The organism is Romboutsia sp. 1001713B170131_170501_G6 (assembly GCF_015668195.1).
Taxonomy (GTDB): domain Bacteria; phylum Bacillota; class Clostridia; order Peptostreptococcales; family Peptostreptococcaceae; genus Romboutsia_C.
Window position 1 is genome coordinate 145,470 of the sequence record NZ_JADPFC010000004.1, and the last position, 57,671, is coordinate 203,140.

At 26.3% G+C, this 57,671-nt stretch carries 51 protein-coding genes (1 of these 51 only partly in view); 10 read left to right on the plus strand and 41 right to left on the minus strand.

The features are described 5' to 3' along the window. Positions 1–63: 63 nt before the first annotated feature. Both I4U89_RS10765 and I4U89_RS10770 read left to right on the plus strand, forming a co-directional pair. Entirely contained in the window at positions 64–555 is a 492-nt protein-coding gene (locus tag I4U89_RS10765; RefSeq protein ID WP_195940374.1) for an HdeD family acid-resistance protein, read from the plus strand. A gap of 105 nt (positions 556–660) precedes the next feature. Next, on the plus strand, positions 661–990 hold the full coding sequence (locus I4U89_RS10770) for a hypothetical protein (protein ID WP_195940375.1): 330 nt from the start codon (positions 661–663) through the stop codon (positions 988–990). A gap of 225 nt (positions 991–1,215) precedes the next feature. Here the strand turns inward: I4U89_RS10770 and I4U89_RS10775 are convergent, their stop codons facing one another. Together I4U89_RS10775 and I4U89_RS10780 are read right to left on the minus strand one after the other, a co-directional pair. Further along, positions 1,216–2,145: an LCP family protein gene (locus tag I4U89_RS10775; RefSeq protein WP_195940376.1), complete on the minus strand. Its 930-nt coding sequence runs from the start codon at positions 2,143–2,145 to the stop codon at positions 1,216–1,218. A gap of 73 nt (positions 2,146–2,218) precedes the next feature. Further along, entirely contained in the window at positions 2,219–2,851 is a 633-nt protein-coding gene (locus I4U89_RS10780; RefSeq protein ID WP_195940377.1) for a cyclase family protein, read from the minus strand. A 200-nt stretch (positions 2,852–3,051) separates the two neighbouring features. On the opposite strand from I4U89_RS10780, the gene I4U89_RS10785 reads away from it, so the two are divergent. Continuing rightward, positions 3,052–3,660, plus strand: a complete 609-nt coding sequence (locus I4U89_RS10785; protein ID WP_195940378.1) for a hypothetical protein — start codon at positions 3,052–3,054, stop codon at positions 3,658–3,660. A gap of 35 nt (positions 3,661–3,695) precedes the next feature. Here the strand turns inward: I4U89_RS10785 and I4U89_RS10790 are convergent, their stop codons facing one another. From I4U89_RS10790 to I4U89_RS10805, 4 genes are all read right to left on the minus strand, one after another. Continuing rightward, positions 3,696–4,373, minus strand: a complete 678-nt coding sequence (locus tag I4U89_RS10790) for a DUF3298 and DUF4163 domain-containing protein (protein ID WP_195940379.1) — start codon at positions 4,371–4,373, stop codon at positions 3,696–3,698. Positions 4,374–4,466: 93 nt separating this feature from the next. Next, on the minus strand, positions 4,467–5,315 hold the full coding sequence (locus I4U89_RS10795) for a hypothetical protein (protein WP_195940380.1): 849 nt from the start codon (positions 5,313–5,315) through the stop codon (positions 4,467–4,469). Next, positions 5,315–6,190, minus strand: a complete 876-nt coding sequence (locus I4U89_RS10800) for an ATP-binding cassette domain-containing protein (RefSeq protein WP_195940381.1) — start codon at positions 6,188–6,190, stop codon at positions 5,315–5,317. Before I4U89_RS10800 ends, I4U89_RS10795 begins: the two co-directional genes overlap by 1 nt. Continuing rightward, on the minus strand, positions 6,191–6,562 hold the full coding sequence (locus I4U89_RS10805; protein WP_195940382.1) for a GntR family transcriptional regulator: 372 nt from the start codon (positions 6,560–6,562) through the stop codon (positions 6,191–6,193). Positions 6,563–6,742: 180 nt separating this feature from the next. On the opposite strand from I4U89_RS10805, the gene I4U89_RS10810 reads away from it, so the two are divergent. Next, positions 6,743–7,159, plus strand: coding sequence for a DUF3783 domain-containing protein (locus I4U89_RS10810; RefSeq protein WP_195940383.1), 417 nt, complete (start codon positions 6,743–6,745; stop codon positions 7,157–7,159). Between the two features lie 194 nt (positions 7,160–7,353). On the opposite strand, the gene I4U89_RS10815 is transcribed toward I4U89_RS10810, so the two are convergent. Both I4U89_RS10815 and I4U89_RS10820 read right to left on the minus strand, forming a co-directional pair. Further along, positions 7,354–8,238 carry a sigma-70 family RNA polymerase sigma factor gene (locus I4U89_RS10815; protein WP_092925306.1) on the minus strand — a complete coding sequence of 295 codons (885 nt, stop codon included), beginning with the start codon at positions 8,236–8,238 and terminating at the stop codon, positions 7,354–7,356. Positions 8,239–8,987: 749 nt separating this feature from the next. After that, on the minus strand, positions 8,988–9,491 hold the full coding sequence (locus tag I4U89_RS10820) for a type I restriction enzyme HsdR N-terminal domain-containing protein (protein WP_195940384.1): 504 nt from the start codon (positions 9,489–9,491) through the stop codon (positions 8,988–8,990). Between the two features lie 301 nt (positions 9,492–9,792). Here I4U89_RS10820 and I4U89_RS10825 point away from each other — a divergent pair, with 301 nt between their 5' ends. Both I4U89_RS10825 and I4U89_RS10830 read left to right on the plus strand, forming a co-directional pair. Continuing rightward, positions 9,793–10,719: a CAP domain-containing protein gene (locus I4U89_RS10825; protein ID WP_195940385.1), complete on the plus strand. Its 927-nt coding sequence runs from the start codon at positions 9,793–9,795 to the stop codon at positions 10,717–10,719. A gap of 302 nt (positions 10,720–11,021) precedes the next feature. Beyond that, the gene (locus I4U89_RS10830) at positions 11,022–12,317 is read left to right on the plus strand and encodes a DUF1002 domain-containing protein (protein WP_195940386.1); all 1,296 of its coding nucleotides are present in this window, start codon (positions 11,022–11,024) and stop codon (positions 12,315–12,317) included. A gap of 78 nt (positions 12,318–12,395) precedes the next feature. Here the strand turns inward: I4U89_RS10830 and I4U89_RS10835 are convergent, their stop codons facing one another. The 4 genes from I4U89_RS10835 to I4U89_RS10850 all read right to left on the minus strand — a co-directional run bounded on the left by I4U89_RS10835 (position 12,396) and on the right by I4U89_RS10850 (position 17,576). Further along, on the minus strand, positions 12,396–14,801 hold the full coding sequence (locus tag I4U89_RS10835) for an ABC transporter permease (protein WP_195940387.1): 2,406 nt from the start codon (positions 14,799–14,801) through the stop codon (positions 12,396–12,398). Further along, positions 14,794–15,477, minus strand: a complete 684-nt coding sequence (locus tag I4U89_RS10840) for an ABC transporter ATP-binding protein (RefSeq protein ID WP_195940388.1) — start codon at positions 15,475–15,477, stop codon at positions 14,794–14,796. The genes I4U89_RS10835 and I4U89_RS10840 overlap by 8 nt, the downstream gene beginning before the upstream one ends. Positions 15,478–15,639: 162 nt before the next feature. Continuing rightward, entirely contained in the window at positions 15,640–16,884 is a 1,245-nt protein-coding gene (locus I4U89_RS10845) for a sensor histidine kinase (RefSeq protein WP_195940389.1), read from the minus strand. Next, positions 16,881–17,576, minus strand: coding sequence for a response regulator transcription factor (locus I4U89_RS10850; protein ID WP_195940390.1), 696 nt, complete (start codon positions 17,574–17,576; stop codon positions 16,881–16,883). The genes I4U89_RS10845 and I4U89_RS10850 overlap by 4 nt, the downstream gene beginning before the upstream one ends. A gap of 454 nt (positions 17,577–18,030) precedes the next feature. Here I4U89_RS10850 and aspD point away from each other — a divergent pair, with 454 nt between their 5' ends. Then, positions 18,031–19,656: an aspartate 4-decarboxylase gene (gene aspD / locus I4U89_RS10855; RefSeq protein WP_195940391.1), complete on the plus strand. Its 1,626-nt coding sequence runs from the start codon at positions 18,031–18,033 to the stop codon at positions 19,654–19,656. 53 nt (positions 19,657–19,709) lie between these two features. On the opposite strand, the gene I4U89_RS10860 is transcribed toward aspD, so the two are convergent. From I4U89_RS10860 to I4U89_RS10870, 3 genes are all read right to left on the minus strand, one after another. Continuing rightward, a complete protein-coding gene (locus I4U89_RS10860) occupies positions 19,710–21,329 on the minus strand; it encodes a hypothetical protein (protein WP_195940392.1) in 1,620 nt (539 codons plus the stop codon). 1 nt (position 21,330) lies between these two features. Further along, a complete protein-coding gene (locus I4U89_RS10865; RefSeq protein WP_195940393.1) occupies positions 21,331–22,104 on the minus strand; it encodes an ABC transporter ATP-binding protein in 774 nt (257 codons plus the stop codon). A gap of 144 nt (positions 22,105–22,248) precedes the next feature. Further along, on the minus strand, positions 22,249–23,514 hold the full coding sequence (locus tag I4U89_RS10870; protein ID WP_330615560.1) for a SulP family inorganic anion transporter: 1,266 nt from the start codon (positions 23,512–23,514) through the stop codon (positions 22,249–22,251). 187 nt (positions 23,515–23,701) lie between these two features. On the opposite strand from I4U89_RS10870, the gene I4U89_RS10875 reads away from it, so the two are divergent. Then, positions 23,702–24,316 (plus strand): hypothetical protein, encoded by a 615-nt coding sequence (locus I4U89_RS10875; protein ID WP_195940394.1) that lies wholly within the window; start codon positions 23,702–23,704, stop codon positions 24,314–24,316. Between the two features lie 276 nt (positions 24,317–24,592). Here I4U89_RS10875 and I4U89_RS10880 read toward each other — a convergent pair whose 3' ends face one another. The 13 genes from I4U89_RS10880 to I4U89_RS10940 all read right to left on the minus strand — a co-directional run bounded on the left by I4U89_RS10880 (position 24,593) and on the right by I4U89_RS10940 (position 39,449). Beyond that, on the minus strand, positions 24,593–25,222 hold the full coding sequence (locus tag I4U89_RS10880; protein WP_195940395.1) for a DNA-3-methyladenine glycosylase: 630 nt from the start codon (positions 25,220–25,222) through the stop codon (positions 24,593–24,595). Positions 25,223–25,377: 155 nt separating this feature from the next. Beyond that, positions 25,378–26,076 (minus strand): response regulator, encoded by a 699-nt coding sequence (locus I4U89_RS10885; RefSeq protein ID WP_195940396.1) that lies wholly within the window; start codon positions 26,074–26,076, stop codon positions 25,378–25,380. A gap of 16 nt (positions 26,077–26,092) precedes the next feature. Beyond that, positions 26,093–28,789 (minus strand): sensor histidine kinase, encoded by a 2,697-nt coding sequence (locus tag I4U89_RS10890; protein ID WP_195940397.1) that lies wholly within the window; start codon positions 28,787–28,789, stop codon positions 26,093–26,095. A 14-nt stretch (positions 28,790–28,803) separates the two neighbouring features. Beyond that, a complete protein-coding gene (gene kdpC / locus I4U89_RS10895) occupies positions 28,804–29,373 on the minus strand; it encodes a potassium-transporting ATPase subunit KdpC (RefSeq protein ID WP_195940398.1) in 570 nt (189 codons plus the stop codon). A 20-nt stretch (positions 29,374–29,393) separates the two neighbouring features. After that, on the minus strand, positions 29,394–31,460 hold the full coding sequence (kdpB, locus tag I4U89_RS10900) for a potassium-transporting ATPase subunit KdpB (RefSeq protein ID WP_195940399.1): 2,067 nt from the start codon (positions 31,458–31,460) through the stop codon (positions 29,394–29,396). A 17-nt stretch (positions 31,461–31,477) separates the two neighbouring features. Beyond that, on the minus strand, positions 31,478–33,220 hold the full coding sequence (kdpA, locus tag I4U89_RS10905) for a potassium-transporting ATPase subunit KdpA (RefSeq protein ID WP_195940400.1): 1,743 nt from the start codon (positions 33,218–33,220) through the stop codon (positions 31,478–31,480). A 136-nt stretch (positions 33,221–33,356) separates the two neighbouring features. Further along, entirely contained in the window at positions 33,357–33,521 is a 165-nt protein-coding gene (locus I4U89_RS10910) for a hypothetical protein (RefSeq protein WP_166505610.1), read from the minus strand. A 58-nt stretch (positions 33,522–33,579) separates the two neighbouring features. Then, positions 33,580–35,073: a glycine betaine uptake BCCT transporter gene (locus I4U89_RS10915; protein ID WP_195940401.1), complete on the minus strand. Its 1,494-nt coding sequence runs from the start codon at positions 35,071–35,073 to the stop codon at positions 33,580–33,582. A 108-nt stretch (positions 35,074–35,181) separates the two neighbouring features. Next, complete coding sequence (locus I4U89_RS10920; RefSeq protein WP_195940402.1) at positions 35,182–36,312, minus strand: sodium ion-translocating decarboxylase subunit beta; 1,131 nt, start codon at positions 36,310–36,312, stop codon at positions 35,182–35,184. A 19-nt stretch (positions 36,313–36,331) separates the two neighbouring features. Further along, a complete protein-coding gene (locus tag I4U89_RS10925) occupies positions 36,332–36,712 on the minus strand; it encodes a DUF2118 domain-containing protein (protein ID WP_195940403.1) in 381 nt (126 codons plus the stop codon). 43 nt (positions 36,713–36,755) lie between these two features. Then, a complete protein-coding gene (locus I4U89_RS10930; protein WP_195940404.1) occupies positions 36,756–37,028 on the minus strand; it encodes an OadG family transporter subunit in 273 nt (90 codons plus the stop codon). A gap of 13 nt (positions 37,029–37,041) precedes the next feature. Further along, on the minus strand, positions 37,042–38,436 hold the full coding sequence (locus tag I4U89_RS10935) for an oxaloacetate decarboxylase subunit alpha (RefSeq protein WP_195940405.1): 1,395 nt from the start codon (positions 38,434–38,436) through the stop codon (positions 37,042–37,044). A 308-nt stretch (positions 38,437–38,744) separates the two neighbouring features. Then, positions 38,745–39,449, minus strand: a complete 705-nt coding sequence (locus I4U89_RS10940) for a hypothetical protein (RefSeq protein ID WP_195940406.1) — start codon at positions 39,447–39,449, stop codon at positions 38,745–38,747. Positions 39,450–39,813: 364 nt separating this feature from the next. On the opposite strand from I4U89_RS10940, the gene I4U89_RS10945 reads away from it, so the two are divergent. Next, positions 39,814–40,398, plus strand: coding sequence for a DUF3793 family protein (locus I4U89_RS10945; RefSeq protein ID WP_243279198.1), 585 nt, complete (start codon positions 39,814–39,816; stop codon positions 40,396–40,398). A gap of 212 nt (positions 40,399–40,610) precedes the next feature. Here the strand turns inward: I4U89_RS10945 and I4U89_RS10950 are convergent, their stop codons facing one another. The 10 genes from I4U89_RS10950 to I4U89_RS10995 form a co-directional block, all read right to left on the minus strand. Then, on the minus strand, positions 40,611–42,725 hold the full coding sequence (locus tag I4U89_RS10950; protein ID WP_195940407.1) for an adenosylcobalamin-dependent ribonucleoside-diphosphate reductase: 2,115 nt from the start codon (positions 42,723–42,725) through the stop codon (positions 40,611–40,613). A gap of 179 nt (positions 42,726–42,904) precedes the next feature. Next, a complete protein-coding gene (locus I4U89_RS10955) occupies positions 42,905–44,890 on the minus strand; it encodes a penicillin-binding transpeptidase domain-containing protein (protein WP_195940408.1) in 1,986 nt (661 codons plus the stop codon). Between the two features lie 11 nt (positions 44,891–44,901). After that, on the minus strand, positions 44,902–45,750 hold the full coding sequence (locus I4U89_RS10960) for a DUF6241 domain-containing protein (protein WP_195940409.1): 849 nt from the start codon (positions 45,748–45,750) through the stop codon (positions 44,902–44,904). Continuing rightward, positions 45,743–46,270: a sigma-70 family RNA polymerase sigma factor gene (locus tag I4U89_RS10965; protein ID WP_330615561.1), complete on the minus strand. Its 528-nt coding sequence runs from the start codon at positions 46,268–46,270 to the stop codon at positions 45,743–45,745. The genes I4U89_RS10960 and I4U89_RS10965 overlap by 8 nt, the downstream gene beginning before the upstream one ends. Before the next feature lie 495 nt (positions 46,271–46,765). Then, positions 46,766–47,536: a formate dehydrogenase accessory sulfurtransferase FdhD gene (fdhD, locus tag I4U89_RS10970; RefSeq protein ID WP_195940410.1), complete on the minus strand. Its 771-nt coding sequence runs from the start codon at positions 47,534–47,536 to the stop codon at positions 46,766–46,768. After that, positions 47,523–48,158 (minus strand): molybdenum cofactor guanylyltransferase, encoded by a 636-nt coding sequence (locus I4U89_RS10975; protein ID WP_195940411.1) that lies wholly within the window; start codon positions 48,156–48,158, stop codon positions 47,523–47,525. The genes fdhD and I4U89_RS10975 overlap by 14 nt, the downstream gene beginning before the upstream one ends. Before the next feature lie 75 nt (positions 48,159–48,233). Continuing rightward, on the minus strand, positions 48,234–50,921 hold the full coding sequence (fdhF, locus tag I4U89_RS10980; RefSeq protein ID WP_195940412.1) for a formate dehydrogenase subunit alpha: 2,688 nt from the start codon (positions 50,919–50,921) through the stop codon (positions 48,234–48,236). A 125-nt stretch (positions 50,922–51,046) separates the two neighbouring features. Continuing rightward, entirely contained in the window at positions 51,047–52,324 is a 1,278-nt protein-coding gene (locus tag I4U89_RS10985) for a VanW family protein (protein WP_195940413.1), read from the minus strand. A gap of 93 nt (positions 52,325–52,417) precedes the next feature. Next, positions 52,418–53,050, minus strand: coding sequence for an endonuclease/exonuclease/phosphatase family protein (locus I4U89_RS10990; protein WP_195940414.1), 633 nt, complete (start codon positions 53,048–53,050; stop codon positions 52,418–52,420). A gap of 81 nt (positions 53,051–53,131) precedes the next feature. Then, entirely contained in the window at positions 53,132–53,290 is a 159-nt protein-coding gene (locus I4U89_RS10995) for a hypothetical protein (protein WP_195940415.1), read from the minus strand. A gap of 430 nt (positions 53,291–53,720) precedes the next feature. Here I4U89_RS10995 and I4U89_RS11000 point away from each other — a divergent pair, with 430 nt between their 5' ends. Then, positions 53,721–54,251 (plus strand): hypothetical protein, encoded by a 531-nt coding sequence (locus I4U89_RS11000; RefSeq protein ID WP_195940416.1) that lies wholly within the window; start codon positions 53,721–53,723, stop codon positions 54,249–54,251. Positions 54,252–54,318: 67 nt separating this feature from the next. Here the strand turns inward: I4U89_RS11000 and I4U89_RS11005 are convergent, their stop codons facing one another. The 3 genes in view from I4U89_RS11005 to I4U89_RS11015 are tightly spaced (at most 33 nt apart) and all read right to left on the minus strand, a layout consistent with a single transcriptional unit that may run on beyond the window. Continuing rightward, entirely contained in the window at positions 54,319–56,217 is a 1,899-nt protein-coding gene (locus tag I4U89_RS11005; protein WP_195940417.1) for a molybdopterin biosynthesis protein, read from the minus strand. 33 nt (positions 56,218–56,250) lie between these two features. Then, positions 56,251–57,471 (minus strand): molybdopterin molybdotransferase MoeA, encoded by a 1,221-nt coding sequence (locus I4U89_RS11010; protein ID WP_195940418.1) that lies wholly within the window; start codon positions 57,469–57,471, stop codon positions 56,251–56,253. A gap of 21 nt (positions 57,472–57,492) precedes the next feature. Further along, positions 57,493–57,671, minus strand: partial view of an aldehyde ferredoxin oxidoreductase N-terminal domain-containing protein gene (locus tag I4U89_RS11015; RefSeq protein ID WP_195238241.1) — the end only. Its footprint extends 838 nt past the window's final position; 179 of the gene's 1,017 nt are visible here — the last part of the coding sequence; the start codon falls outside the window, past its right edge — the gene reads right to left on this strand; the stop codon is at positions 57,493–57,495.

Genomic DNA, 57,671 nt, shown 5'->3' on the forward strand with positions numbered 1-57,671 from the left:
TATCAATAATTATTTTATGATAATTTAATAAATGAATTATACTATAAGAGGATGGTGTACTTTATGAAAAAGCTTGAAACCCTTCTTATTATAGAGGGTATATTACTTGGAATAATTGGTGTTTTATTCTTTACTAATCCAATACAATCATACTTTAATTTCACAACTATTGCTGGAATAATGTTAATTGTATCAGGTATATTTACATTAATTAGAGCATTTAAGTCTACAGATAAATCTCACTATATATTTGTTGGTGTTATAAACATATTATTTGGTCTTATATTATGGTTATTCCCTATATCTACTACAAGTTCACTAATATTTGTATATGGTATATGGGCACTTGTAAGAGGACTTTACCTATTTATAATATCATTTAAGAGAAAAACTTTTGGATTTAATGCAAATACTTTATACAATGTATGTCTTATAATATTAGGTATATTAATATTTGTAAATCCTATACAAATATTACTTTACACTCCATTTATAATAGGAACTTATTTCATAATATCTGCTATATTTGAGATATATTTAGGTTTTAATTTATAATAACTACTAAAAGCTAGTCAATTGACTAGCTTTTTTTATAAAACATTATTATGTATGAGTTTTGATTAAAATGATAAACTAAATATATATAAAGGAGGGATGCTTGTGGACAAACTACTATGCTCTTTTAAATCTGTTATAAATTGTGATAATTTTTCTACTTGCAGTAACTGCATGTTTAATAAACATTTTATGCATCATTCTAATATGTCAGTTTTTAACATAGATGCTCTATCATTTGATAAAAGTCTAGTTAATGATACTAATTCTTTAACTAACTTTTTGAGTAAATTTATATCTGCATTAGATGAAAATTATAATGGTATGGAAATTTCTGAAATTCACTTTAAAAAAAATAATAGAGAAAAAAATCATTATGAACTAAAAGTAGTAAGTTATCCTTTAAACCCTAAAGGCTACATAAATAAATCTTAAATGAGTGTAAAATTTATATATACTCTAATATACTAAGTTATTTAATTATTTTTGCCTTCTTGATAAATCATTTTTATATGTAAAAATCCTATTCAAAGTGTATTATATTTAAAAACTCTAAATTAAACTATTTTAGATATTCAAATTATAAATATATGAAAAGGACAGGCTAAATTTTTAAATTATTCTGTCCTTTATATATTTATAATATAACTAATAAAACCCTTACTTAATATATTCATGTAAAGCTTTTATATTATCTTCCATGTTAGCTTCTATACACCACATTCCTTTATAAGTAGTACTCTTAAAGCTACCCTCATAAGGAATCATATTTTGACTTACTTTGAAGTTTATATTTTCATTAATAATACTTTTAAGCTTTTTAATATCATTTATAGGTATGTTAGTACTAACTTTTCCTATGATTTCCATAGCTATTTTGAATTGCTCATCCTTTTCTTTTTCTTCATATTTGTTTAAAAGCCCTTTTAATACATTTCTTTGTCTTTCAGTTCTTTCATAATCTCCATTACCTTTTTTTCTTATTCTAGAATAGGCTACAGCTTGACGACCATTTAAAGTCTTAATTCCACTTCCTTTTATGTAATCAGCTTTTTTATCTAGTTCTTCTATTTTATTTATTTCTACTAGATTTTTATTTATCTCTTCAACTTCATAATCTTTTAAATCTATATCAACTCCACCTATAATATCTATAACCTTAGCTAGGCTATAAAAATCCACCGCTAAGTATTTATCTATATCTAAATCAAAGTTTGTATTTATAGTATCAAGTGCAAGTTCTGCACCTCCATAGGCATAAGCGTGATTTAATTTGTCTTTTTTATGACCTTTTATATCTACTAAAGTATCTCTTAAAAGTGATATTAAATTAATTTCTTTGTTTTTTAAATCAATACTTGCTATCATAATAGAATCAGAACGAGCTGGTTCATTATCTTTTCTTCTATCTAATCCAAATAATGCTATATTTATATTTTTATTACTTTTAATATCTTCTTCTATATTTTGTGGATTTATAGTTATTTTTTTATTATTTTGTGATTTATTTATTAGCCCTACTAATAGCAATATTGGTATTATGATTATTAGTAATGCTAATAATATACTTCTTTTCTTAAAGATTTTCAATTTTTCACATCCTTTAAATTTTATCTTGATTATTCACTTTTTTGATTCATTTTATAGTTATAATATTTTTTTATTAATAATTAACTATGCCTATAGCTCTTACCTGTGAACCATCTGCATTATCATATTTTAAAGGTGCAGCTATAAATAGAAATTTTTCTGGTAAACTTTCTAAATTAGTTAAATTCTCTATTATTACTTTACTTTTTTCAAATAATATAGTATGTATTTCAAAATCATTTGACTCATAAGTATCCACTGATAGCATATCTATTCCTATACCTTTTATAGATGTATTTCCTAAATAAATTGCACACTCTTTAGTTAGTGTGGGATAGCTTTTATAATATAAATCTTTATTAAAATATTTACTCCATCCTGATTTAAATACTATAAAATCACTTTCTAATATATCCTTTTCAAATTTTTTAATATAATCTAGTTCTATCTTTTTCATATTACTTACATCTATAAGCAAAGCATTTCCTAGGAAATTATCTATTTCCATCTCATCTAAACTTTTCCCATTCTTATTCATATGCTTAGGTGCATCTATATGAGTTCCATTATGAGAATACATACTTATTAAAGTTTCTTCATATCCATCTTTCTCTATATCTGCTACTTTTTTTATATTTGGACATATCCCTTTAGAATATACTAACATATCATCATGTAGTTTTTGACTTAAATCATATATCTTCATATTTATTTTCTCCTAATTTTATATTTTCCTCACTATAATTAATATGATTATAGCATATACATTTATCATAAAGTACATGTTTTATTTTTGTATATTTTTTTACATAATAATTTAATTTTTAGCACAAAAATTTCTTTTATTTCATATATAAGATTAAAGGGGTTTACTCTTACTAAATTTAAAAGGTTGGTGTTTTGATTATGATTTGTAAAAAATTTAATAACTGTAATAATAGATGCAATAATAGATGTAATAACTGTAATAATAGATGCAATTGTAATTGCATGAATAATAATTGCAATCATCATTGGATAAATCCAAATTATTCTTGTGGATGTAATAATGGAGAAAGTTCTAGACCAAGGGTTTGCCAAAATGAGGTAAGAAGAACTAATAACTTAATTGATAAAATAGATAATAAAAATGAAGATGCTATAAATAACTTAGAAAATGCTTTAGATAATTTTGATAATGTTAATTTATTAGCATTAAGAGATGATGTAGCTAATGCAAAATGTCAGCTTGATAAGTTAACTAATTGCTTAATGGATATAGTAGATAATTTAGGAGATGTTGTAGACGAATTTAATGATGAAGCTATACCTAATCAAGCTCAAGGTATAAGAAATGTTTTAAAAGCTTTAGATAATCAAGATGATATAGCAGATTTAATAGAGGATTTAGAAGATGCGTTTGATGATACAGTAGACTGCTTTAGAGAAAATTGTAGAAGAAATTCAGATGACGATAATAATCATCATAATCATGATTGTCACTGTAAATGTGAATGTAAAAAGTGCAGAAATTAATATAAAAAATCTAGCCCTAAATTAGGCTAGATTTTTTATTTGTACTTTAAATATTTTTTATAATCTTTAAACTTCAATTTAAACTTTGGTATACCTACATAATATGGTGATATTTCATAAAGTGGGAAATATATAACTACGCCATCTTCATCTATATAAAAACTTTGATCTTCACCTATACCTTTAAATCCATAATCATCTTTAAAATATTTTTCAGGCTCTTTCATAATTTCTTCTCTTATAAAATCATTTATAAGCTTTTTATAATTTACACCTTCTCTAAATAAATCCTTAAGTTTTAACATTTCACCTGTTAATAAATCATAATTGTAGCTTTCTAAATAAGTCATTCCATGTGCTCCACCACTAAATTTATACTTAGTCATAGGTATACTTATTATCCTATTTCTATCATAAGTTGCTTCGTAGTTAATATATACTTCGTATTTATACTTTACACATTCCTTGCATTCTTTACTTATCTTAGTATCATACAGCTTCTTATATTCCTTAGCTTCTAATTTTGTGTTATTTTTAAAATCTAATACATCTTTATATATCTTATTATTTATTTCATTTATTACATATAAGTCAAATTTCGCTTGGCAAATATATTCTTTTTTAAGCTTTATAATAGGATAATTTATATCATATATGAAAAATTCACTATCCCTGCTTATATTAACTTTAGATATATACAAACAATTTTCCATTTACTCACCTCTTTAAACTAATATCTATATACTTATATATATGACTTTATATATTTGTATAATATTAATTAACTTTAAATTGGTGTTAAAATTCTATATTAAATCATGAGCATATTCTTTTATCGGTGCTTTTATTAGTAATAATATAGCACCAGTTATAAATATTGTCGCTATTAATGCTTTTACTAATATATTTTGACAAGCATATATTATATGACCTAAATTTGACCAGTAAGTCTCTATATACTTTTCTACAAAACCATACTTATCTTTAAAAAATTCTATTAATAGATAAATTATAGATAAAACTGGCATTCCTGCAAATAATAATAGAATAGTTACTTTTTTAAGCCTATAAACTAATGCTCCTATAAAAAGACCTAGAGCACTAAAAATAAAATTGTTTATAAATATATTTATAATCATATCTAGTATATATAATAATGTATCATCCCTAGTTGTATATATTAATGATGTAGCCCAACTACCTCCTGTTATTTCTTCTTGAATTTTATTTAATACCTCACTTATTTCCCAAAAGATAGATCTACTAATTATTACTGCATCATATCCAGTAAATCCATTTAGTATTGTGCTTTCTAAAAACTCTACACCAACACCAATTATAGTAAATACAAAACACATACATATGATATATAAAATCATACTTTTTAAATAACTTTTCCTGTCACCTTTTATGCTTATCGCAATACTAAAGTCCTTTTGTGAAATACAAATTGAACATATAAACATCATAAGTCCTAATATATAATAGGTTTCACTTCTAAATATTAGAAAATTATCTTCTATTGTATAATTTTTAGTGTATATAGCACCTATTAAATTCATTCCATCTATGCTAATAATTAATAGTAAAAGAATAAACATGTATATATATGTATTTTTATTTAACATCTTTAAGTACGGTTTTAACTCTTTCATTATTTTATCTCCTCTTTAGAAATATTTATAAATATATCATTAAGTCTCATTACCTCTATATCTAAACTTAACTCTTTAATATTGTTTAATTCCTCTTTACTTAATTTTTCATAATATGCATAAGTTTCATTATTTCTAAAGGTTTTAATAGGCTTTTTATTTTTAATTATTTCTAATTTATTTAAGTCTTCTTTATTTCCGCTAATGTATACTGAGTTCTCTTTTAAATTTTCTATACTATCATTAACAACTACTTTTTTATTATTTATTATTACTACCTCTTCTAGTAGATTTTCAACTTCATCTATTAAATGTGTTGCTATTATTATAGTTTTAGGATTATTTATATAATTATCTAGTAATAAATCATAAAACTCTACTCTATTTAGTGCATCAAGACCTATAGTTGGTTCATCAAATATTACTATATCAGCATTAGAACATATTCCAATTATATTAAATACTAAAGTTTTTAATCCTCTTGACAAATTTTTGTACCTCTTTTTTGTATCTATGTTAAATTTTTTGCAAAGCTTATGTTGAAGTTTTTTATCGTAGTTTTTATAAAAATAAAAATATATATCAAATATATCTTTTACCTTGGCATCTTCATTTAAATATTCTTTTTCTCTAACTATACATATATTTTCTAATATACTTGGATTTTTTCTTGCCTCTACTCCCTTTATATATATTTTACCCTCTTTTGATAATAGTTGATTAGTTATTATATTTAAAAGCGTAGTTTTCCCTGCTCCATTTTTCCCTAAAAGTCCATATATTTTATTTTCATAAAAATCTATATTTATATCATCTAATATTTTTTGATTTTTGAAACTATAACTTAAATTCTCTACTTTAACCCCTATATTCATTTACTCCACCTCTTTATAGCATTTAATCATATCTATTAATTCTTGTTTTTCTATTTGAAGTTTTTTAGCTTCTATCAATAATTCTCTTATAAAGATATTCTTAAAGTTTTCTTTTCTAAAATTTCTTATAATTTCTTTAGCACCCTCATTTACAAACATACCAATCCCTCGCTTTTTATAAAGTATATCTTTATCTACCAACGTATTTATTCCCTTTAATACTGTTGCTGGATTGATTTTATAAAGCTTTGATATTTCAGTAGTTGATGGTATTTGTTCGTGTTCTTTTATTTCCTCTATTAGTATTTCATCCTCTATAGCTTTTGCTATTTGAATAAATATTGGTTCTTCTTCATTTAGTGTAAGCTTCATACAACCTCCTTACCTAAACAGTTAGTTAGTATAGTAACTAACCTATTTTTTAAAATAGTAATACATTTTATACTAAATAGCAAGTTAATTTTCTTATTTGATAATTATTTTTAAAATATATTTAAATGTTAGTGACAATGGGTAATAATAATTACTATAATTAAAATATAGGAGGATGTTATGAGTTTTAAAAGAATAAACAGTTTATGCACTACAAATAATGAGAGAAGTTTTGTTATAGTTTATAACTTTAATGCAAAAGATACTTTAATGATTAAAAACATATTAAAACTATTAGGAATAAAGGATGTTTGCACTTTAAATAAAGACAATGCAAACTCTAAAATAGAAGACATAATAAAAGGTAATATAGATGACACTTGTAGCCAATGTATAAATCAAAGGGCTGTTATATTTAATAATGTAGCACATACTAAGATAAGTGGGTTTTCTGATAACTTAAGAAAATTTAAAATAAATAGACCTTTAATGGCTGTGGTTACAGAGGACAATATTTCCTGGTCATTAAATACTTTAATAGACAATTTAATTAATGAAAGAAATGCAATAAATAGTGGTAATACTTTAAATCACTAATTTATATTTGCATTTTTTCCTAAATATTATCAATATTTAGATGTTTTATTGATTATTTTGTGCTATGATTTAAGTAAGTAAACTAACTTTGATTCTAAAACAAAATATAAACCTTTATCGTTTATTTAAGTTATATATAAAAGTTAATTTATATATTATCTAAAAAAATAAGTAGGAGGTATCTCCTACTTATACTAATAAAAATATTTAAGTTGTTTAATTCTACTTGGGTGTCTTAACTTTCTTATTGCCTTAGCTTCAATTTGTCTAATTCTTTCTCTAGTTACACCAAAAACTTTACCTATTTCTTCTAAGGTTTTTGGTATATCATCATCAAGACCAAATCTCATTCTAAGTACCCTTTGTTCTTGTTCAGTAAGACCTGTTAATAGTTCTTCTATCTTTTCTCTTAGGTTATTTTTTTCAACTTCATGCATAACTACATCGCCAAAATTAGCATCCGATGGTATAAATTCAACTAGACTACTATCTTCATCTTCTTTTATAGGTGTATCTAGTGATACTACATTCTTATCCCTTTTCAATATATCTATTACTTTTTCTACTTCTAACTCACATATTTCTGCCAATTCTTCAATTTTAGGATCTCTTTGTAATATGTTTGCAAGTTCTTGCTTTTTTCTTTTTACAAAATTTATTCTTTGATGAAGATGTACCGGTATTCTAATAGTATTTTCACAATCATCTATGTACCTTGTTATACTTTGCTTGATCCACCAAGTAGCATAAGTACTAAATTTATATCCCTTTGTATAGTCATATTTTTCAACAGCTTTAATTAAACCAATATTTCCGGCTTGAATTAGGTCTAACATATCTACATTTTCTTTTCTATATTTTTTTGCTATACTAACAACTAATCTGTAATTTGCATTAATAAATTTTTCCTTCGCTTCTAATGAAGAGTTAGTTATTTCCTTAGCAAGTTCTACTTCTTCACCTGCAGATAGCATTTTGTACTCCTCTATTTCCTTTAAGTACATTTTCATTGCATTTGATCCACCTGATGAGTCTGAATAAATATAATTTTCGTAAGTGTTTTCAGTTTTAGCCCCCATAATCTAACCCCTTTTGCATATAGTTCAGTAATTAATATATTAAATTACCTTTACTTAATTTTATAATATGATTACTAATATTAAAAAATTCCTTTTAAGATACTTTTATAGCACATAAAAAATTATAATTCTTTAAAGAATTTAATATACAATTTTTATCTATGTACTTTAAAAGAGTTCTCCTTTAATTATATTTGATAAAAGACATGTTTATATCTTTTAGTCAATATATTTATTATTCTACTATTCTCTCTTACTTACCAAATTTCCTTCTTTTTTTTATATTTTTTTAATTTTTTTGAATATATCACATAAATCCTTAGGCTATTTAAAATATATATAAATATATATAATTTTAAATTAGATAAAGCTTTAGTTCTTATTCAAAGCAAAGTTGAATGATTATTATAAAATTTATTCCAAAAAGAAAAAAAAGACTGCTTTATAGCAATCTTTTTTTCCCGAACGACTTTGATAAGTCCCCTATTAATAAATCCTTAGCGTTTGCCCCAACACTTGCGGTTTTATAGTTATTTTTCAACTATTTAATAATACCACCATTAAAAAATCTAGTCAAGCAAATATACATTCTACTTACTTAAAGAGTTTTATTTAATAGGTTTATTAATTTTCTTAATTTAATATATCCTTAATCTAATACTTTATAAGAATTTAATATCTCAATAATATATTTATAATAAAAAATCCTCTTATTTAAGAGGATTTTTTATTATAAATATATGTATTTACTAGTGTTTACAACCACAGTCATCTCCACAACCACAGTCATGGCCTTCTTCGTGAGAACAACCGCATCCTTCGTGATTATGAGCTTCTTCATGCTTTTTAGCTATCTCTTCCATTTCAAAAAATTCTTTAACCATTTGTTCATATGTTGGAAGTGAAGCTTCTGTATCATATTCTTCTCCAGTCCAATCAGCATACATCATAGAGTCTCCATTAGTTAATACTAATCTTCCTGCCATAGTCATATTATCAACATCTTCTAAGAAGTCTATTTGCTTTTGAACTACTTCACCTTCTAGTTCTATATCTTCATCCATACAAGTTACTATCATAACTGGTGCATAGTAATCTTCCTCATCTTTAACGTTAACTACTATATCTAATGTTCCTTCTGCTCCTTCTTCAAATTCAGCTAAAGGTACATCTGTATCTATCATATCATGTGGAACTAATAAATCTTCCATTAAATATTTTATAACTCTTTCTTTTACTAATTGTTTTGACATGTTAATATCTCCTTTCTTATTAAAGCTTTTATAGTAAAACTTTACCTTTTTATAGTATACCACATTTGTTTATTTTTCAATCTTTAATAACTAAAATTTCACTTACATTATAAATTTATAATGCCTTCCCTTCAAGATTTTGTCTACATTTAGACATATTTAGATAATCATTTACATATCTTTACAGTATATTTTTTGTTATTTTGTATGTTATTATTATTCACGAGGGGAATCCCCCTAATCTAAAGGTTACAAATCAGTAACATTTTAAAAATATTCAATCAAAGAGGTGTATTATTTTATGAAATTAAATAAAAAAATAAAAACTTTATTAGCTTTAGGTGTAATAAGTGTTACAACTGCATCTTCAATGATACCAGTAAATGCTTTATCTAAAGATGCTATAAAATCTAATTGCGAGAAAAAATCTATATATGTATGTATAAATGGAGTTGACTTTAAACTTCCACTAGACGTACTATGTCCTGTAAAAGTAAATGTACCTAAATTTTCATTTGGTTTAGGAAATAACTCTATATCTGATAAAAATTCTGAAGTATGTAAAAAACCTTCTACTTCTAACAATAATACTAATGTGGATAATAAACCTTCTACTCCTAACAATAACACTAATGTAGATAATAGACCTTCTACTCCTAACAATAATACTAATGTAGATAATAAACCTTCTACTCCTAACAATAATACTAATGTAGATAATAAACCTTCTACTCCTAACAATAACACTAATGTAGATAATAAACCTTCTACTCCTAACAATAACACTAATGTAGATAATAAACCTTCTACTCCTGACAACTCAACTGCTCAAAGCGGTAATTTCTCAGCTTATCAAAGAGAAGTTGTAAATATAGTAAATGCTGAAAGAAGTAAAAGAGGTTTAGCTCCACTTACACTTGATAGCTCATTATCAAATGTTGCTACTAAAAAATCTCAAGATATGATAAATAAAGGATATTTTGATCATAATTCACCAACTTATGGTTCTCCATTTGATATGATGAAGCAATTTGGTATAAGCTATAAAGCTGCTGGAGAAAACATTGCTATGGGACAAAAAGATCCACAAGATGTTATGAATGCATGGATGAACTCAGATGGACACAGAAAAAATATATTAAGTCCTAACTTTACTCATATAGGTGTTGGTATTGCCAAAGCTAGCAATGGACAACTTTACTGGACACAAATGTTTATCGGAAAGTAATAAATATATAAAAAATAGCTACTTAAATGGTAGCTATTTTTTTAATTATAATACTGATTGTATCAAATATACTAAATAATAAAACAAATCACTCTATAAATTATTTTGATATTTATTTGATTTTCTAAAATCTACTTTATAAGTAGCGCTTTTCTATTTAATAACTTTTAAATATCTTATCCATTGTATTTATTAAGATTTTATTACAATCTTGTAATCCACTTTATACTAAAATTAGTTTATAGTATACTATATTGGGAATATATTATGGTTAACTTTAAAAGTTGAAAGGAATGAAATTTATGAATAAAGGATTTAAGAATTTTAAGAAAAAGGCTATAGGCTTGTCTCTTGCACTTTGCTTAACAATAGCAAACTTAGGAGTTGTATTTGCTGATGGTTCACGTGTTGTTACGCTAGGTGCTAACTTAAACCCTTCTCAAAGAGAACAAATGTTAAAATACTTTGGCGTTAACGAAAATCAAGCAGTTATAATAGAAGTTAACAATAAAGAAGAAAGAGAATACTTACAAGGAGTTGCAACTGAAGAACAATTAGGTAAAGTTACTATGTCTTGTTCTTATGTTGAACCAACTAAAAAAGGTAATGGAATAAATGTTAAAACTGCAAACTTAACTTGGGTAACTAGTGCGATGATAGCTACTACTTTATCTACTGCAGGAATAGAAAATGCTAACGTAATAGCAGCAGCTCCATTTCCTGTATCTGGTACTGGTGCCTTAACAGGTGTTATGAAGGCATTTGAAGATGCTACAGGTAAGTCACTTTCTGAAGAGAAAAAAGAACTAGCTACAGAAGAATTAGTTACTACTGGTGATTTAGGTGATTCAATAGGTCAAGATAAAGCTACTGGTGTTATAAATGATATAAAAACAGAAATCATAAAAAATAATACTAAGGATACAGTTCAAATTGCTGATACTATAAACAATATAACTAATAACTATAATGTTAATCTATCTGATGAGCAATTTAAACAAATAGAAGCTTTAATGACAAAAATAGCTAACCAAGACTACAATTACAATGACATGAAAGATACTTTAGAAAATGTATCTAATGTTGTTGAAGATAACTTAAAAGATCTTGGTGAAAGTATACAAAAATCTGGAATACTTGATACTATAAAAGGGTGGTTTGAAGGTATTGGAGATTGGTTTGGTAATTTATTTAGTAAAGATCAAAATAAGGATTTAGGTATACTTGAAAATACTAATGACCAAATGTTAGGTGAAAATGCTACTATAAATGCAACAGATGACAAAGCTGTTAATTTACCATCTAGTGAAGAAGTTGAAGGATTCTTTGCAAAAGTATGGAACTGGTTCACAGGACTATTCACATCTGATAAAAAAGCTCCAACTGAAGAATCAATGCCTAATAATACAACAACTACAAATGAGGGAAGTTCAAATGTAGAAAATAATAATAATGAAGATAAAGATGTACCAGTATCAAATGTAGAAAATAATAATTCACAAGATACTACAAATAGTGAGAGTAATTCTACTGAAACACCATCACAAAATACAAATCAAAATGATAGTTCAAGCACAGAAATACCTCCTGCACAGTAAAATTAATTTGCAAAATGTATATAAATTAAAAGGTATCAGATTATAATCTGATACCTTTTTATATTATAATTTATTATTCTATTCACTATATCTTACTCTATCTATTAATGACTCTTTCTTAAATAACTTATTTATAAATCTTCCTATAAATAACTGAACTAGAATCATTGTTATTGCAAGTAATGTTGTAGGTATTATAGGGAATTTGTAAACTGCATAGTGCATCCCAGTATTTTGCATAACTTTATATGCTATATATCCAATGATACTACCTACACTCAGAGATGAAATTAGTGTAATACTTGTATAAAATAAGCCTTCTAGTTTTAACATTTTAAGTAACTGTTTATCACTCATACCTATAGCTTGAAGTATACCTATTTCTCTTTTTCTAGATATCATACTAGTTATAATAGTGTTTATAAGATTTACTAAACTTATAGCTCCTATAACTCCAACTAATGAATACCCCATAGAATTAGTTGTGAAAAACATTTTTTCGTTAGTCTCTACTTCATCTTTGAAGCTACTGTACTCTAAATTATTATAATTAGATGATATATCAGTAAGTACTTTGTTTATTTCTCTTTCTTTGTTTTTGTCTACATTAACACTTATAGATGTGTTGTACTTACTATCTTTTATAAAATCAATACTAGTTATAAACCCTCCTCCATAATGAGCACTTGTTACTGCCTGTACTTTAACTTCTTTTTCTATTTTTTTATTTCCTTCATAATAATACAATTTTACAACATCTCCAACTTCTAGTTCTAACCAATGCTCTGCTGCTGAATTTATTATTATTTCTTCTCCACTTTTTAGCTTATCTATATTTATTTTTCCAGATAAAATATTTTCATCTAAGGACTTTATCATTTCGTCACTATATACACCTATACTATCTTCTATTTCTTTTAAGTCTGGCTCTTCTTTTTTATATCTACCTTGATTTTGTGTAAATACACTCACTTCTCTTATTTCATTTACATTTTTAACTCCATCTAAAGACTTTATATTTTGTATAAATTCTTTATTTAAAGGATTATTTTTTATAAAGTTCTCTTTTTCTTTTTCATAATCAAAGCCCATATATTTTATCTTAAATTCAAAATCCCCTGGCATACTTTGCCTTACCATTTTTTCAGAGTTTATGCAACTTATTACTGTTGATGTACTCATTATAAGTATTCCACTTAAAACTAATGACAAAAGAGTTGTTGTTGTACGTTTTTTGTTTCTAGATAAATTAGCCTTAGTAAGTCTTATAACATCTAAATCTATATATCCTTTTCTATTTTTCTTTTTAGAGTTACTATTTTCATTATATTTTATTGCTTCAACTGGAGATATCTTAGATACTATTTTCATAGGTTTTAAAAGAGATATATAAACTGTTAAAAATGTAAGTAATATACACACTATTATTATATTTATATTTACAATAAATTCATATTCTATTCCCATTTCATTTCCTAAGTTTATCATTGTGTTTATTAAAGATTTACTGACAAAGTATCCTAAAATTACTCCTATTGGTATTGATATTAACGTTAGTATCATACCCTCTCTAAATACTATATTTCTTATTTGCTTTTTAGTAGTTCCTATAGCTTTTAATTTCCCAAATTCTTGTATCTTATTTACTATTGATATGTAGAATATATTATATATAACAAGTATTGAAGATGCTATTACAACTAAAGCAATAACTACTCCTGTTAATATAAAAGTAGTGTCTGGCTTCATCCACATTAAATATGCATCATTAAACTTGATATTTTCTTCATCTACTCCAAATGTTTTTCCGATTTCAGTTATTTTTTCTCTTATTTCATCTTGTGATAATTTATCTTCATTTTTGAGTCTAACAGTAGCTCTTAGTTTATTATTGTATCCTTCTTTTTCTATAAGTTCCTTGGATACTACCATGCTATGTAACTTATTTGCTTCTCCAGTAATATTTTTAGGAAGTATCCCACTTAATATAAATTCTTTTTCTACAAAATCTCCTTTTGTATCATGATAGCTAATATTTATTTTTTCGCCTATTTTAGCTTCATATCCAAGCACTGATAAAATTGTTTCATCCATCGCTATTTCATTATGTTTTATAGGGGCTTTTCCATCTATTAATTTCATATTAGATAACTCAAGCCCATTTTCATCTATATACGCTATAGAAATACCTCTATCATCAATTTCATTTTTACCTAATTGAAAACTATTTTCTCCAAGTATTTCTATATCTTTATGTCTTTTTATTTTATCAACAGTTTCTTGTTCTAATTTTCTATAATATCCATGAGAATTACCATAATTTTTTATTGTGAGTTGTTTTTGATTTTCAATCATATTACTTGTTATTATACCTATTGATATAAGTAGACATGTCGTTAGTGCTATAGTTAATATAACCATAATATTTTTTAGTTTATTAGCTTTTAGGTTACTTTTTACTATACTATTTATCATATTACTCATTTAAAGCACCTTCCTTTAGCACTTTACCATCTTCTATTATTATTACCCTCTCACCCATTTGTGCTATAGTTTCATCATGTGTTATCATGACTAAAGTTTGTGAGTATCTTTTAACCATATTTTTAAGAAGTGTTATAACTTCATCACTAGTTTTTGAGTCTAAGTTTCCTGTTGGCTCATCTGCTAGTATTATAGATGGTTTAAATGCTAATGCTCTAGCTATAGCAACTCTTTGTTGTTGCCCTCCTGATAAAGTATTAGGTAGACTATCTTTTTTAGTTTCTAATCCTAAATTTTTTAATATATCTTCTATAAAATCTACATCAACTTTTTTACTATCTAGTCCAATTGGAAGTACTATATTCTCCCATACATTTAAACTAGGTATAAGATTATAATACTGAAATATAAATCCTATTTTTCTTCTTCTAAATATTGCTAGTTCATCATCTTTTAAAGAAAATATATCCTTATTATCTATATATACATTTCCACTAGTTGGTCTATCAAGTCCCCCTAGCATATGAAGTAATGTACTTTTACCTGACCCTGATTTTCCTACTATACAAACAAACTCGCCTTTATTTATAGAAATTGAGTTGTTGTCTATGGCTTTAACTAAATTTTCATTTTCTCCATAGTATTTTTTTAAATTTTTAGTTTCTAAGACCTTCATAATCCTACCTCCAATATATAAGCTCTATGTTTTACTTTATTAATTAGATAAGTTATACCTTAAATTTCATTAAGCTCTTTTGTAAAACTATTATTTATATTTTAAGTACTAACTAATCTTTATACTTATATATTAACTTCCTATTATTTCATCTTTATGTCATTAAATATTGCATTTTTGCAATAATAAAGAGAAGGTAGTTCCTTTATCTATATTTTTGTTGCATATTATATTTCCACCTTGTGCTTGTAGTATCTTTCTACTTAAGTAAAGTCCAACCCCTGAGCCTTCAGTATTTTTAACCATATCATTATTAACCCTATAAAACCTTTTAAACACATTGTTTATCTCGTTTTTTTCTATTCCTATACCATTATCTTTTATATCAATTCTAAAATAATTTATGCTTTTAGATGTGCTTATATTTATGTGTCCACCCTTTTTGGTATATTTTACAGCATTGTCAACTACATTAAATATTGCTTCTTCTGTCCATTTTGGGTCGTGATATAATTTTATATCTTCAAATTCATCTACACTTATGTTTATATTTTTATCCATAGCTTTTAAATATAATGAGTTTATTGCTTTCACTATCGTTTGCTTTATACTTTTGTTTTCTTCTCTTATTTCAATCATTTTGCTTTCTAATCTTGATATATTAATTAAAGCATCTATTAAATTATGTAATTTACTTATTACACCTTCATTTTTATCTAAAAATATTTTTCTATCTTCTTCATTTATCTCTTCTTTAAGTATAGAATTGTATAACTTTAGGGATGCTAGCGGAGTTTTTAATTGATGTGATATATCTGTTACTAATTCTTTTAAGTCATCTCTTTCGCATTTTAGCTTATTTCTTTCTACATCTAACTTTTTACCTAAATCACTTAGTCTAGATATTACCCCCGAAAATACCCCTTCTTCTATTTCTTCATTAACTTTATAATTATCATTTATAAAATTATCTATATAATCTGAAATACTTTGAGCAAATTCTATAAACTTCTTAAATATAATATTGAATAAGAAAATATTTATAATGACTAATAATAAGCTTATAATTAAAAATAAAAACACCAATTTATTAGAATAATCTTTAAAGTTATTATCTTTAAATATATTATTTTCATTGTATCCATATCTATTTATTATTTCTTTTCCTTTTAAACTTATATCTTTATTATCTTCTTTAAGTGCATCAATAATTTCTAGCTCTTCCCCTGGATATTTAACTATCAAAGCTCCTATTATCCGATTAGTTACATCCATTTGTTTATTATAAATTAAGTTTAATTGATTTATATGAATTATGTTCAAAATTATTATAGATATTATTATTAATACACTACTTAAGATAATACTTCTCTTAATAATCGGTTCTTTATTTATAGATTTAATCATTTTTCTACACACTCCTTAGCCCACATATATCCTACACCTCTTATAGTCTTTATATATATTGGACTTGAAGTGTTATTTTCAACTTTTTCTCTTAACCTCTTTATATTTACTGCTACTGCATTATCATATACAAATTGACCATCCTGTTCCCATATACACTCTAATAATTGCTCTTTTGTAAGTATTTGCATGCTATTTTCCATCATATATTTAAGTAGTTTGTACTCATTTTTAGTTAGTACTATTTCTTCGTTATTTTTTATTATTTTTATATCTTTTAGATTGAATTTAATATCTTCACATACTATATATTGGCTACTACTTTCATTATCCTTAATTCTTTTAATTAAAGAATTTACCTTAGCCATAAATATCATTAGACTAAAGGGCTTAGTTATATAATCATCCGCTCCTACATTATATCCATTTATTATATTAAATTCTTGATCTAATGCACTTAAAAATAGTATTAATACATTACTATTTTTTCTTATTTCTTCACAAAAACTAAGCCCATCTCCATCAGGTAAGTTTATATCAGATATTATCAAATCAATCTTATTACTATAAAAATATGTTTTAGCTTCTTTTATATTATAAGAAGTAAACACATTATATCCTTCTTTTTTAAGCATAAAGCTTATCCCCTCATTTAATGCTTCATCATCTTCTAACAGTAATATATTTCTCATGTCCCCTCCAAAACCACTTTTTATCTATATTATACCATAATGCATCTTAGTAAGATTGTAATACTTGCCTTCTTATTATCGAAATTGATTTAACTTAATAAATAATTTAGATAATTTTATAATTTTTTAAATTTTTCACATTTCATTTATTTAGTATATTAATTAATTAAATAAGATATTATATTAGTAAAACCATTTATAAACTTTAAAATTTTTAGTATACATTTCTTTTTTATTTATATTTTAAGTAGTTTATATGTATTATATTGTCTTTTTAAAGCGATTTTATTATAATTAATTTAAATAAAAAGCCTTCTAAATTTTTACAAATGAAGACTTTTTCAAGCACATACATAAAATTTATATATATCACAATTTTAAAAGAAGTATAATTTCATATGTGCAATAAAAAAGAGGTAAAGGTTACATATAATTAAATTAAGGAGATAATATCATGGAACCGATTAATATTAAAAGACAAGAATTAGAAAACATCTATGGAAAAATCAGTCCATTTGAATTTAAAAATAGACTTTTAGAATTAGCAACTAATCCTTCTAAGAAAAGTACTCGTACTTTGCTTGATGCAGGAAGAGGTAATCCTAACTGGATAGCACATGCTCCTCGTAACGCATTTTTTACTTTTGGGCATTTTGCTATTGAAGAAAGTAAACACACTTGGAGTAATGGCCCTTTATCTGGTATGCCAAGAAAAAAAGATATATCTAAAAGATTTTATACATTTTTAGATAACAACCCTAATCTTCCAGAGATAAATTTTCTACGTAAAATGGTAGAGTTTTGTGTATACGAACTAGGATTTAATTCTGATGATTTTTTACACGAAATAACTGATGCAATAATTGGGGATAACTACCCATTTCCAGATAGAATGCTTATTCATATAGAAAAAATAGTTAAAGCTTATTTAGCTAGAGAACTAAAATACGACACTTTAAAAGGTGGAGATTTTGACGTTTTTGCTGTTGAAGGTGCTACTGCTGCAATGTGTTATGTATTTGATTCATTAATAGCTAATAATCTACTTTTAAAAGGTGATAAAATAGCTATAATGACACCAGTATTTACACCATATTTAGAAATACCTCATCTACCAAGATATGAATTTGATGTTGTATATATAAATGCAGATGAAAAAACTCCTGATGGAAAACATACATGGCAATGTACTGATAAAGAACTTGAAAAGCTTTGTGATAAAGATATAAAAGCTCTATTTGTTGTAAATCCTAGTAATCCACCATCAGTGGCTATATCTCCTGAAAGTACTAGTAAAATAGTAGATATAGTTAAAAATTATAATCCTGATTTAATGATTATATCTGATGATGTTTATGGAACTTTTGTTCATGGATTTAAGTCTTTAATGTCAGAATTACCATACAACACAATAGGTGCTTATTCATACTCTAAATACTTTGGTGTAACAGGTTGGAGATTAGGTACTCTAGCACTACATCACAACAATGTATTTGATAAACTTATAAATGAACTTCCATACTCTATAAGAAAAAGAACTAATAAAAGATATGCTGATATGAACACTAATCCTGAAAAAGTACCATTTATAGATAGATTAGTTGCAGATAGTAGACAAGTTGCGCTAAACCATACTGCTGGTCTTTCTACTCCTCAACAAGTTCAAATGGCATTTTTATCATTAGTTTCTCTTATGGATAACGATGATTCATATAAAAATCTTACAATAGACATATGTAGAACTCGTAAAAAGTTATTATTTGATAGTCTTGGTATGGATTTAGAATTTGATAAAAATGATGCATCATACTATACTCAATTTGATGTATTAGATTTAGCTAAAGACTACTATGGGAAAGATTTCTCTTATTACTTAGAAATAAATTACAATCCTGTAGATATATTATTTGATTTAGCAGAGGAATCATCAATAGTTTTACTAGGTGGTGGTGGATTTGCTGGACCTAAGTGGTCTATAAGAATATCACTTGCTAATCTATTTGATGATGCTTATTCTGAAATAGGTCACTCTCTTAAAAAAGTACTAAATAACTACTTTAATGAATATAAAAAAGCCTAAAAACACAAAAGAGTAATCTTAATTTATTAAGATTACTCTTTTTATATAATTATTTATACTTCAAATACTTTATTCCATATTAACTTAACTAAAATTATTAAACCTATTAAATAAGTTATTTTTAAAAATATGCTACTACTAAGTAAAAAATGGCCTAAGGCTATTACGCCAACAAACACCATGGCTTTTATCATAGTTCCTATGTTTGATGCCGTATTAGTGTTTTGATATTCACAAGTAAATGGCATATGCTTTTCATTTAACTTAAAAGTAATCATTGATGATAATACAGTAGCTACAAATCCTATTGCTAAATCTATTATAACTTTTGGTGATAAAATTATTATAAATCCTATACTCATTAGTATAAATAAAGGAAGTACCAAAAGATATATACTAGCTTTAAAAGTTCCTGTATATATATTTTTCTTATTATTTATGGGAAGTATATCATATATCCAACTCGCTTCATATTCCTTAGAAAATTTAAGAGTTGTTAATATACTTTGGCTCATAAGTACAAAAAAGTATATTAATAGATATGCTGGCTCAGATCTTAGTTCTGCTAGGAAATTATTACCGCTCCTAAAGCCACTAATCATCATTAAAAACGGCATAAATGCCCCCATAACTAATGATGGATATACTTTTGTTTTAAATTCTCTATCTTTTTTAAGAACATCATACACAAAGTTAAAGAATGCTCTTTCTTCTTTATTTTTACATATTAATTTACTAACTTTTATACTTAATTTTTCTTTACATTTTTTATTGACATAAGTATTATCATTTAACTTCTGAAGATTATATTCAAATCTTGGTATTAGCTTTACATATACAAATATAGATACTATAGGAACTACAATAGCTAATCCACTCATGATTATAATTAAATTGTTTACATCTACATTATATAAAAGATTAAAGCTTGAACCAAACCACATAGGAGGAAGTAGTAAATTCCACAACTTTGGCTCATATACAAATTGTAAATCTACAAAGGTAAATGCTCTTGCTATAACTTGATATCCTAGTATAAATACTAATATAAATAAAGCTTGAAAAGCATTTAATACATCCTTTAACCTTTCTCCACTAAATAATTTTAATATAATAAAATACATTATAGCAGTAACTATAATCATAAATACATTTATTAAAAATATATTTATTATAAATAATAATATAAACTTAATATCATATCTAATACTACAAAGTATAGCTGCTACACTTATTGCTAGACTGAGTAATGTCATATATATGAATATATGTGTAAATTTAGCTGCATTTAATGTTTTTGCATCTACGCCTTTAGTTTCTAATATATCTTTATCATTTATGTCAAGTATTACACTTGAAAAATCTGATACAAATACACTTAAAATCATGACCATAAAAAAACTAAAATATACACTCATCTTTACAATAGGGTTAATATCTAGTGTTATAATAGGTGCTGATGCTAACCCAACAATTGCATATATTATTAAACTTATATAAAAATTATTTTTATCTTTACTTTCTTCATTTCTACTTATATTGTTTTGCCCACGTCTACCATCCATTATAAGTTTATGCTTGACTATGAGTCTCATTAAACTATAATTTACACCAGCTTTAGTATATAAATATTTAAATATATCTAGTATTTTTAAAACAAAAGAGTCTTTCATGCTACACCTCTTTTAATACTTTTATAAATTCATCAGATAGATTTGAGTGTTCTTCAAATCCTGTAAGCTGGTTAAATATTTCTTCTAAAGAACCATCAAAGTTAGTATTTTTTATTTCTTCAAAGTTACCATCTGCTACAATATTTCCTCTATCAAGAAGTATTATTCTATCACTTATTTTTTCAACAACTTCCATTATATGAGATGAATAAAATATAGTCTTTCCTTCTTGCTTTAATTTGTACAGTATTTCTTTTATTAAAAGTACACTATTAGCATCAAGTCCACTTAATGGTTCATCTAAAAATAGTATGTCTGGATTGTGAAGCATTGAACTTATTATAACTACCTTTTGCTTCATTCCTTTTGAAAATGATGATAATCTAGACTCATAAGCATGTTCTATCTTAAGTATTTTCATAAGCTTTCTAGCCTTTTCATCACTCTTTTCATAACTTAACCCATATACTTGTCCAATAAAAGTTAAGTATTCTTTAGCTGTTAAGCTTTCATAGACTTTAGCTACTTCAGGAACATAACCTATTTTATTTTTGTATTTATTATTAATATCTTCTATATCCTTTCCAAATATATATACGCTACCGCTATATCCCTTAACTAATCCTAGTAGTATTTTTATGGTAGTACTTTTACCTGCTCCATTTGAGCCTATATACCCTATAATATTTCCCCTATCTATATTTAGATTAATCCCTTTTAAAACTTCTTTTTGACCGTAATTCATCCTTAGGTCTTTTATTTCTATAACATTCATATTCTACCTCCCTGAATACGTTTTACACTTAATTATAGCATAGGTATATATATCTAACAAACTAAGTTAAATAAACAATTTTAAAAGTATATAATCCCTTAGCATATAAAAAATACTACCTAATTAGGTAGTATTTTTTATAATTTATGCTACATCTTCTATTTCATTATCAACTTTATTCTTAAGTACTATATTAGCTACTATATGTATAGTCATTCCAACTGCTATAGCGATAACTAAGTCAAATACTATAGTTAATATAAATGTAGCTAAAAGAACCACTACATCCTTTTTAGGTAAGCTCATCATTTCTTTCATTTCTTTCCACTCACCCATATTATAAGATACTATTATTAATATGGCAGATAAAACTGTCATAGGTATCATTTTTGCAAGTGGCATTAAAACTACCATTATTAAAAGAAGAGTTATTGCATGTACCATACCTGATATAGGACTTTTCCCTCCATTTTTTACATTCGCTGCTGTTCTTGCTATTGCTCCAGTTGCTGGTATTCCACCAAATAGTGCAGAGGCTATATTTCCAAGTCCTTGTGCTACAAGTTCCATATTAGAATCATGCTTGTCATTTATCATATTATCTGATACTACACAAGAAAGTAGTGATTCTATTCCAGCTAATACGGCTATAGTTATAGCTGGCTGTATTAAAGATACTATTTTATCTATACTAAAACTTGGTACACTTGGTACTGGTATGCTTGCTGATATGTTAGTATATACACTTCCTATAGTATCTACATTTAAGCTAAAAACATTTACAACTACTGTTGAAAGTATTAATGCTATTATAGATGCTGGTACAGTTTTATTTATCTTTGGCCAGTATATCATAATTAATATACATGCTATACCTACTATGAAAGTCATCATATCAAATGTGTTTATATTATGTATGTAGCTTTCTATTTTTCCTATAGCTTCTGCTGGAACGTCATTTATTTTAAGACCTAGTAAATCTTTGATTTGAGTTATAAGTAAAGTTACTGCTATACCACTAGTAAATCCTACTGTAACAGTATTAGGAACATATTCTATAAGATTTCCAAATTTTAAAAGACCCATTATTACAAGAAGTATACCTGCCATAATAGTTGCTGTTATAAGACCATCCATACCGTACATTTTCACAATACCATAGACTATTACAACAAAGGCTCCTGTTGGACCTCCAATTTGGACTTTACTTCCTCCAAGGAAAGATATGATAAATCCTGCAAATATTGCAGTAATAAGACCTTTTTCCGGTGATACACCTGAAGATATAGCAAGAGCTATTGATAATGGTAATGCTATAATTGCTACTATAAATCCTGCTACTATATCCTTTCTCACTTGTTCACCACTTAATTCATTTTGCTTAAACATTGTAAATAATTTTGGCGACATATTCTGTTTTTCCCTCCAATAAATTTCATCCTTATACATAATACTCCTACTTTACAATAAAGTCAAAAAAATTTCTTATATTTATTTTAAAAATTTTATGCATTCCAATTTATTAGTTTTCAAATTATGTTTTTTATAATTTTTAGTGGTATAATATGCTTATGATAATTTTGTGGAGGTGTCTATTTTGACTAAAATATTTAGACGATTATTTATATTCTTATTTATATTTTTTATATCATCTATAATGATACAAAATATAACTATTTTTATAATTCCAATAATTTGTGTTAACCTATTTGCTATATATTATTCTATAAAAGTACCTATTAATAGAAATCATTCTAAAAAACAAGTTACTAATATAATAAATGTTGACTGTAAAGAAATTACAGATTATTCTTTTTTAGCACTTTTACTTATATTTTATATACTGCCTGCATTAAATGATTTTAGATTTAATACCTTATCTAACTTTTTTAATGCTTCTTTTAAGCAACAGTTTATATTTTTAAGTTTATTAACTTTTATATTAATATCTTTACTACTTTTATTTGTATCTATACTTGAACATAATAATATTAAAAATAAAGTATTTGATGAAGGCATAATATTTAATGATGGAGTTTTACATTCTTGGGATGAACTTACTGGTTACAAATTTGGTTATTTAGTTGCTGGTTCTAAATATGTAGATCTTACACTAGATTATGGTAGTATATCTAAGACTCTTAGAATAAATAAAAAAGACCTTCACATATATGAAGATTTAATGAACAAAAAATATTTTAAAATTGCTTAAATTTATGTGTTTTTATATAAAAAGGGTACATTTATAGATTAAAATTTAAATCTATAAATGTACCCTTTTTTATTATTTTAAATAAATTAAGTTATATTTAAAATTTTACTGATATACTCCTAAATTAATATTTATTTAATCATTATAATGTTTTTCATGTCTAAATTTAACTTCAGCTTTTCACTAAATCATAATTTCTAAGATCGGCTTGTATTTTGTCTCATAATATCTCCTTTATTAATTTATTATCTATATAATTGTACTATAAACTCACATTTATTTAACAGAGACGAATTTATTGTCTTTTATATAAAATCTCCACAAATAATCTTTAGCTTCTTTAGCATAATCTATATTAACTCTTTTACTGTGTATTATTTCAAAATCATTACTGCTATATATTTTCTTATTGCCTTCATAATAAAAATCACTTATAAAAAGTTCTTCACCTAGTATACTTTTACTATTTAAATCTCTTCCTATATTAAGTGCCATGCAAAGCTTTCCTGGGCCATTAGTAATATTCTTTTTTTGATATGAATTTAAATCTTTATAATATTTTTTATATCTATTAAAAGATATCTCATCTATTTCTTTAATAGGTTCTACTGCTCTTATAAGTACACATTCTGGTATATTTTCCTTATTTGCAGATATATTTAAACAATTGTACATTCCATATATTAAGTATACATATATATGACCGCCTTCTAAATAAAGAGGTGCTGTTCTATTACTTTTTTTATCATTATATACATGTGATGCTTTATCATTTTTTCCCATATAACTTTCTGTTTCTACGATTTTTGTGACTATAGTTTCATTGTTGCATTTTCTTATTAAATATTTACCTAATATACCTTTAGCCACTTCTATGCCATTTTTATTGAAAAAATCTTTATTCAACTATTATGCCTCCTTATTTTTATATATTTTAATGTCATATGATTAGTATGTATCAAATTGAATAAATTTAATATCTATATTAGCTACATTTAATTTTACTATAAAAAAAGAGTACACTTCTATTTAGACTAAGTACTCTTTTTTTATTATTATTTTTATAATTCATCATTTAACTTATATCCTACACCTATTTCAGTTATTATATATTCTGGATTTGCTGGTTCTTTTTCAATTTTTCTTCTTATCGTTGCCATAAATACTCTTAATGATTTTATTTCACCTCCAAGCGTACTTCCCCATATTTCTTTTGCAATAAACTTGTGTGTAAGGACTTTACCATGATATCTTACAAGTAAAGATAATATATCATATTCAATAGGAGTTAGATGTATTTCTTCATTTTTAATTGTTACCTTCCTTTTGTCAAAATCTATATATAAATCTTTATAATCAAAATTATTTTTAATTATAGCCTTAGGCTTATTTTTTTGCGAATGTCTAATAGCTACTCTAACTCTAGCTAATAGTTCAGCTACAGAAAATGGTTTTGTTATATAGTCATCTGCTCCCATATCAAAAGCTTCTACTTTTTCTCTATCTTGTTCTCTTGCTGATACTACTATTATAGGTACATCACTTAGATTTCTTATATTTTTTATGACCTCTATACCGTCTATATCTTCAAGACCTAAATCTAGTAATATGACATCTGGAGAGTAAGACATACAAAGAGATATACCTTCTTTACCAGTTGTCGCTTCTTTAACCATATAGTCTTGTGTTGTTAGTGATGCATTTATAAATTTTCTTATTGTATTGTCATCTTCTATAATTAATATAAGATATTTATTCATTTTATTTCCCCTCTGTCTAATCTTCTTTTGGAAGTATGAATTTAAATGTTGCTCCTTTGTCTTTATTATTTCTTACACTTATATCACCTTTATGGGCATTTATTATAGACTTACATATGGAAAGACCTAGCCCAACTCCTTTTCTAGAATCGCTATATTTTATTTCACCAGTAAAAAATCTATCAAAAATATTATCTATAACATTTTCACAAATACCCGGTCCATTGTCTTTTACCTCAAAAGCAATGTATTCTCCCTCCTCATAAACCTTTATATTTATTTCACACTCATCTTTAGAATATTTTATGGCATTATCTATTAAATTTATTAATACTTGTTCTATAAGTTTAGCATCCATAGGAACAAATAGTATTTCATTTGGTATGTCTATCTTAAGTTTTATATATTGTATCCTCTTTTTTATATGGGATAAAGTCTCTGATATAACTTCTTCTATCATTTCTGGATTTTTCTTAACTTCAAGCTTTCCTTCATCTATCCTTGTCATACTAAGTAGGTTTTCAACTAACCTTATTAACCATTGAGTATCTTCAAATACTCCATGTAACAACTCATCTATTATACTTTCATTTATTGCATCTTTATTTTTTATGATAGTACTAACTGCACCACTTATTCCTGCAAGTGGTGTTCTTAAATCGTGGGATATTGCTCTTAATAGGCTACTTCTTAATCTTTCACTTTCAATTTCAAGGCTAGCTTCTTTTTGCACTTCTGCTAATATCTCTCTGTCTATAGATATAGCCATTTGTGCTATTACCGCTTCTATTAGGCATATATCCTCATTATCTATCTTTTTACCTAAAGAAGAAATACCTATAACACCTAAAGTCTCATTCATACCAATTATAGGCATATAAAAACCTCTTGATCCGGGTAATGTAGCTGTACCATTTCCGGCAATAGTACTATTGTTAAATACCCATGTAGCTACTGCCTTTTCAGATTCTGATATAAAAATCTTTTCATTTTCTTTGTTTTTTATATTCTTATATAATTTTAATTCTTTTTGCTTCTTATCCTTTATATAACATACTACATTTTTATCAAGACCTACCGAAAGTAATTCTAATCCTTTTTTTATAATTTCTTCTTTATTCGATAATCTCAAGAAGCTTCTATTTATTTCATATAACATATGAGTATTTTGTTCTCTTTTTGAATATATTTCAACTTGCTGTTGTATTATTGATGTAAGTGTTGATGTTATTATACCTACTATACAAAATACAACTAGTGTTATTATATGATTTGGATCATCAATATCTAAAGTATAAAAAGGCTCTGTAAATAAGTAATTTAAAAGGATTACATTTATAACTGAGCTTATTATTCCCGCTGTATATCCTTTTGTAACAACAGATACTAAAGCAACACCTAGTATATAAATTAAATATATATTTTCTTGTATAAATCCCATATATTTTAATACAGAAGATATTACACTAACTACTATTGTTATGCATAATAATTTTATTATATCAAGACTACTTACTTTAATCTTTGATATTAAACTACTTTCATTTTTAGTTATATATCTATTACTGCTTCTTCCTTTATAAGGTATTACATGTATATCTATATAGTCAGCTTCATCTATTAATTTATCTACTATATCTTTTTTAACAAATTTAGAAAATATACTATGAGTTCTATGATTTCTACCTATTATAATTTTGGTTACATTTCTCATTTTTGCAAATCTTAAAATATCTTCCACCATATTGTCGCCATGTAAAAGCACAATCTCAGCACCTAGTTTTTTTGCAAGTTCTAAGTTATTTTCTAACTGTTTTTTTGCTTCTTTTGACATTTCTTTCTGGCTTGGATTTTTTATATGTATAGCTATTAATTTTGATAACGATGCTTGTGATATTCTAGATGCAGTTCTAAGTATTTTTTGAGATGATGGCGATGGTGAAACACATGCAAGTATTGTTTCTGAGGTTGGGATTACTATTTCTTTTCCTTTTGATAGTCTAGTTATTTCAACCTCTTTATTTACCTTTTGTGCTGTTTTTCTAAGTGCCAATTCTCTTAGTGCTATTAAATTATCTTTAGTAAAAAAATTTTCTTGTGCTCTTATTGCTTGTTCTTTTTTGTATATTTTACCTTGATTAAATCTCTCTAACAACACATCTGGTTCTACATCTATTAACTCAAGTTGTGATGATAAATCTATTATTTTATCTGGGATAGTTTCTTTTACACATACATTGGTAACAATTTCAATTATATCATTTAAACTTTCTAAATGCTGTACATTTACTGTAGTATATACATCAATTCCTGCCATTAGAAGTTCCTCTATATCTTGCCATCTTTTAGCATGTCTGCATCCTTTAGCGTTTGTATGTGCCAATTCATCTACTAATATTACTTCTGGGTTTCTTTTAAGAGCTAAATCTAAATTAAATTCCTTTAAAATTATATTTTTATACTTTACTTCTTTTATGTCTAAAACCTCTAGCCCATCTATTAAAGCTAGAGTTTCTTTTCTTGAATGTTGTTCTACATATCCTACTACTACATCTACTCCATTTTCTTTTAGAATATGTGCAGATTCAAGCATGGAGTAGGTTTTACCTACTCCTGCTGCATAACCAAAGAATATTTTCAATTTACCTCTTTTTGACTTTTCTTCTTCACTATTTAATTTTGATAATAAACTTTCTGGATCTGGTCTATTCATATTTCCCCCATTAACTATTTGATTTTTTCTAAATCTAAGTTAAGATTTAATACATTAACTTTATCTTCTCCAAATATACCCATAAATTTCTTTTCTGTATTGTTATCTATTAATTCTAATAATTTTTCTTTCGAAACTTTACTATATTTTGCTACACGATCTACTTGATATATTGCTCCTTTTAATGATATATGTGGGTCTAATCCACTTCCTGATGCTGTAACTAAATCAACAGGTATTTTCTTATCACTATTTTCATCATATTTTTTATATAATTTTACTCTTTCATCTATTACTTTTTCAAAATCTTCTCCTGTTGGGGACATATTACTTCCAGCAGAACTTAATCCATTATATGGATAGTCTGAAGTTACTGATGGTCTTGGCCAAAAGTAATCTGGGCTAGTAAAGTTTTGTCCTACTATTTCTGAACCTATGCTTTTACCATCTTCTTTTATTATACTACCATTTGCCTTGTACGGTACAAATATTTGTGCAAAAGCTGTTACTGTAACTGGATACAAAATTCCTGTTATTACTGTCATTATTATAAATATTAAAGATGCTTTTTTTATATATTCCATATTAAACTCTCCTTATTTAACTATATAAACATAATCATGCTTATAAGCATATCTATTAATTTTATAAATATAAATGGTGTGATAATGCCTCCGACACCATATATCATTAAGTTTTTTGATAATAACTTACTAGCAGGAAGCTCTATGTATTTAACTCCCTTTAAAGCAAGAGGAACTAATGCTATAATTACAAGTGCATTGTATATAACAGCACTCATTATTGCACTTTCTGGGCTAGATAGATTCATTATATTCAATTTATCAAGTTGAGGATATATACCTATAAATAGGGGTGGTATTATAGCAAAATATTTTGCTATATCATTTGCTATACTAAAAGTTGTAAGAGCTCCTCTAGTCATTAATAGCTGTTTACCTATTTTTACAATCTCTATTAACTTTGTTGGACTTGAGTCTAAGTCTACCATATTTCCAGCCTCTTTAGCAGCTTGAGTTCCTGTATTCATTGCAACTGCAACATCTGCTTGTGCAAGTGCTGGGGCATCATTACTTCCATCTCCTGTCATTGCTACTAAATGCCCTTTTCTTTGATATTCATGTATTAAATCAAGCTTAGCTTTAGGAGTTGCTTCTGCTAAAAAATCATCTACTCCAGCTTCTGCTGCAATAGCTGCTGCTGTTAATGGATTATCACCCGTTATCATAATAGTCTTTATTCCCATTTTTCTTAGATCGTTAAATTTTTCAGATACACCTTTTTTTAGTATATCTTTTAGATATATTACGCCTAATACTTTTTCATTTTTACAAACTACTAAAGGAGTTCCTCCCTTTTTAGATATTGACTCTACTATCTCATCACATTCCTTTGGGTAATTACCTCCCATATTTTCTACGAATTCTTTAATAGCACTTGCTGCCCCTTTTCTTATCTTGTCTTGACCTATATTAGTACCACTCATTCTAGTTTTTGCAGAAAATGGAACAAATTCAGGATTTTTAACATCTAAGTAGTTTCCATTTATTGCTTTCTTCTTTTTTGCAAGTATTACTATACTTCTTCCTTCTGGAGTTTCATCTAGTGTAGAACTTAATTCAGTATAATAAACAAACTCCTCCATATCTACATTTTTAAGAGGTATAAATTCACTTGCCTGTCTATTTCCATAAGTTATAGTACCTGTTTTATCTAGAAGTAAAATGTCTACATCACCTGCTGCCTCTATAGCTCTTCCTGATGTTGCTAATACATTTTTATTATTTAATCTACTCATTCCTGCGATACCGATTGAAGAAAGTAGTGCTCCTATTGTAGTAGGTGCTAGACAAACTAATAAGGCTACTAAAGATGTTATAGAAACTACACTTCCTACTCCATTTTGATTTACAGCAAATCTACTAAATGGATATAATGTAATTGTAACTACTAAAAATATTGCTGTTAACGCTATTAGTAAAGTTTGAAGAGCTATTTCATTTGGAGTTTTTTTTCTTTGTGCTCCTTCAACCATAGCTATCATTTTATCTAAGAAACTTTCACCTGCATTTGATGTAACTTTTACTATTAAGTAGTCTGATACTATCGTTGTTCCACCAGTTACTGCGCATCTATCTCCACCAGATTCCCTTATAACTGGTGCACTCTCACCTGTTATAGCACTTTCATCAACAGATGCCACCCCTTCTATAACATCTCCATCTGCTGGTATCTGGTTATTTGCTTCTACTAAAACTATATCTCCTTTTTTTAGTAAATTAGATGGAATCATTTCAAATTCACTATTTATATTACACTCTTTGAGCTTTTTAGCTAAAACGTCCTTTTTAGCAGCTCTTAAGCTACTTGCTTGTGCTTTTCCTCTACCTTCTGCTATTGCTTCTGCAAAATTTGCAAATAACACTGTTGACCATAAAAATATACTAATTGTTATAGTAAATAATGTATTGTCATTTGTTATGTTAAAAATAGATAAAACACTTATAATACTAGTTATTATGGAACCTACATAAACTATAAACATTACCGGATTTTTTAGTTGATTCTTGAAATCTAATTTTTTTATAGAATCTTTAATAGCCCCTTTTAAAATATCTTTATTTATGAAAGTCTTATTTAAATCACCCATAATCTTATCTCCTTATATTAAAATATCATGCTCAAGTGTTCTGCTATTGGTCCAAGTGCTAAAGATGGTAAGAAACTTAATGCACCTATCATAAGTACTACTCCTACCAATAAAAATACAAATAGTGTATTGTTAGTGGCTAATGTACCCGAACTTTGTGGAACTATTTTTTTGCTAGCTAAAGACTCTGCTATATTTATTATTAATATTATAGGTATAAAGCGAGCAAGTAACATTACTGTACCTGTTAATAAATTTACGAATACATTATTTGCACCAAATCCTGCGAATGCACTACCATTATTGTTTCCTGTAGAGCTTAATGCATATAATATTTCTGAAAATCCATGAGCTCCACTATTATTTAATAAATCACTTGCATTTGGTAACATACAAACCATAGCAGTTCCAACTAAAACCAAGACTGGAGTAGTTATTATTAAAATAGATGCCATCTTCATTTCAAAAGGTTCTATTTTCTTTCCTAGATACTCAGGAGTTCTACCTACCATAAGACCTGATATAAATACTGTTAATATTACAAACGCTAACATGCCATATAATCCACAACCAACGCCTCTAAATACTACTTCACCTAGCTGCATAAGTAGTGTTAAAATCATTCCTCCTATTGGTGTGAAAGAGTCATGCATAGAATTTACAGAACCATTAGATGCTGATGTTGTTGTTACCCCCCATATAGCAGAATTTGTAACGCCAAATCTAACTTCTTTTCCTTCCATATTTCCTCCAGACTGACTATCATCTATCTCACTGTATATATATGGATTATTTACTAATTCTGGAGTTGACTTGTATTCATAATACATAGTTGTTGCCATAGCTATTACAAATATTACTATCATTGCAGATAAAAGTGTGGTTCCTTGTTTTTTATCTTTTACCATATCACCAAAGGTAAAACATAATGCTGCTGGTATTAATATAATTGATACTACTTGAGCCATATTTGATAATAATGTTGGGTTTTCAAGTGGATGTGCTGAATTCGTTCCAAAGAATCCCCCTCCATTTGTTCCTAATTGTTTTATTGCTATTTGGCTTGCTGCAGGACCTCCTGGAATAATCTGAGTATCTACTGTACTTTTATCATCTAAAACTATTTCTTCTACTAAGCTTACTTCTTGGTAAGGTTTAAAGTTTTGAACTACTCCTTGAGTTGTTAAGAATATTGCAAGTACCATAGATAAAGGTATCAGCACATATAAAGTCGATTTTATTAAATCTACCCAGAAGTTTCCTAGTTTAGAGCATTTAGTTCTCTTAAATCCTCTTATTAAAACCATAAGTACACTTATCCCAACTGCTGCTGATACAAAGTTTTGAACTGTTAGACCTAACATTTGAGACATATAGCTTAATGTAGTCTCTCCACTATATGCTTGCCAATTTGTATTAGTTATAAAGCTTGCTGCTGTATTAAAAGCTAAATCCCAATTTGCATTGCTTAGTTTTTGTGGATTTAGTGGTAGTATATACTGAATCATTTGTAAAAACATAACAAAGAATAAACTAATGACACTAAATGCCATTAAACTTAAAATATATTCTTTACCTGACATTTCTTCATTTTCATTTATTTTAAGAACTTTATATATCCATTTTTCTATAGGTTTTATTACTTTACTTAGAAATACTCTTTTACCTTTAAATACCTTGGATATATAAATTCCCAACGGTTTTGCTAGCAATAAAACTATTGCTATAAAAAATATTACTTGAATTACAATGCTATTCATTTTTTCTCCTCCTAATTTTTGTATATAATTATTCTATTATTTTTTATATAAAATGAATGTTAATATAATTCCATATACATTAAGATTGTATAAAGATTAAATAAAAAAGTACCTAGATTAATCTAGGTACTTTTTGCTATTTTTTATCATTATATATTTTACTACTATCAGAAACATTTTTTAAAGTTGACGTCCACTCATTATTAGTAGCATCTTTTTTATTTCTATTAGCTTTATTAGTTACACATTCATTAGAACCTGACCATTGGTTATTTCCTTCGCATTTTTTGTTATTATTCATAATGTCACTCCTTAAAAGTAATATCGTTTATATTTTTTCTTATTTGTATATTTTAATACTAGTGCTTTTTAGGATGCTTTGGTATTTTATATATTTTTTCTTTCCTAAGTTCCATTATAAAAGATAGCATCATAAGTACTAATATTATACTAAATGGAAGTGCCGTAACTATTGACATTGTTTGAAGTCCTTGAAGTCCTCCACTAAGAAGTAGTGCTACTGCAACTAATGCCTGAAGTATTCCCCAGACTAATTTCACCTTATTAGTTGGTTCCATAGAACCTTTAGCACTAAACATACCTAATACAAAAGTTGCTGAATCTGCCGATGATACGAAAAAAGTAAGTATAAGTATTGTTGCTATTATGCTTATAATATATCCAAATGGCAAACTCTCTAACATTACAAATAAAGTTGAACTCATATCTGCTTTTAATGCTTCAAGTAGTGCTAGATTTGTATTTATCTCTAAGCTTAATGCAGTTCCTCCAAATACAGCAAACCATATACAACTAAATAAAGATGGTACTAATAATACTCCTATTATAAATTCTCTTATAGTTCTTCCTTTAGATACCCTTGCTATAAATACACCAACAAAAGGTGACCAAGCTATCCACCATGCCCAGTAAAATAGTGTCCAATTGGCTATCCAATTTGATTCTTCAAATGGTGTTAGTCTTAAACTCATAGATATAATATTTTGAAGATAATTTCCTAAATTATTAGTAAATACCTCAAGTATATTTGCTGTTGGTCCTAGTATAAATACAAATATTAAAAGTAATATAGCTATACCTACATTTATATTACTAAGTATTTTAATTCCTTTTTCAAGACCAGTTGTTGAAGATATTAAAAATAATATAGTAGATATTATTATTATTATTATCTGATTAAGTATATTTATATTTATTCCAAATAAATTGTTAAGTCCTCCGTTTATTTGCATGGCTCCAAGACCTAAAGATGTAGCAACTCCAAATGCTGTTGCTATTATTGCAAGAATATCTATAAACTTAGATTGTGGAGAATTCAAATCACCTCCTATAATTGGAGATAGAGTCTGACTTATAAGTAACTTTTTGTCCTTTCTAAATCTAAAGTAAGCTATAGTAAGTCCTACTAAAGAGTATATAGCCCATGCATGAAGTCCCCAATGAAAAAATGAAAAAGTTATAGCAGCATTAGCAGCTTCAGGCGTAAGTTTTGGTATTCCTGATAAAGGATAAATATAATGATCTAAAGGTTCTGCTACTCCCCAAAATACAAGACCTATCCCCATTCCTGCGCTAAATAACATTCCAAACCAAGTTATATTGCTAAATTCAGGTCTATCATCTTCATGTCCAAGTCTTAGTCTACCGTATTTACTAAAGGCTAATGTAATCATAAATACTAATACTAAAAATGTGATTATAAGAAACATCCATCCAAATTTATCTGTTGTAAAAGCTAGCGCAAGTGTAGCTGTACTTGCTAAAGAATTTGGAGATATAAGTCCCCACAATACAAATAACCCGATTATTGCTACGGATATATAAAAAACCATATGAAAAACTCCTTATCAAATGTATTTCTGATTTAGTTTCTCTTAAATCTATATTTTGTATACTGATTTTTATAAAAAAAGAGTACTTCTAAGAAGTACTCTTTTACTCTATCCGAAAAATTTAAGTAATATCCCTGCAACAACAGCTGAACCTATAACACCAGCCACATTAGGCCCCATGGCATGCATTAATAAAAAATTTGATGGATTATCTTCTTGACCTACCTTTTGAACAACTCTTGCTGCCATTGGTACTGCTGATACTCCTGCTGCCCCTATTATAGGATTAATTTTGCCTTTACTTAATTTACACATAATTTTACCAAATAATACACCTGATGCTGTTCCTACTGAAAATGCAATTAGGCCCATTAGTGTTATTCCTAGTGTTTTAGGATTTAAAAATGTCTCTGCATTAGCTGTAGCACCAACTGTTAATCCAAGTATTATAGTCACTATATACATAAGTGAATTTTGTGCTGTTTCTACAAGCTTTGGTACTATATTGCTTTCTTTTAGTAAATTTCCAAACATTAGCATCCCTATAAGTGGTGCTGATGTCGGAAGTATACCTATAACTAATATCATTACAACTATTGGGAATAATATCTTTTCTTTCTTTGATACGCCTCTTAGCTGTTCCATTTTTATATTTCTTTCTTCTTTAGTTGTTAGTAATTTAATTATTGGTGGTTGTATAACTGGAACTAGTGCCATATATGAATAAGCTGCTAATGCTATTGGTCCTAGTAAATGTGGTGCTAAAATAGATGTTAATTGAATCGCAGTTGGTCCATCAGCTCCCCCTATTATACCAATTGATGCTGCTTCTAACCCATTAAATCCTAAGAATATAGCTCCTAAAAATGCAAAAAATATTCCAAACTGTGCTGCTGCACCTAATAGCATTGTCTTTGGATTTGCAATTAATGGCCCAAAATCAGTACTTGCCCCTATACATAAAAATATTAGTGGTGGAAATATACCAAGCTTTACACCTTGGTATAAATAGTATAATAATCCTCCAGTTGAACTATCACTTGGTGCATTCATAAGTCCAGTTCCTGGCATATTAGCAAGTAACATACCTATAGATATTGGTATTAATAAATATGGTTCATATTCCTTTTTTATTGCAATATATAAAAATATACAAGCTATAACTATCATTGAAATTTCTTTGTAAGTCATCATAAAAAATCCTGATTCAGTAATAAACTTCCCTATTATATCTCCCATTATAAATCCCCCTAATTACTTAAACTATTTTAAGTAAACTATCTCCAAGACTTACATTTTGACCTTTATCTACACTTATAATTTCAACACTTCCATCTGTAGGTGATACTATTTCATTTTCCATTTTCATAGCCTCTAGTATAGCTATAACCTGTCCTTTTTTTACATTATCCCCTTGTTTTACTAATACGTTTACTATAGTTCCTGGCATTGGTGCTTTTATAACTTTGTCATCTCTTGTATTGTTATTACTTTCTCTGATTTTTTCTTGATTTCTATCTTTTTTAATCTCTATATTTTTATTAACTTTAAATTCTTTTTCTGTATTTGGTAAAACCTCCTCTATTTCAACTTCATATACTTTCCCATTTACTGTTATATTATATTTTTTACAACTCATATTCTTCCCCTTTTCTATATTTATATAATCTTAAGTTTAATAATTATCTTACTCTTTTTATACTTTTTATACGAAGGTTTGGATTAGTATTGCTTCTTGCCATTATAGATGCTGCTAGTGCTGCTACTATTTTTTCTTCATCATCTTCTTCATTAGTTAAAGCTATTTCATCTTCATTTAAGTTTTTATCTTTATTTTTAAATATAATCTTAAAAGAACTAAGTATTAGTGCTATTGATAAGAGAATTATAAATACTATTGCCATACTTATAACCGTTACATATATACCGTCAATTATAAATATTTTATTATCCATCCCTACCCCCCATTTACATAGTTAAATTAATATAAATTACCTCTTCAGTCTCGTTCTTATTTTCACATTCTTTATATTTTTCTTTTAAAAATTTAGGCGCTACTTGAGGAAATAAAGCATAAGTTAATACATCTTCATCACATTTAGCTAAATAACCTAATTCTTTTTTTATTTTTTCAAACTCAGGTTCTATTAAATCTGCTGGTCTTATATCTATAGCTTCTTCATCCCCTATTATTTTTTCTTTTATATCCTCACTTATTTTAGTTGGAGACTTTCCATAATTTCCTCTCACATAATCTTTTATTTCCTTTGGAATAAGTTTATATCTTTCACCACTTATAACATTAAATAATGCTTGTGTTCCAACCATTTGACTCATAGGAGTAACTAGTGGTGGATATCCTAAATCAGCTCTAACTTTTGGCACTTCCCTTAATACATATTCATATTTATCTAATGCATTTTGACTATTTAATTGTGATAAAAGATTTGACAACATTCCTCCAGGAACTTTGTATTTTAGAGTTTGTGGTTCTGTTAATAATACCTTTGGATTTAATATATTTTCTTTCATATATTTATCTCTTATTGGTTTTAAATATTCAGCTACTTCTAAAAGCTTTTGAGTATTAAGACATGGGTTTCTATCCATTCCTGCAAAAGTTAGTGCAAGTGACTCTGTTGGCGGCTGTGATGTTCCTCCACTAAATGGAGATATAGCAGTATCTATTATATCAACTCCTGCTTCTACGGCCTTCATGTATATCATATCTGCAATACCACTAGTACAATGAGTATGGAGTTGTACATCTAAATTAGTTATAGACTTTATCTTCTTTATTAAATCATAAGCTTCATAAGGCATTAATACTCCTGCCATATCCTTAATACATATAGAATCTGTCCCCATATTTTCCATCGTCTTAATTAAATTTAAATAGTACTCTGTCGTGTGCACTTCACTTGTTGTATAAGATATAGCACATTGACAGTGACCATTGTATTTTTTTATAGCCTTTATAGATGCTTCAAGATTTCTTACATCATTTAAAGCATCAAATACTCTTATTATGTCTATGCCATTTTCTATAGATAATTTTATAAACTTATCTACTATATCATCAGCATAATTTCTATATCCTAATAAATTTTGTCCCCTAAGTAACATTTGAAGTTTAGTATTTTTAACATTTTTTCTTATAAGTCTTAACCTTTCCCAAGGATCTTCATTTAAAAAACGTATACATGCATCAAATGTAGCTCCTCCCCACACCTCTAAAGAGTAGTATCCTACTTCATCAATAGTTTTAAGTATTGGAAGTATTTCTTCGGTTTTTAACCTAGTTGCTATTAGTGATTGATGTCCATCTCTTAATGCAGTTTCTGTAATCCTTAGCTTTTTCATATAAATGTTTTCCCCCTTTCCTTACATTACTTCGACATTTTTTTGTTTACTTTCAATACAAAATATCTTTAATTCTATACCATAAATAATTAATATGTTTTTATATATATAAATTACTTATTTAATATTTATGTGCTAAATACCTAAAAAAGTAATCTATTTTTATATTTTATATTTATTTTATTCTCTATATATACTAAATATCCTTTTACAATTTATACCACTTTTTTAGTTTTTAATTATATAAATTTATATATATTAATTAATAAAAAAACACCTATAAAGATTTATAGATGTTTTTATTAATATTACTTTTTAATATTATCATTTTTATTAATATTGTTATTGTTGTTATTATTATTGTTATTATTGTTGTTATTATTATTGTTATTATTATTGTTATATTTATTAGTATCTATTCCTAATGATCTATTCATATCTTCTAATAATTTTTCAAATTGACTTTTTGTACCTTCATCTGTTTTTGTTGCTTTATCTACATCTCTCATAAAGTCTTCTTTTGATTTACTTAAATCTTCTTTTGATATTTTATCTAAATTTTTTAATTTTGTATCTATATTATCTATAGTTTTTTCGCCTTCTCTTATAAGATCCTTATTCATTTTATTTAATTCTTTATCATCTGTTTTTACATCATTTTTTAAATTATTTACAAAAGCTTGAGTTTTATCTCTTGCATCTTTATATGCCTCTTTTACATTAGATAAATATTTTTCATTTCCTGGGTACTCATTTGTTTCATAGTACTTAGCTACATTTTGTGGAGATAAGTAAACTTTATAATTATTCAAATCATTCATATAATCTCCATAAAATCTTGAGTACTGGCTTACATAATCATTGTCTCTTACAGAAGTATCATCTCCTGTTGGAGTCTCTACTTTTGTACCTTTTGCATTTTCGTTTGCCTTTTTGTCATTGTTATTACATGCTACGACTCCAAGTGATAACATTAATGAAAGTCCTATTGTCATAAGTTTTTTTAGTTTCATATTTTACCTCCAATTTTTCTTTATGTAATTATTTACTCTACTATTATTTACTAAATTTAAAATATTATTATAAAAAATTTAACATTTTAAATTTCTTATTTTGCCATAATTGCCATAAAAATTAATCCATATTTCTGTATTATTTTTATGATTTTTGAACAAACTTTTAGTAAAAATATTATGATAAAGTTTGTATTTAATTTAAGTTATATAACGATAATAAAATATTTATACCTGATACTAAACGTAATATTTTACATATACTAAAAATTATTAATTAATAAAATTTTTAGTATTGAAATTGATTATCATTTATTTTATAATGTAATTAGTTGATAATAATTTTCATTAGGAGTTGATAATTTTGAACTGTTATTCATGTAAAAATAATATAAATTCATCATATATAAAATGGTTACTAGAAATACTAGGTCCTGTACTTATGGGTTCTAAGCCTTGCGAAATACTTAGTATTCCTAGCTTTGATAAAAATAAAGACAGTAAAATAGACGATATAAAAAATCACTTTAACTTATGTAAAAAAATTGATTATATAATAATAGATAAAAAGGAAAAGGGACTTAAACTATTATTTATAAATAAAGATTCCTTATCTACTCAATTAAATAATAAAAAAATTCATAACTTTTTAAAATATTTAGGTTATCCATCTAATTTGGATATAGATTTATATCTTAACCACTTGATAAATAAATTAGAGGGAAATAATTTTCCAGATGAAATAGGTATATTTTTAGGATATCCACTTAAAGATGTCGTAGGATTTATGGGTTATGGTAGTTATAAATTTCATAACACTAAATATTGGAGAGTATATGGAGATCCTAAACCATCAGAAGATTTGTACTTTAGATTTCTAAATCATAGAGAAAAGTTAAGAGATATGTTAAAATCTCAAAGTGTAAAATATATACTTTCATCTTTTTAAAATAGTTAACCCAAAATACATAAATATACAACAAAAAAAAGAGCTTTCTTTATAAAGATAGCTCTTTTTTATATTTCATCTACTATATCCCAACATTTGACCACGCATAAACCCATATACTATTTCTTTAGTAAATTTTAACATGTAATCTCCCCCTATACCCCCTTGTTATTTCTTTTATAGTTCTATTTATTTGCTAGAATTCCTTTTTATTAGTTACACTTACTATACCCACATTTTAAGCATACTCCACATCCACCTGATGGTATTATAGATTCACTTTTACACTCTGGGCATATAAATTTTTCATTTTCTATTGTGTCTATATCTTCATATAAATTTTCTTTTTTATTATCTTTTGGCTTTTCATTAACTAATATCCCACTTCTTTTACAACCATCTCTGTATATAGTTATCCCTTTTAAATTATTTTTCCAAGCACTCATATAAATATTATATACATCATCTACAGTAGCTTCATGAGATAGATTTATTGTAGATGATATAGATGCATCTATATGTTTTTGCCATGCGTTTTGCATTTTTATTCTATCTTCTGGATTTAGGTTCATAGCTGTTACAAATATATTTGGCAAATCTTTTTCATTTCCTATATTATATTTATCCATATACTCTTTTACTATAGGAGTGTATACCTTGTAATATACGTCCTCATCATGCAAGCTTTCTGTTTTTCTTATATATGATAAGTTAAATATTGGCTCTATACCGCCACTTATACCAAGCATAGTTGATATAGAACCTGTAGGTGGTATTGTTAATAATTGAGAGTTTCTAAGTCCATATTTCCTAATTAGATTCTTAACATCCTCATTGACATTTTCTTTAAAGAACTTTGAATTAAAAACTACCTTTTCATCATACTTTTCATAACTTCCATAATCTCTTGAAAGAATTGCTGATTGCTTTAAAGCCTCATTTAACATAATCTTTGATAACTTTTCACATAAGTTTATAGAATTTTCACTTCCATATACTAAATTTAACTTTATAAGCATATCTGCTATTCCCATAACACCTAAACCTATTTGTCTATAATTTTTTACACTTTCTTTTTGTATATCTAGTGGATGAAGATTAAGACCTTCTTCTAACACTTCATTTAATCCTATAACACAATCTCGTACAGTTGATTTAAATTTATTAAAATCAAAAACTGCCTTTTTTGTAAATGGCTCTACTACAAACTCTGCTAAATTTATGGAACCTAGTAAACAACTTCCTCCAGCTGGTAATGGCTCTTCTGCACAAGGATTTACACCTTCATATCTAAAATTTTTATCTTCACTTAATAAGTGATTTTTCTTTATATTATCCCAAAATAAGATACCTGGCTCTGCATAATCCCAATTATTTTGTATAAGTTTCATAAACAAACTATATGCATCTACTTCTTTATTTATAATTTCATCAGTTTCTTTTACTAAAAATTTGCAAATAAACTTTTCTTTACTTTCTACAGCTCTCATAAATTCATCATTTATTCTAACTGATATATTCGCTTTGGTTATTTTATCCAAATTTGTTTTTATATCTATAAACTCTTCTATATCCGGATGATTTACATCCATTGATATCATTAGAGCTCCTCTTCTTCCCCTTTGTCCTATAAGGCCTGTTGTCATAGAATAAAGATCCATAAATGATACAGCTCCTGTAGTAGTCTTTGCTGCATTATATACCCTTGAGCCTCTTGGCCTTAAGTTTGATATATCAATTCCGACTCCTCCTCCATAGCTAAATGTTCTAGCTAAATATTTTGCAGTATCAAATATAGACTCTATATTGTCTTTCGGTCTAGATAATACATAACAATTAGAATAAGTTACTTTTATCCCATGCTTATTAAGGCCTCTATTTGCAAGTATTCTCCCTGCAAATAAAAACTTCTTCTCTCTTATAAGCTTTTCTATCTTTTTATTTCCTCCAGATACTCTTACTAGCCACTCATCGAAGCTTTCATTATTATATTGATATTTATTTGACCATATAGACTTTTGAAGTTCTTCCATTTTCCACTTAGAATATCTTATATTTGCTCTTTTTTCTCTATATAATATGTACTTTTTAGCTACATCTTTTCTATTTGATTCCATAAGATATAACTCTACCATATCTTGTATTTCTTCTACATTTATAGGTTTATTTGCATTAATTATACTTCTTTCTATCTTGTTAGCTATATCTATGGCTAACTCTTTATCTTCATCAAACTTGCTATTTATGGTTGATTTATAGATAGCATTATATATTTTATCTTTATCAAATCTCTCTTTTGTTCCATCTCTTTTTATTATATTTTCCATTAGTTAATCCCTCATATTAGCATTTTATATTTTGATTATTAAAATTATTTTTAATCATTAATATCTTTCCTTAATCTAGTTTAAATTATTAATATAAAAAACTATTTTATTTAATCTATATTACACCTGGATTTTACTACTTCTTTATAATATAAAAAAGAAGCCTGTCGGCTTCTTTTTTATTTTCCTAAGTAATAATTTAATATATTCTTAACCTTAGGTACTACATATTCACTAGTAGATTTATTTATATTCTCTACTATCATAGATATAGCTATATTAGGTTCATCTTCATTTACTGCAACAAACCATCCATTTTTAATACCACTATTATCATCTTTACTATTTTTTATTTCAGCAGTGCCAGTTTTACCCATTATATTTTCACCTTCTATTTTAGCTAGATATCCTGTTGAATCTTCATCATTTATAGCACCTTTAAAACATTTTTTTAATTCTTTTATATATTTCTTATCTATAGCATTTTTATATACTTTACTTTCTTTGTTTTCACTTATAACAAGTCTTGGTACCATTATATTTCCGTCATTAACTAAAGCACTATAATAAAGTACAACATCTAATGGAGTCATTAATATTTCCCCTTGGCCATACCCTGTGTCTCCTAAAAGGATTTCATTGTCTAATTTCCCATTATTAGATATTTGAGAATTTTGCATAGGATATTCAAAAGTAATTTTTTCTCCTATACCAAACTTTTTTAATCCTTTTATATACTCTTTTTCTCCTATTTTTATAGTCTTATCTGCAAAATATATATTGTCAGAGAATTTTACTGCATCATATAGATTAACAGGTCCTTTTGTATCTTTTACTCTTGTTACGCTATAATCACCCCAACTGCTATCTTTTTGCCAGCTAACTCCCTTTATATCCATATATTCATTAGGATTTATAACACCACTTTCTAATCCAATACTAGATGTAATTAATTTTATAGTTGAACCTGGCGAGTAGGCATTATTAGCTCTATTTTCAAATTGTATGTTATTTTGATTTTTCCACTCATTAGCTATTTCTTTAGTCTTGTATGTAACTAATGTATTAGAATTATAAGATGGAGAACTTACCATAGCTAATACTTCTCCATTTAATGGATTAATTACTATAGAAGCTCCTTTATCTCCTTTTAATTCGTTATATATATTATCTTGAAGCTTAGAGTCTATAGATAGTTTTATATCTTTTCCGTTTATAGGATTTGTTTTAGCTATTTCTATTTTCTCATTTCCTCTTTCTAGATAAATCTCTACTCCATCAATTGCTCTTAGTTTATCTTCATATATTTGTTCTAGTCCTGCTTTTCCAATCTTACTAGTCTGTGAATATCCTTTACTTTTTTCTAGTTCTTCTTTTGTTATATTTCCTACATATCCAATTAAGTTTCCAAAAGCTTCACTATTTTTATACACTCTAGACACTTCTTCTTTTAGACTAATTCCTTCTATTAATTTGATATTATTTATTCTATCAATTTCATATCTTGATACATTTAATAGATGTGTTAGTTGATTACTTGGCTTATCTTTTATTGTATCTTCTATATACTCTTTACTTATATCTAATATTGTTGCTACCTTGTCTATATTTTCTATTTTATTTTTATTAAATACTTCTGGGTGTATATAAACTGAGTTTACATTAGAATCTACGGCTAGTTCTTCATCATTTCTATCTAATATTTTACCCCTAGTAGCCTTTATATTCTTTACTCTTATTAAATCACCTTTTTTCATATTAGGTAGTATTAGACTTTCATCCCATATTATTTTATATCTATTATCTTCCTTGACTAAATTTATATTTAAATTATCATAATCTAATTTACCTGCTATAGTATTCATACTCATATATGCTATTATATTTAAATCTTTATCTATCTCTTTTACATCTACCTTTATATCTTCTACATTTATAGCACTATAAATATTTTTATATCTATCTGTAAACTCTTCAAATGATATCTCTTCTTTAGATTTATTAGATATATTTTCATATAAATTATCAAATTTTCTTTCATTCAAATCCTTAGCAAAACCACTTATGCTTTTTTGTACTTCATCTTCATTACTACATCCTGCTAGCGATAGCGTAGTCATTATAATTACCCCTAAAAATATAAGTATTTTTTTTAATCCCCTCATTAAAATTCTCCTTATTTAAAATATTTAGATTTTATTTTATTTACTTCATCATGCTTTATAGATATTGCTTTTCCAACCTCTCCCCCTAGTATATTCCATACATAGTTATGAACTTCTACTGCATTATCAAAATCACCTTTTTTCCAGTTTAATAATTGTCTATTTAGGTATTCCTTAACGTCATTATCTTTTACATATCCTAAAGAAGTTATAGCTATATCTACACTTTCAGGTGTTATCTCTACTATTCCATACTTTCTATCATCTACAGCTTTTATAATACTATTTGCCATTTCATGTATAAACTGTATACTTTGATATTCACTATTTGGCATATATAAGTTATTTACTTGTACGTTATCTTCCTCTTTTATATCTTTATTTTTTTCTTTATCTAAATCTTTAAGTTCTTTATTTAAGTCTTCATCAGTTTTATTTACCTTGTAATCTGTAGTTTCTACTACTTCAAACTTTATGCTACCATTTTCATCTAACTTGGCCTTTGGTATATATTTATCTACTCCTATAAAAGATGCAATTTCATCTACTTGCAAAGTATCATTTATAGTTTGGAAGAAATTTTTAACTGGTGGTAGCTTATGTGCAAGCACAGGATTATATATGCCAACAGATAATATAATACCTAAACTTGCTGCTATATACATAAATTTCTTTTTACTTTTTTCTATCTTAATATCTTTTTCTGCATTATCTATCGCATTTTTTATTAAAGTATTTAAATCATCTGGAATCTCAATTGATTCTATTTTTTCTTTATCTATGTAAAAATCCTTAATTTCTTTATCTATATCTATATCTATATCAATTAAATTATTTTCAACTTTATTTTTTTTACTCATTCTCATAGCCCTCCTTTAATAGATTTTTCATGTCTTTTATTGCTTTTCTTAGATGTGTTTTTATAGTATTAATAGGACGGTCTAGTATATTTGATATTTCTTCTAATTTTAAATCTTCTATATATCTAAGTATAATTGCATCTTTATATTTATCTTCTAATTCATCTATAGCATTGTATAAATCTATTTTAACTTCAACTCTATCATCTATTAAAATCTCTTTTATATATGAATTTTCATCATGTCCTAAATCTATCATTCCATTTTTTCTTAAATGATCATTTGTTGTATTTATAAGTATTTTACTTATCCAAGTTTTAAAATATTTAGGCTCTTTTAATTTTCTTATATTCTTGTATGCTTTATATACTGTTTCTTGAAATATTTCCTTTGCATCTTCCTCATATTTACACCTTATATATATTTCCTTATATAGTCTTTTTGAGTGCATATTTATCAACTTCTCAAAAGCTTCTTTATCACCTTTTATTGCTCTTTCGGCTAGTATTACTTCATCCACTTTTTTACTCCCTTCATACTTTCATTTATGATTACATTTATTAGACTCTAGGTTTTAGTAAAAAGTTTTAACTTTTTTATTTTTTTCACTTATTTTTATAAAAACATAAAAAATTCGCTTCGCCTAAGTCACTGCGTTGGCGCTATACTTCATGTCGCCAACGACTTCGTCCGTTGCTAAAAATGTCTTTTTTACGCTCTGCAAACTGATTGGTGTTACTTAACTTCAATAGTTATACACAGTTTTTAAAGTATCATAGTTTTCTTAAGCGTAAAAAATACTAGAAAATATTATTCTAGTATTTTTAGTAAATATTAATTTATAAATTTATCTTTTATATTTTTGTAACTTTATACTATTATAGTTATATTAACCTTCTCATTTTTTAAGTTCCTAAATTTTAAATATTATTAATATCTATATTATATCAATTTCCTTATTTCTTATCATAGAGCTATACTTATAAAATATATATAATAATTCACAACCATTTTACTAATCATTGTATATATTCATTTTTTCTCCTCTTGCAAAACCTATTACTATAATACCTAATTCTTTTGATAATTTCATAGCCATATGAGTTATAGCTGATCTTGATACTATATATTTGATATTTAAATTAAAGCATTTTAATATTATTTCGGATGTTATTCTTCCACTTGTAAGTATTAACTTATTATTTATATCTATATTATCTATTAAACACTTCCCTATCACCTTGTCTAATGCATTATGCCTACCTATATCTTCTTTAAAAAATAATATTTCTTTAAAGTTACTAAGAGCTACACTATGAACACCACCAGTATTTTTAAATACTTCTGACTTTTCATTGAATTTATTTATAAGCTTGTTTATATTTTTATAATCTAAAGTATCTATATTTAAAATGTCATCAGATTTTGTTTTTAACTTTTCTAAAGACTTGTAATATATACTTCCCTTGCCACAACCACTAGTTATAGCTCTTTTTTCATTTAACTTATTATCTATATTATTTTTATTAATTATTTTTATATCTACATATCCCTCTTCTTCAAATACATTGATACTATTGATATCACTATATGAAGTTATTATCTCATCTGAGTACAAAAATCCTACTGCTAAATGTAGTAATGAACTTGGAGTACATATTAGCGTTATATATTCATATTCATTTATATATATAGTAAATAAATACTCTACCACTATATCATCATCAATTTCTATTATTTCACCATTTATATATCTTTTTATTTTATATTTTTTAACCACATCCATAGGTATAAATTCCCTTTTTATAATAATCTAGTTCTTCTTTTGTATTTATGTTTATAAACATGTTTTCATTAAATTTATACTTTTTAAATTCATCTTCTTTAACATAATGTACATTTTTATTATTTCTTTCATAAAAACTTATTATAGACTTTCTATCTGATTTTAATATATAATCTTTCATCTCATATCCTAATTTTTTTTTATAAGCACCATGAAAAAGTTGAATTTTATCATTTAATAAAGATATATAAATATGAGATTCATTTTTATCTTTTATGTCTTTATTTACCATTTCTTTAATGTATTTTATGTAATTATCATCTATAACAGGCATATCACAAGCTAATATATAAGCATATAAGCTACTACTATTTTTAAGCCCTACACTTATTCCAGCCAGTGGTCCCATCCCCTTTATTTCATCCTCTACAACTTTGTACCCTAAATCTTTGTAATATTCTTTTTTATTAGTCACTATTATTATTTCTTTAAAGTGTTTTTCTAGCTTTTTAGCAATTTCTAATATTAATCTCTTTTCATTTATTACTAAAAATTGCTTATCAAACCCCATTCTACTACTTTTTCCACCAGCTAGTATTATAGCTGTATTTAGATTATCCATATTAATCACCTTTATATTAAAGTAGTGTTTTAAAAATAAGGATATAAATTAACTTATATCCTTATTTACTATACTTTAAGCATGCGCTAATTCTTTATTTCTTATTTTTTCTACCTTTATAGCACATACCTTTAAATCCGGTACCTTACTTACTTTATCTAGTGTAGTATTAGTAAGGTAATTTGCAGCTCCATCAGCAAAGTGGAAAGGCATAAAAAATACATCTTCATCAACTATATCAGTTATTCTTACATAAGTTTCTATTTCTCCACGCTTTGAAGATACCTTTATTTTTTCATTTTCTTCAAATCCTAATTTGTTAGCTGTTATTGGATTTACTTCTATATATGAATGTGGTGCCTTTTCATTGAGCCCCTCTACCTTACCTGTCATAGTTCTAGTATGATAATGATATAGTATCCTACCATTAATCAATGTATATGGGTATTCTTCACTTAAGCCTTCAAAACTTAATGTATAATCACAAGGAATAAATGTTGCTTTACCTTTTGCAAATTTATCTATATGTAATATTTTAGTGCCTTCATGATTAATATTAGTACATGGCCACTGTAATCCTTTTTCTTCTATTCTTTCATAATTTATTCCAGCATACGATGGTGTTAACTCACTAATCTCTTTCATTATCTCTTTTGGAGATTCATAGATTTTATCATATCCTAATTTGTTCATAACCTCCATTAATATAATCCAATCGGATTTTGAGTTATACACAGGCTTTATAGCTTCCCTTATTCTTTGAACTCTTCTATCTGTGTTTGTAAATGTTCCATCTTTCTCTGCAAAAGATGCAGCAGGTAAAACTACATCTGCAAGTTCTGCTGTTTCAGTTAAAAATATATCTTGTACAACTAAGAAATCTAGTTTTTCTAGTGCTTTTTTTATATGATTTATATCTGGATCTGATATCATAGGATTTTCACCCATTATATATAAAAACCTTATATCACCACGTCCTATAGCATTAGTTATCTCTGGAACTGTTAAACCTACTCTATTAGACAATTTTACTCCCCATGCATTTTCAAACTTTTTAACAATATCTTTGTTTAATACACTTTGATACCCTGTAAATACATTTGGTAAAGCTCCCATATCACATGCACCTTGCACATTATTTTGACCTCTAAGTGGATTTACTCCTGTATATTCTTTTCCTAAGTTGCCACATAAAAGTGCTAAATTTGATATACTCATAACATTTTGAGTTCCTGTTGAATGTTGAGTTATACCCATAGAGTAAAATGTTGCACTGTTATTAGTTGCATATATTCTAGCAGCTTTTATAATATCATCTTTATCTACTCCACATATTCTGGCACCTTCTTCAGGTGTGTAATCTTTAATTAATTCTTTTAAAGCTTCATAGTTTTCAGTTCTTTCTTTTATATATTTATCATCTTGTAAATTTTCAGATATTATAACATTCATCATAGTGTTTAATAAGGCTACATTTGTTCCAGGATTTATTTGTAAAAATACATCAGCTCTTTTAGCTAACTCTATTTTTCTTGGATCTGCTACTATTAATTTCGCGCCTTTACTTACTGCTTGTTTTATCTTAGCTCCTATAACAGGATGATTTTCTGTTGTATTAGAACCTATTACAAATATAGATTTTAAATCACTTACCTCTTCAATGCTATTTGTCATAGCACCACTACCTAATGTAGTTGCAAGACCTGCAACTGTTGAGGAATGTCAGAGTCGAGCACAATGATCTACATTATTAGTTCCCATTACTCCTCTTATCATTTTTTGGAATAAATAGTTTTCTTCATTGCTACATCTTGCTGAAGATAATCCTGCAAAAGCATCACTTCCATAGTTTTCTTTTGTTTTATTAAAATTTTCTAATATATAATCATATGCTTTCTCCCAAGTAACTTCTTCAAATTTTCCATCTATTTTTATTAGCGGGTTTTTAAGTCTATCTTCATGATTTATAAATTTATATCCAAATTTTCCTTTAACACATAGTAATCCATCATTTACTTCACCAAATACTGGTTGAGATCCAACTACCTTATCATTTTTAACTAATAGTTCTAATTGACACCCTACTCCACAATAAGAACAAGTAGTCTTTACTTTTTTAGTATTATAAAAATCTGCATTTTTAGGAACTAATGCTCCTACTGGACAAATTGATACACAATTACCACAAGATACACAACTAGATTCATTTAGATTTTCTCTAAAGAATGGAGTAATCTCAGTTTCATAACCTCTATCAACTGAACTTATAGCACTCACTTCTTGTAATTCTTCACATACTCTTACACATTTTTTACAGAGAATACATTTATTAGGGTCATAATAAAAAAATGGATTGCTGTCATCAATAGGCAATTTTTTTGGCTTGTTGCCATATTTAGGTTTGAAATTATTTAGATATATACTTGAATAGTCTTGTAATTTACATGAACCCGATCTTGAACATGTTGTGCACTCTAATGGATGGTCTGATATCATAAGTTCTAATATTTCTTTTCTTGCGCTTTGTACTTTCTTGCTATTTGTTAATATTTCCATTCCCTCTTTTACTATTTTTCCACAAGCTACTTCTAAATTTTTGCTTCCTTTAATCTCTACTACACACATTCTACATAGTCCGCTTGGATTTAATCTTTCATCATTACAAAAATTAGGCAATTCTATTCCTATACTTTTACAAGCATTAAAAATCGTGGTTCCTCTTTTAACGCTAACTTTAGTATTATTTATAATTATATTTACCAAAGTATTACCCCCTATTGAAATTTAACTACTTTAATATTTTCAACCATATATACTTCTATTCCTTCTATAATATGATGTTTTATATTAATTTATGAAAAAAAAGCCTATGAAAATACATAAGCTTTTTATTTATTAGGTTTTTTATATACACTTTTATAAATGAATTCTGTATCTATTACATTTCCATTTGAATCTTTATATTTTCTATAAGTTTTCGATGCATCTAAACCATTTTGTTTGAATACTTCTACGTATATTTCTATATTCTTTTTATCATTATCATTTCCATATATCCTACAAGTTAAAGTTCCATTTCCTACTATTGTTTTTACATATACAGGATGGTTATATTGATTTTTAAATCTAAAATCAGTTCCACCGTCATTTACCATAGCATCTCTACCTATTGGAACATAAGTTGATAATAATGAGTGATTAGTTATTGAAGTTAACTTAAGCCCAGATTCTAAAACTGCATTATATAAAGTACTAGAAACCTGACATACACCTCCGCCTAATCCATCTTCTAGCTTTCCATTTATAATAACAGGCGCATCTTTATATCCATTAGATTTATTTCTCACTCCTGTATGTTGATTGTATGAATATTCTTCTCCAGGCATTAAAAGTACATCACTACTTTTATTTCCTGCTACTCTTATATTGTGTACCCTCCCAGTTAAAGATGTAGAAAACTTAGTTGTAAATTCTCCTAATAAAGTATTTATACTTTTAGCATCTTCAGTTTTAACATGAGGTTCTTTTATATTTACCTTTAAATTTATATCACTAAAATCTTTGTTCTTTATATTATTTAATATAACATCTTTAGTATTTGCTATGTCTAATTCTTTACCAATTGTTGATGGTGATGTACTGATTCCTCCATAATTTGATATATAAACTTTTGCATTAACCATATCAATATTTATATCTTTTGATATCTTTTGTATTTTTTCACTAAGTTTAGACTCATTGTAATTAGAATTTATGTTAAACTCTTTCTTATCCTTTTTTAGTGATAAATATCGTTTTATATTTTCTATATAACTATCTGTTTTAGTGTAGTTATAAGCTTTATCAATTACATTTTTTGTATCATAAGTTAAATCTATATCATTTGGTGATATCTTATATGATTTATTTTCATATAAAAGATTTATATCATTTGGTGATATCTTTTCATTTACAATCTTAATAGCTTCTTCTTTTGTCATATCAGATACATCTATATTTTCTATATATATATTTTTTGCTATCTTATCATTATAAATATAATTTTTATTAAAGTAGCTAATCATAATTCCAAGTATAAATATTGCCCCTATACTAAATATAATAGCAGTTTTCCTCTTATTTTCTTTAAGTCTATAAGACCTAGATGATTTTTTTTCTTTACTCATTACTCCACCTCATTTTAAATTGTAATTAAATTATATTTGATTAAATTTTTTCAAACAAGATTAGAATAAAATATGTAACTTTATTGTTACATTTTATCTGAATTTACAGATTATTGGATAATGATCTGAATAGTCTATCTTATCTATATAATAATCATCTATAGTTATTAGTTTGTCTGAGAATATATAATCTATTCTGGCATCATTTTTTATAAATGTTCCTTTTTGGAAATTTCCTGTATAAATAGCTACATCATTATACGTATTTATACTTAAATTTTTCTCATTTAAGTCTCCGCATATTATAATCTTATTCGGTAGTTTATTTGAATAATTTAATATCTCATTTATCTGAGTATACCTTTCATTTTTATCTAATCCTAAGTGTGTATTTATAACATTAAATTTTCCATTTTTAGAAAATATGTTTGTATATAAAAATCCTCTTTGTTCTTTTTTACTAGTTAGCAACACGTGTTCGTGTACATCTATTTCATATTTAGAAAAAGTACATATACCATACATCATATTTTGATTTATAACATTTGCACAAAATACTCCATCCATATTTAAATTTTGTTTTAACTTTGCAAACTGTGGATATAAAACTTCTTGTAGACAAATAACATCAAATTCTTTACTTTTTAAATATTTAGTTATCTTATTTAAAGTGTTTTTATTATTTAAATCACTAGCCTTATGTATATTATATGTTACCATTTTCATACTAAAGCCTCCTTAATTACACTTATTTATAAAATATTAAAACCTAGCTTAGATATATTATCAGCTAAGCTAGGTTATTTATTAATGCTTAATTTCTTTTTTAATTTTTGTAAACTTTCCCTTATTACCTATAAATATAAATCCTGTTCTATTATACAATTCATTTAACTCACTTAAACTTACTTCCCCATTTTTTAAATTAGATAATGTTATCTCCTTTATATTTCTAGTAGTCATCATCCTTAGTAACACTCCTTTTTAAAATCTTTATATCTCATTATATTTTTAATTTTTTTTAAATATTACTATTTTTTTAATTTTTTATATATTTTAATTTTAAAACAATCGTTCCTTTATTTTTCTTACATTTTAGATTATATACCAAACAGTCGTTCTTAGCAATAGCAAATATACATTTTTTGTTATTAATATTATTTTTTATTTTTTTATTTATATTTTACTCTATTTTTCATAATTTTTTATTTAGATACTAGATTTTGTCTAATATTTATATGTTTTTCAGAAATATTTGAATTTTAGTGAACATCATTGTTGCAATTTGAGGAAAACCATTCCTATTTGTAATATTATCTTGCCTTGATTTTATTGTTTATTTCTTCTTCTCGTACTACTATTATATTGAGGGAATATTAAAAAAAGGGGGATGAATGTGAAAACTACAGTTAACAAGACCATTCCATTTAAGCAAAGAGATAACAATAAAAACAACGATGTAAAATCTAGCGATAAGACTAATGTTTGTGGTAAAGTCATTCCTTATCCTAGGTTTAAAAAGAAAAAAGAAAAAAGTGTTAATTTTATCAAGAATAATAAAATATTTTTCATTATACTTTCTATAATATTATTCTTTGGTTTGATATTTTTTATAGACTCAACTCTTTTAAAAGGTAAAATCGGTCCAACTGGAAGACCTTTATCAATTAATAAACAAACTAATATTGCTGTTTCTGATAAAGAATTCAACACTTATTCTAAAATTCTAGAAAAAGATATAGTTAGTATATTATCTATAAATAGTAAATATAATATATCCCCTAATTCTATGCATAAAAATGGAAATAGAGTGTATGTTCAAGGTGATATACACATAAACGGAAAAAATAGCCAACCTTTTGATGCAATACTTAAAAATAACAATACTAGCTCGATTGTTATAAATGGAGATGAATATGTAAAATAAAATATAAATATATAATCTTAAAAAACAAAAATAGGTAAAAAGCAATTAATTGCTTTTTACCTATTTTTTATATACTTATTATTTCACCTGCATTATTAGTATTATATCCACCTAAACTTTTAACATTTTTTAAAAATTTATTATCTTTTATTATTTCCAGTAGATTTTTTATAAACTCAAGTTCTAGATATTCAGTTTTAATAAGTAAGTCATATTCTTCTTCACATATAGGTATAAACTCTAAATCAAATACTTTAGCTGCTGAATATACACCTAATCCACAATCACAATCATCATTTTGAATCGCTTTAGCTAATGACATATGAGTTAGTTCTTCTCTTTCATATCCTTTTATCTCACTCTTTTTTATATTTTCTTTTTTTAGTAAATAATCAAATAATACTCTAGTTCCAGAACCTTTTTGTCTATTTATGTATCGTACATTAACTAAATCTTTAATTCCTTTTATATTAAGTGGATTCCCTTTCTTAACTATTAGACCTTGTGTTCTATTTACAAATTTTATTATAGATACATCTTCGTCTATATATTTATTTACATAAGATTTATTATAAGTTTCATTGTCTACATCAAATAAATGTATCGGAGCTATGTGGCATTCACCCCTTTTTATAGATAGTATTCCTTGAAAACTACCAACATGAGTTGAACTAAGCTTAAATTTACCTTCAGTTCTTTTAGTCAATTCATTATTTATTAGATCCATAACTATATCATGACTTCCTATAGATACTATTGTTCTTTCTATTTTGCTTATATCATTTAATAGTTGTACATCTATATAACTACCCTCTTCTATTCCTTCTATATTTTGAGGTATTGCTATAACTCCATCGGCATGTACTAAGCTAGTTACGGTTCCTGCTCCTCTTTTTATAGGAGTAGCAACATATTCATTATTTATATTTCCTATTTTAACTCTTACAAATTCTTTATACTTTAATGAACTCATTATTCTCTTTGTAAGTCTTGCCCTTATAACATTCCTTCTTTCTATATTTTGATGTGTAAGTTTTGATATTACTTCTTTTACTATATTCTCCATTACAACCCATCCAGATACAGGATATCCTGGTATTCCTATTATAGGTTTATTTTGACCATACCCAAGTATTGCAGGTTTACCGGGTTTTATAGCTAGTCCATGTATAACTACTTTTCCTAATTCTTCTATTATATCATATGTATAATCTTCTCTACCTTGTGATGAGCCTGCATTTATAAGCACCATATCGCACTCACTTAGTGCTAATAGCACACTTTGCTTTATTTTATAATAATTATCTTCTACTATTGGATAAATAATAGGTGTTGCTCCATACTCTAAGATAAGACCTTCAAATAATTTAGAGTTAAATTCTATAATATCTCCTACCTCTGGTGCTTTATGTCTATCTATTAATTCTGTTCCTGTTGGTATAATTCCTACCTTAAAATCTTTAAATACTTTCACTTTGTCTACCTTTGCACTTATCATAGATGCTATATCTTGAGGTCTTATTTTATGAAAGCTTGGAACTATCATCTCTGTTTCAACTATATCTTCCCCTAAGCATCTTATATGCTGCCAAGGAGTTGCCGGTTTATAAATTTTTATTTGTCCATCCTTTTTCTCTAATAAATCCTCTACCATTATAACTGCATCAAATTCCTTAGGTATAGGATCTCCTGTATCTACTTCTATATATTCTTTATCTTCTTTTAAAGTTATTATATTTTGTTCATTAGCCATAAATGTAAGTTTTGATTTTACTGCTACTCCATCCATTGCAGAACAGTTATAAAATGGAGATGATAACTTTGCAAAAACAGCATCACTTGTAACTTTGTTTAAACTTTTATCTACATCTATAAATTTAGTATCTATTTTTTTTAGACTTAATATTTCATTAATATATTTTTTTAATCCTTCTTCTAATGAAATATTAGATAGATATCCCTTCATATCCTTCCCCCTATATTTACTATGATTAAATCTTTAAAAAGTATATACTTTAACTATATCTCCATTTTTTATACCTTCTAATTCTCTATCGATTTTTACATATCCATCACACTTTGCAAACTGCTTTATAGTACTTGATTTTGAAAATATAGGTACACATACTAGCCTATTGTCTTTTTTCTCTATATTTACACCTAAATATTCTTCTCGTCCTTTAGCCTTATGATAGTTGTATGTAAATTCACAAAGTGTATATTCTTCCTTATCTATATTATATAAACTTTTTATATATTTCTTAAATATTGCCTCTATTACAAAGGCACAAGATAAAGGATGACCTGGAAGTCCCATTACCAATTTATTACATATACTTGCTATTATAGTTGGCTTTCCTGGTTTTATAGCTATACCTTCTACTAAGACTTCACTATTTTCAAAGCTTTCTATGGCTTTTAATGTTTCGTCTTTTTTACCTACAGAGCTTCCTCCCGATATTAAAATTATGTCACATTCATTGAGAGCTTTTTGGATTAAATTTATTATGTCATTAAGATTATCTTTTGCTGATGGGTATATGATAGGATTTAAATTTATGTTTTTTAATTGACCATATAGTATGTATGCATTTATATCTTTTATCTTAGTTTCTTTTATATCTTCACTTATATCTAATATTTCATCTCCCGTTGATATTATACCAACAGTAAGTTTTTCATAAACATCTACTTCTTTTATATTAGCTCCTGCTAATACTCCAATATCTCTTTCATTTATAAGATGTCCTTTTTCATATAATACTTCATTTTCTTTTATATCTTCTCCGACCTCTACTATATTTTCATTAAATGATATAGAATTTTGTATGAGTATATCTTTTTCATTTAACACTTCACAATATTCTATCATTACAACTCCCTGTGAATTTTTTGGTACCATAGCACCTGTTGGAGTATACACACAAGTTTCTTCTTCTAATAAAGTATTACAAATTTTTCCCATATAACTTTCGTCTATTTTTTTTAAGCATACAGGATTTGATTCACTAGCTAAAAATACATCATTAAATAATACTGAATATCCATCTACTAATGATTTTCTAAAGTGAGGTACATTTATATTTGATTTAATATCATCTGATATATATCTATTTAAGCCATCTATTAAACTTACTTTCTCAGAAATTATATCTTTTTTAAATTTATTTTTCATTATTTCTAATACTTTATCTACTGTTGTTACATCAAATAATTTCATAACTATCCCCTTTTAATAACATTAAATAGCAATACTAACTCCAAGTATTGATTTTGCTAGTATTTTTTTATCTTTATCATTTAAAATATCTTTTTCCATTAAAAGTTTGCAAAAACCTAGCTTTTCACATTCTTGTAATGTTTTATTTTTCTTAAAAAATTTACCTTCATTTATAAATAATGGTTTATAATACGAATAGT

Excerpts from the sequence above, each read along its gene's own strand:
- I4U89_RS10870 (WP_330615560.1), bottom strand. The coding sequence starts at position 23,514 with ATGTCGCCAAAATTATTTACAATGTTTAAGCAAAATGAATTAAGTGGT.
- I4U89_RS10840 (WP_195940388.1), bottom strand. The coding sequence starts at position 15,477 with ATGAAGGTCTTAGAAACTAAAAATTTAAAAAAATACTATGGAGAAAAT.
- I4U89_RS10920 (WP_195940402.1), bottom strand. The coding sequence starts at position 36,312 with ATGGGAGATATAATAGGGAAGTTTATTACTGAATCAGGATTTTTTATG.
- aspD (WP_195940391.1), top strand. The coding sequence starts at position 18,031 with ATGGAACCGATTAATATTAAAAGACAAGAATTAGAAAACATCTATGGA.
- I4U89_RS10925 (WP_195940403.1), bottom strand. The coding sequence starts at position 36,712 with ATGAGTTGTAAAAAATATAATATAACAGTAAATGGGAAAGTATATGAA.
- I4U89_RS10815 (WP_092925306.1), bottom strand. The coding sequence starts at position 8,238 with ATGGGGGCTAAAACTGAAAACACTTACGAAAATTATATTTATTCAGAC.
- kdpA (WP_195940400.1), bottom strand. The coding sequence starts at position 33,220 with ATGAATAGCATTGTAATTCAAGTAATATTTTTTATAGCAATAGTTTTA.
- I4U89_RS10780 (WP_195940377.1), bottom strand. The coding sequence starts at position 2,851 with ATGAAGATATATGATTTAAGTCAAAAACTACATGATGATATGTTAGTA.
- I4U89_RS11010 (WP_195940418.1), bottom strand. The coding sequence starts at position 57,471 with ATGAAATTATTTGATGTAACAACAGTAGATAAAGTATTAGAAATAATG.
- I4U89_RS10805 (WP_195940382.1), bottom strand. The coding sequence starts at position 6,562 with ATGAAGCTTACACTAAATGAAGAAGAACCAATATTTATTCAAATAGCA.
- I4U89_RS10960 (WP_195940409.1), bottom strand. The coding sequence starts at position 45,750 with ATGAGTAAAAAAAATAAAGTTGAAAATAATTTAATTGATATAGATATA.
- I4U89_RS10785 (WP_195940378.1), top strand. The coding sequence starts at position 3,052 with ATGATTTGTAAAAAATTTAATAACTGTAATAATAGATGCAATAATAGA.
- kdpC (WP_195940398.1), bottom strand. The coding sequence starts at position 29,373 with ATGGAATATATAAAAAAAGCATCTTTAATATTTATAATAATGACAGTA.
- I4U89_RS10830 (WP_195940386.1), top strand. The coding sequence starts at position 11,022 with ATGAATAAAGGATTTAAGAATTTTAAGAAAAAGGCTATAGGCTTGTCT.
- I4U89_RS10810 (WP_195940383.1), top strand. The coding sequence starts at position 6,743 with ATGAGTTTTAAAAGAATAAACAGTTTATGCACTACAAATAATGAGAGA.
- I4U89_RS10915 (WP_195940401.1), bottom strand. The coding sequence starts at position 35,073 with ATGGTTTTTTATATATCCGTAGCAATAATCGGGTTATTTGTATTGTGG.
- I4U89_RS10985 (WP_195940413.1), bottom strand. The coding sequence starts at position 52,324 with ATGAGTAAAGAAAAAAAATCATCTAGGTCTTATAGACTTAAAGAAAAT.
- I4U89_RS10825 (WP_195940385.1), top strand. The coding sequence starts at position 9,793 with ATGAAATTAAATAAAAAAATAAAAACTTTATTAGCTTTAGGTGTAATA.
- kdpB (WP_195940399.1), bottom strand. The coding sequence starts at position 31,460 with ATGGGTGATTTAAATAAGACTTTCATAAATAAAGATATTTTAAAAGGG.
- fdhD (WP_195940410.1), bottom strand. The coding sequence starts at position 47,536 with ATGGATGTGGTTAAAAAATATAAAATAAAAAGATATATAAATGGTGAA.
- I4U89_RS10845 (WP_195940389.1), bottom strand. The coding sequence starts at position 16,884 with ATGATTAAATCTATAAATAAAGAACCGATTATTAAGAGAAGTATTATC.
- I4U89_RS10790 (WP_195940379.1), bottom strand. The coding sequence starts at position 4,373 with ATGGAAAATTGTTTGTATATATCTAAAGTTAATATAAGCAGGGATAGT.
- I4U89_RS10795 (WP_195940380.1), bottom strand. The coding sequence starts at position 5,315 with ATGAAAGAGTTAAAACCGTACTTAAAGATGTTAAATAAAAATACATAT.
- I4U89_RS10800 (WP_195940381.1), bottom strand. The coding sequence starts at position 6,190 with ATGAATATAGGGGTTAAAGTAGAGAATTTAAGTTATAGTTTCAAAAAT.
- I4U89_RS11005 (WP_195940417.1), bottom strand. The coding sequence starts at position 56,217 with ATGAAGGGATATCTATCTAATATTTCATTAGAAGAAGGATTAAAAAAA.
- I4U89_RS10930 (WP_195940404.1), bottom strand. The coding sequence starts at position 37,028 with ATGGATAATAAAATATTTATAATTGACGGTATATATGTAACGGTTATA.
- I4U89_RS10890 (WP_195940397.1), bottom strand. The coding sequence starts at position 28,789 with ATGAATAGACCAGATCCAGAAAGTTTATTATCAAAATTAAATAGTGAA.
- I4U89_RS10835 (WP_195940387.1), bottom strand. The coding sequence starts at position 14,801 with ATGAGTAATATGATAAATAGTATAGTAAAAAGTAACCTAAAAGCTAAT.
- I4U89_RS10990 (WP_195940414.1), bottom strand. The coding sequence starts at position 53,050 with ATGAAAATGGTAACATATAATATACATAAGGCTAGTGATTTAAATAAT.
- I4U89_RS10950 (WP_195940407.1), bottom strand. The coding sequence starts at position 42,725 with ATGGAAAATATAATAAAAAGAGATGGAACAAAAGAGAGATTTGATAAA.
- I4U89_RS10995 (WP_195940415.1), bottom strand. The coding sequence starts at position 53,290 with ATGATGACTACTAGAAATATAAAGGAGATAACATTATCTAATTTAAAA.
- I4U89_RS10850 (WP_195940390.1), bottom strand. The coding sequence starts at position 17,576 with ATGAGAAATATATTACTGTTAGAAGATGATGAAGCATTAAATGAGGGG.
- I4U89_RS10935 (WP_195940405.1), bottom strand. The coding sequence starts at position 38,436 with ATGAAAAAGCTAAGGATTACAGAAACTGCATTAAGAGATGGACATCAA.
- I4U89_RS10820 (WP_195940384.1), bottom strand. The coding sequence starts at position 9,491 with ATGTCAAAACAATTAGTAAAAGAAAGAGTTATAAAATATTTAATGGAA.
- I4U89_RS10910 (WP_166505610.1), bottom strand. The coding sequence starts at position 33,521 with ATGAATAATAACAAAAAATGCGAAGGAAATAACCAATGGTCAGGTTCT.
- I4U89_RS10940 (WP_195940406.1), bottom strand. The coding sequence starts at position 39,449 with ATGAAACTAAAAAAACTTATGACAATAGGACTTTCATTAATGTTATCA.
- I4U89_RS10975 (WP_195940411.1), bottom strand. The coding sequence starts at position 48,158 with ATGGATAATCTAAATACAGCTATAATACTAGCTGGTGGAAAAAGTAGT.
- I4U89_RS10860 (WP_195940392.1), bottom strand. The coding sequence starts at position 21,329 with ATGAAAGACTCTTTTGTTTTAAAAATACTAGATATATTTAAATATTTA.
- I4U89_RS10955 (WP_195940408.1), bottom strand. The coding sequence starts at position 44,890 with ATGAGGGGATTAAAAAAAATACTTATATTTTTAGGGGTAATTATAATG.
- I4U89_RS10765 (WP_195940374.1), top strand. The coding sequence starts at position 64 with ATGAAAAAGCTTGAAACCCTTCTTATTATAGAGGGTATATTACTTGGA.
- I4U89_RS10885 (WP_195940396.1), bottom strand. The coding sequence starts at position 26,076 with ATGAATAAATATCTTATATTAATTATAGAAGATGACAATACAATAAGA.
- I4U89_RS10865 (WP_195940393.1), bottom strand. The coding sequence starts at position 22,104 with ATGAATGTTATAGAAATAAAAGACCTAAGGATGAATTACGGTCAAAAA.